A 53988-nucleotide genomic window follows, 5' to 3' on the forward strand; every position below is an offset into this window, starting at 1 on the left:
GGAGGGGCCGGACCGTTATGCGGTCCGGCCCCTCCCGCATGTCACGGGCCCGTGGTTCAGGCCGTCCCGGGCTGCTTGCCGTCGTGCAGGGCGATGGCCCGCTGCATCGCCTTGCGGGCGCGCGGGGTGTCGCGGGCGTCGTGGTAGGCGACGGCGAGGCGGAACCAGGTGCGCCAGTCGTCGGGGGCGGCCTCCGTCTCGGCCTTGCGCCGGGCGAAGACCGCGTCGGCCGAGTCCCGGTCGATGCGCCCGCTCGGGGTGCGCTTCAACTCGTCGGCGGGCAGGCCGCCCTCGGCGTCGAGTTCGGCGGCGAGGGCGTTGGCGCGGCGGACGAACTGGGTGTTCTTCCACAGGAACCACAGGCCGATGACCGGTAGGACCAGCACCGCCACGCCGAAGGTGACGGTGAGGGGCGTGCCGGTCTCGATGAGCAGCACGCCGCGGCTGCCGACCAGGACGAAGTAGACGACCAGGACGGCGGCCGTGACGACGTAGGTGAGCTTGGCGCGCATGACGGTTCGCGGCTCAGCTCAGGTCCAGGAAGTGTTCCAGGCCGAAGGTCAGGCCCGGGGTGCTCACCACGCGGCGGGCGCCGAGGAGGATGCCCGGCATGAAGCTGCTGTGGTGGAGCGAGTCGTGCCGGACGGTGAGGGTCTCGCCCTCCGCGCCGAGCAGGACCTCCTGGTGGGCGAGCAGGCCGCGCAGCCGGACGGCGTGGACCGGGACGCCGTCGACGTCGGCGCCGCGGGCGCCGTCGAGGGCGGTGGTCGTGGCGTCGGGGGCCGGGGCGGTGCCGGCGGCGCGGCGGGCCTCGGCGATGAGCTGCGCGGTGCGCGTGGCGGTGCCGGAGGGGGCGTCGACCTTGTTCGGGTGGTGCAGTTCGACGACCTCGACCGACTCGAAGTACGGGGCGGCGATCTGGGCGAACTTCATGGTCAGGACGGCCCCGATGGAGAAGTTCGGCGCGATGAGCACGCCGGTCTCCGGGGACTTCTCCAGCCGGGCCTTCAGCTGCGCGAGGCGCTCGTCGGTCCAGCCGGTGGTGCCGACGACCGCGTGGATGCCGTGACGCACGCAGAAGTCGAGGTTGGCCATGACGGAGTCGGGGGTGGTCAGCTCGACCGCGACCTGGGCGCCGGACTCGGTCAGCGTCTCCAGCCGGTCGCCCCGGCCGAGGGCGGCGACCAGTTCCATGTCCTCGGCGGCCTCGACGGCCCGTACGGCTTCGGAGCCGATCCGGCCCTTGGCGCCGAGGACCGCCACGCGCAGCTTGCTCATCTCGTGTGCTTCTTTCACCAGGGGTTGTCAGGCGACGGCGTCGTGCAGGCGGGCCGCCTGTTTGTCCTTCAGCGGGCCGATGACCGACAGGGAGGGCCGCCGTCCCAGGATCTCGCGGGCGACCGCGCGGACGTCGTCCGGGGTGACCGACGCTATGCGGGAGAGCATGTCGTCGACAGACATCTGCTCGCCCCAGCACAGCTCGCTCTTGCCGATGCGGTTCATCAGCGCGCCGGTGTCCTCCAGGCCGAGGACCGTGGAGCCCTGGAGTTGGCCGATCGCACGCCCGATCTCGTCGTCCGGGAGACCGTGCTCGGCGACCTGGTCGAGCTCGTCGCGGCAGATCTTCAGCACGTCGTGCACCTGTGACGGGCGGCAGCCCGCGTACACGCCGAACAGGCCGCAGTCGGCGAAGCCCGAGGTGTACGAGTACACGCTGTAGGCCAGGCCGCGCTTCTCGCGGACCTCCTGGAAGAGGCGGGAGGACATGCCGCCGCCGAGGGCGGTGTTCAGCACGCCGAGGGCCCAGCGCCGCTCGTCGGTGCGGGACAGGCCCGGCATGCCGAGCACGACGTGCGCCTGCTCGGTCTTGCGGCCGACCAGCTCGACCCGGCCCGCGGTGCGCAGGGCGCGGCTGCCGCTGCGGGGGGCGACGGGGTCGGCGGCGAGGTCCTTGAGGGCTCCGGCCTTCTCGAAGGCGGCGCGGACCTGCCGGACGACCTTGGCGTGGTCGATGTTGCCGGCGCAGGCGACGACCAGGTGGGTCGGGTCGTAGTGCTTCCTGTAGAAGCGGCGGATGCGGTCGGCGGTGAGGGCGTTGACCGTGTCGACCGTGCCGAGGACCGGGCGGCCGAGGGGGTTGTCTCCGAACATGGTGTGCGCGAACAGGTCGTGCACGCAGTCGCCCGGGTCGTCCTCGGTCATGGCGATCTCTTCGAGGATGGCGCCGCGCTCGACGTCGACGTCCTCCTCGCGGATGAGCGAGCCGGTCAGCATGTCGCAGACGACGTCGATGGCGAGCGGCAGGTCGGTGTCGAGCACGCGCGCGTAGTAGCACGTGTACTCCTTGGCCGTGAACGCGTTCATCTCGCCGCCGACCGCGTCGATCGCGGAGGAGATGTCCAGGGCGGACCTGCGGTCCGTGCCCTTGAAGAGCAGGTGCTCCAGGTAGTGTGTGGCGCCGTTCAGCGCCGGGGTCTCGTCGCGGGAGCCGACGTGCGCCCAGATGCCGAAGGTCGCGGAGCGGACCGAGGGCAGGGTCTCGGTGACGATGCGCAGGCCACCGGGGAGGGTGGTCTTGCGGACGGTGCCGATGCCGTTCTGGCCCTTGATGAGGGTTTGGGTACGGGCGACGGCCCGCGCCTCCGGAGAGGTGCGGGCCGTCGCCTCGGAGCCACGGGACGTCACTGGTCGGCGTCGTCCTTCTTCTCGTCCGAGCCGTCCTCGCCCTCGATCACGGGGATCAGGGACAGCTTGCCGCGGGAGTCGATCTCGGCGATCTCGACCTGGACCTTGGCACCCACGCCGAGCACGTCCTCGACGTTCTCCACGCGCTTGCCGCCGGCCAGCTTGCGGATCTGTGAGATGTGCAGCAGGCCGTCCTTGCCGGGCAGCAGGGAGACGAAGGCACCGAAGGTGGTGGTCTTCACGACCGTACCGAGGTAGCGCTCGCCGACCTCGGGCATCGTCGGGTTGGCGATGCCGTTGATCGTCGCGCGGGCGGCCTCGGCGGCCGGGCCGTCGGCGGCACCGATGTAGATCGTGCCGTCGTCCTCGATCGTGATCTCGGCGCCCGTGTCCTCCTGGATCTGGTTGATCATCTTGCCCTTGGGGCCGATGACCTCGCCGATCTTGTCCACGGGGATCTTGACGGTGATGATCCGCGGGGCGTTCGGGGACATCTCGTCCGGCGTGTCGATCGCTTCCATCATCACGTCGAGGATGTGGAGGCGGGCGTCACGGGCCTGCTTGAGGGCGGCGGCCAGGACGGAGGCGGGGATGCCGTCCAGCTTGGTGTCGAGCTGGAGGGCGGTCACGAACTCCTTGGTGCCGGCGACCTTGAAGTCCATGTCACCGAAGGCGTCCTCCGCACCGAGGATGTCGGTGAGGGTGACGTAGTGCGTCTCGCCCTCGATCTCCTGGGAGATCAGGCCCATGGCGATACCGGCGACGGGGGCCTTCAGCGGCACACCGGCGTTCAGCAGCGACATGGTGGAGGCGCAGACCGAGCCCATGGACGTCGAGCCGTTGGAGCTCAGCGCCTCGGAGACCTGGCGGATCGCGTACGGGAACTCCTCGCGCGTCGGCAGGACCGGGACCAGGGCGCGCTCGGCGAGGGCGCCGTGGCCGATCTCGCGGCGCTTCGGGGAGCCGACGCGGCCGGTCTCGCCGGTGGAGTACGGCGGGAAGTTGTAGTTGTGCATGTAGCGCTTGCGGGTCACCGGGGAGAGGGTGTCCAGCTGCTGCTCCATGCGGAGCATGTTCAGGGTCGTGACGCCCAGGATCTGGGTCTCGCCACGCTCGAACACGGCGGAGCCGTGGACCCGCGGGATGGCCTCGACCTCGGCGGCGAGGGTGCGGATGTCCGTCACCCCGCGGCCGTCGATGCGCTTCTTCTCCTTGATCACACGCTCGCGGACCAGCTGCTTGGTCAGCGAGCGGTACGCGGCGGAGATCTCCTTCTCGCGGCCCTCGAACTCCGGCAGGAGCTTCTCGGCGGCGAGCGCCTTGACGCGGTCGAGCTCCGTCTCGCGCTCCTGCTTGCCCGCGATCGTCAGCGCCTGCGCGAGCTCCGGGCGGACGGCGGCGGACAGCGCCTCCAGGACGTCGTCCTGGTAGTCGAGGAAGATCGGGAACTCGGCGGTCGGCTTGGCGGCCTTCGAGGCGAGGTCGGACTGCGCCTTGCACAGGACCTTGATGAAGGGCTTCGCTGCCTCGAGACCGGCGGCGACGACCTCCTCGGTGGGGGCCTCGGCGCCGCCCTTGACCAGCTGGATGGTCTTCTCGGTGGCCTCGGCCTCGACCATCATGATCGCGACGTCGCCGTCCTCCAGGGCGCGGCCCGCGACGACCATGTCGAAGACGGCGTCCTCGAGCTCGGTGTGCGTCGGGAAGGCCACCCACTGGCCGCGGATCAGCGCGACGCGGACGCCGCCGATCGGACCCGAGAAGGGCAGGCCGGCCAGCTGCGTGGACGCGGACGCGGCGTTGATCGCCACGACGTCGTACAGGTGGTCGGGGTTGAGCGCCATGATCGTGGCGACGACCTGGATCTCGTTGCGCAGGCCCTTCTTGAAGGAGGGGCGCAGCGGGCGGTCGATCAGGCGGCAGGTGAGGATGGCGTCCTCGGAGGGGCGGCCCTCACGGCGGAAGAAGCTGCCGGGGATCTTGCCAGCGGCGTACATCCGCTCCTCGACGTCCACCGTGAGGGGGAAGAAGTCGAGCTGGTCCTTGGGGTTCTTGGAGGCGGTGGTGGCCGACAGCACCATGGTGTCGTCGTCCAGGTACGCCACGGCGGAGCCGGCGGCCTGCTTGGCCAGGCGGCCCGTCTCGAAGCGGATGGTGCGGGTGCCGAAGGTGCCGTTGTCGATGACGGCCTCGGCGTAGTGGGTCTCGTTCTCCACTAGCGATTTCTCCGTTACTTGTCGTCTTTCGCCCGTCCTGCCCGTGTGGCAGGGGGGCGGTGGCGGAGAAGCGCACCGTCTGGTGCGGGCCGGTCTTCGATCGAAGCACCCGGGGCTCACTTCCCCCCGGGGGCCACTACCGAGGACCGGCGGCGGCGAGGTGCGCTTCTCCTCGTTCGTGGTGCGGGACGCGCCCCTTGTCCGTATGTCGGGGCACCGTCACGCTGTGTCGTCTCTCTTGCGTTGTGCTACCACACTACAAAGGGGTGGTGACACTCCGCACGTACAGTTCCGTGCGTACAGCAAAGGGAGCGGTCCCGTTGCTCCCGGGAACCGCTCCCTTCACGGCGTCTTACTTGGCGCCCGCCGCACCGCGGCGGATGCCGAGGCGGTCGACCAGCGCACGGAAGCGCTGGATGTCCTTCTTCGCCAGGTACTGGAGAAGGCGGCGGCGCTGACCGACCAGGATCAGCAGACCACGACGGGAGTGGTGGTCGTGCTTGTGGGTCTTGAGGTGCTCCGTCAGGTCCGAGATGCGGCGCGAGAGCATGGCGACCTGGACCTCGGGGGAGCCGGTGTCGCCCTCCTTCTGGCCGAACTCGGTGATGATCTGCTTCTTCGTAGCGGCGTCGAGCGGCACGCGTACTCCTCGTAGTCTTCGTGTGGCCACCGAGTGCCCCCGGTCTGTGTCTCGGGGGAGCTTCCGTTACTCGGGAGGCGGGGATCCGCTGGGCGCGGCCTCCAGAACGCGGGGCTCCGGGGGTGCGTACACAAACGGCCGTCGACCAGGGTACCAGGCGGTCGGGGTCCCCTTTGCCCTGGTCTTCCGAACGTCCCGGCCGGGGCGGAGGGGGCCACTAGGGTGAGTGGGCTCGGATCGTTCGTACGTCGGGAAGGGGTCGCTGCGGCATGGCGGAGACGGCTGAGGAGATCAAGGCACGCAAGGAGCGGGAGCGCGACGAGCTCTACGCCCTCGACATCTCCGGTGTCGAGTGGCACTGCGCGCCGGGCGCCGAGGAGCACGAGGAGCGGGTCGAGATCGCGTACCTGCCCGAGGGGGCCGTGGCGATGCGGTCCTCGCTCGACCCGGACACGGTGCTGCGCTACACGGAGGCGGAGTGGCGGGCCTTCGTACTGGGGGCGCGGGACGGGGAGTTCGATCTGGAGCCGGGTACCGGGGAGTAGCGGGTACGCGCGCGTGAGCCGGTGTCCGGCCGGCCCACGCGCGCGTTCGTCGCCGCCCTGGCGCATCTTCCTGCACACCTCGGCCACCACTGCTGCCACGGGCGTGCGGCGGCCGCCCACCGATCAGCCGTGCGGGCAGGGCGAAACGCGCCGCCTCGGGCCACTACGGCCACGCTGCCGCCGGCGGCGGTGAACAGGGCCGTACGACGCTTCCTGCGCTGCCGGTCGGCCGCCGCGGAAGAAGTCGGCGATCAGGCGGGCCGAAGATCACAAGGGCCGCTCCCGGTCGTCGTGGACGGCGGCTCAGTTTCCGGCCATGGACCGTGCGGACGCGTACACGTCGAACACGGCGAGCGCCAGCGGTACTAGCGTCAGCAGGACGAAGGCCTCGGCGATCTCCGTGAACCGCCCCCAGAAGGGGGTGACGCCGCTGCGCGGAGCAATCAGACCGATGGCGGTCAGCAGGGCGGCGGTCGCGGCGATCGCCACGGCGAGCCAGACCGAGCGGATGTCGAGGCCGGTGGTGTCGCCCTGGATCGCGTCGCGCAGGAATTCCACGGGCGGGTTCAGGGCGAGCCCGAGGCCGAGGAAGACGAGGGCGGCGAGACCGGCCGCGAGCGTGGCGCCGACCTGCGCGGTGTAACGGAACAGGTGGGCCCGCATCAGCATGGCGACGCCCGTGGCGAGGGCGAGGAGCTGCGCCCACACGTTCTGGGAGAAGCCGAGGACGATGGACGCGCCGACCGTGACGAGCGCGCAACCGCCGACGAGGCCGACGAGGAGTTCGTGGCCGCGGCGGACCTGGGCGGCGATGCGCCGGGCGTCGACGGGCTCGTGCCGGCCGGTGGTCTCCTCGGTGGTGTAGCCGCGGCCGGGGTTCGGCGGTTCGAAGCCGATGGGCAGCCGGGCGAAGCGCATGGACAGGCCGGGCAGGAACGCGAGGGCGCACACCGCGAGCGGCGCACAGACGGCGGCCGTCTCGATGGGCCTCAGATGCGTGAGCATCGCGATGAACGTGGTCAGCAGGCCGATGGCGGAGGCGAACACGAACGCCACGAAGGGGCCGTCGCCGCTGGGCGACACCAGCGCGAGGACCAGTGCGGCGACGAGGACGGCCGCGCAGGCGAGCAGGAACTGCAGGCGTCCGATGCCCTGCCCCTCGGACAGCGGGAGCAGTCCGGAGCCGGCCACGGCGATGTTCGGCAGGGCCCCCAGGCCCAAGGCGACAGCCGAGCCGCGGTCGTCGTAGACCCGAGCGCGGACGCACGCGATGGTGACCAGGAGGAGACCGGTGACGGCGGCCAGGACGCCCTGGAGGCTGTTCATGTCGTGGCGGATCTCCGAGCTCCAGACCACGAACGCGAGCAGCGCGGGCAAGACCCCGCCCGCAACCAGGCCGGCGGCGCGAGTGAGGGTGCCGCTCCACAGCGTGCGGTCCTCGGTCACGGCGGAGGCGACCGCCTCGGAGACGTCGTCGTGGACGGCCGGCGGCAGTGACTCGGCGAACGGACGCAGCGTCAGCAGCTCACCGTCGAGGATGCGCTGGGCGGCGAAGGATCGCGACCCATCGAGCACGGTGCCGTCCCGGCGCACGAGGTGGTAACCGACCGGGGCGCCTTCGGCAGGGCTTTGCCGGGAGAGCCGCAGGATCTCCGGGTAGAGGTCGGCGACTGACACGTCGTCAGGCAGCGCGACGTCGATACGGCTGTCGGGCGCCACGATGGTGACTCTGCAGAAGCCGAATCCGGTGCCCGTTCCGGAAGGAGTTCCGGTGCCCGCTCCCCCGGTCGCGCCGGTCGGCGCGGAGGCCGTCATGCTCACCTGCTGGTCCCCCTCGTCGGTGGTGCGGCGTTCGCGGCTCCGAGCGCGCGACCGCCTGTAACGATCCTGTGTGGGTTGCGCCTTGCCATCCGCGCCGCCGGTCGCGTGCGTCCTGTCGCCCTGGAGATGGCGGCGAACACCCCACGGACAGTGCGGGATGTCCGGCTTTCCGGCACCCGATTCGCATCTGCTCACACGTCCCACGGGCACCCTACCGCCCGCTGATGTCAGTGGTTGTCAGTAGGATCGCGCTTCGCGATCGACATTCGCCGGACACGGGGCGGCGGACGGAACGGTCGCTCCGGCAAGGGGAATTGGTGCGAAGTGAGCCACATCGTCGTCAAGCGCCCACCGCGGGCTCTGCCGCGGGAAGTGCCCACGAACGAGGTCGTCCTGCAACCGCCGCCGGAACTGCCGCGCGGGGAGCGGGAGGGCGCCCTGATGCAGCTCCTGCCGATGCTCGGCATGGGTGGGTCGGTGGTGTTCTTCTTCAATCCCCAGGCCCAGCCCTTCATGAAGATCATGGGCATGGTCATGGTGGCCTCCACGATCGCGATGGGCATCGCGATGCTGATCCGCTACCGGCGGGGCAGCCAGGGGCAGATCGCCGACATCCGCCGCGACTACCTGCGGTACCTGTCGCAGACCCGGCGTGCGGCACAGCGAACCGCCAAGGCGCAGCGCGACGCCCAGTACTACCTGCACCCTTCGCCGGAGCAACTGTGGGCGCTGGTCGCCGAGGGCAGCCGGGTGTGGGAGCGCCGCGCCGGCGACGAGGACTTCGGGCAGGTGCGCGTGGGTCTCGGCGCGCAGTCCCTGGCCACCCCGCTGCTTGCGCCGGAGACCGCGCCGGTGGACCAGCTGGAGCCGCTGACCGCGGGCGCCATGCAGAGGTTCCTGGCCACGCACAGCACGCTCGATGACCTGCCGATGGCGGTCTCGCTGCGGGCCTTCTACCACGTGTCGATCAGCGGTGAGCCGGCCACCGTGCGCGGCGCCGCGCGCGCGGTGACGAGCGCCCTGGCCTCGCTCCACTCCCCCGAGGACCTCGTCATCGCCGTCGCCACCGGGCGGGAGTCCGCGCCCGAGTGGGAGTGGGCGAAGTGGCTGCCGCACGTACAGGCCAAGGGCGATGCGGACGGCGCCGGCAGCCTGCGTCTGATCACCACGAGCCCGGTTGAGCTGGAGGACCTGCTGGGTGCCAGGCTCCAGAGCCGCCCGCGCTTCCACCCGAGTGCCCCGCCGGTGCCCGAGCAGCCGCACGTGGTGGTCGTCCTGGACGGCGTCTCCCTGCCCCCGGCCTCCCTGCTCGCCAGCCCCGAAGGGCTGCAGGGCGTGACGGTCCTGGAGGTCGTACCCGGCGAGCTCACCACCGGGCGCGGCGACCTGTCCGTCGTCGTGCACCCGCGCGAGCTGCGCCTGGAGTCGGCGCACGGCATGGTCTACGAGGGCACGCCCGACGTGCTGTCCTACGAGGCGGCGGAGGCGCTGGCCCGTCAGCTCGCGCCGCTGCGGATGGCCTCCGGCGGTGACGACGACGAACCACTGCTGGCCAACCTGGAGTTCACCGATCTGCTGAACCTCGGGGACGCCGCCGCCGTCGACCCGCGGCGTACCTGGCGGCCGCGTTCGCAGTCCGAGCGGCTGCGCGTGCCGATCGGTGTCGGCGAGGACGGCCGGCCCGTGATGCTCGACCTCAAAGAGGCCGCCCAGGAGGGGATGGGGCCACACGGCCTGTGTGTCGGCGCGACCGGTTCCGGCAAGTCGGAGCTGCTGCGCACCCTGGTCCTCGGCCTCGCGGTCACCCACTCCTCCGAGACTCTGAACTTCGTCCTCGCCGACTTCAAGGGCGGTGCGACGTTCGCGGGGATGTCCCAGATGCCGCACGTGGCCGCGGTCATCACCAACCTCGCCGACGACCTGACCCTCGTCGACCGCATGGGCGACTCGATCCGCGGCGAACTCAACCGCCGCCAGGAGATGCTGCGCGACGCGGGCAACTACGCCAACATCCACGCCTACGAGAAAGCCCGCGCGGCCGGTGCCGCGCTCCAGCCGATCCCCTCGCTCGTCCTCGTCATCGACGAGTTCAGCGAACTGCTCACCGCCAAGCCGGACTTCATCGAGATGTTCGTGCAGATCGGCCGCATCGGCCGGTCGCTCGGCGTGCACCTGCTGCTGGCCTCGCAGCGCCTGGAGGAGGGCCGCCTGCGCGGCCTGGAGACCTACCTCTCCTACCGGATCGGTCTGCGCACCTTCTCGGCGGCCGAGTCACGCGCCGCGATCGGCGTCCCGGACGCCTACGAGCTGCCGAACGTGCCCGGTTCCGGCTTCCTGAAGTACGGCACGGACGAAATGGACCGCTTCAAAGCGGCGTATGTCTCCGGCGTGTACCGCTCCAGCGCCCGGCAGGCGGCGTCCTACGGCGGTCCGCTCCCGGTGGACCGCCGGCCCGTGCTGTTCACCGCGGCGCAGGTACCGGTGCAGTACGTGGCGGTGCCTCAGCAGCGACAGCAGGAGGAGCCCGAGCGGACCGACGACGCGCTCGCCGACACCGTGCTCGACGTCATCGTGCGGCGGCTGGAGGCGCAGGGTCCGGCGGCCCACCAGGTCTGGCTGCCGCCGCTGGACAGCCCGCCGTCGCTGGACTCCCTGCTGCCCGGCCTCGCCGCCGTGCCCGGACGCGGGCTGACGCAGCCCGGTTACGAAGGCGCGGGCCGGCTGGTGATCCCCGTCGGCATCGTCGACAAGCCGTTCGAGCAGCGTCGTGACCCGCTCTGGACGGACTTCGGCGGTGCGGCCGGCCACATGCAGATCCTTGGCGGTCCGCAGTCCGGCAAGTCGACCCTGCTGCGCTCGATCGTCGCCTCCTTCGCGCTGACGCACACCCCGCAGGAGGTCCAGTTCTACGGCCTGGACTTCGGCGGCGGCGGTCTGGCTTCCGTGGCGGGCCTGCCGCACGTGGGCGGTGTCGCCTCACGCCTCGACCCGGAGAAGGTCCGGCGCACGGTCGCCGAGGTGTACGGCATCATGACCCGCCGCGAGGAGTACTTCCGCACCTCGGGCATCTCCTCGATCGCCGAGTTCCGCACCCGGCGCGCACGCGGTGAGATCTCCACGACCGACCAGCCGTGGGGCGACGTCTTCCTGGTCGTCGACGGCTGGGGCAACTTCCGTCAGGACTACGACGGTCTGGAGCCGGCTGTCGTCGACATCGCGGCGCGCGGCCTCGGATTCGGCATGCACCTGATCCTCACCGCCTCGCGGTCGATGGAGGTCCGCTCCAACCTCAAGGATCACCTGATGAACCGCCTGGAACTACGGCTCGGCGACCCCATGGACTCCGAGTTCGACCGCAAGGTCGCGGCCAACGTGCCGACCGGTGTCCCGGGCCGCGGCCAGACCCCGCAGCGGCAGCACTTCATGGCGGCGGTCCCCCGCATAGACGGTCTGTTCTCCGACACCGACCTGGCCGAGGCGACGCAGGCGCTCGCCGCCGAGGTCTCCCGGCACTGGCAGCAGCCCGGTGCCCCCGAGGTGCGGCTGCTGCCCCGGGAGTTCCCGGCGCAGCAGCTCCCGCCCGGCAACCGCTTCCCGAACCGCGGCGTCGCCTTCGCTCTCGACGAGGACAACCTCGAGCCGGTGTTCGTCGACTTCGAGCAGGACCCGTTCTTCCTGGTCTTCGGCGAGAGCGAGTCCGGCAAGTCGAACCTGCTCAAGCTGCTCGTCCAGCAGATCACCGCGCGTCACGACGGCAACGAGGCGAAGCTCTTCGTGGTCGACAACCGGCGCTCGCTGCTCGGCGTGACCCCGGACTCGCATCTGGCGGAGTACATCCCCATGTCCAACCAGATGCAGCACCATATGGACGCGCTGGCCAACCTGATGCAGCGCCGCACGCCGACCGCCGACGTCACTCCCGAGCAACTGCGCGACCGCAGCTGGTGGCAGGGCCCCACCGTGTACATCGTCATCGACGACTACGACCTGGTGTCCACGTCCAGCGGCAACCCGCTGTCCGGCCTCACGGAGATGCTCCCGTTCGCCCGGGACGTCGGCGTCCGCTTCATCATCGCCCGCTCCACCGCGGGCGCGGGCCGTGCGGGCTATGAGCCGTTCATGCAGCGCTTGAAGGAACTCGGTGCCCAGGGCGTGGTCCTCGCCGGCGACTCCGCCGAGGGCGACCTGCTGGGCGGTGTGCGACCGCGTCGGATGCCCGCGGGGCGGGGCGTGTTCGTGTCGCGGAAGCGGGGGAAGCCGTTGGTCCAGGTGGGGTTGGTGGCGGACGGGCTTCGGTGACGGGCACCGCCGGTGCGGGACGGGCGGCTTCGGGGTCGTTTCGCTTCGGCGGGGCGGCCCCGTTGCCGTTTGACGTGTGAGGGGCGGGGGGTGGGCGTTGGGGCAACACGCACGCGCCGGCTCCCCCGTGCCTTCCTTGCGTTCCTCGTCCCGCCCATCGAACGCAGCAGGGTGGGCGCCTCCCGTGCGCGCCCACCCTGTGCTCATCCTGCGGCTGCGGCTGCGGCTGCGAACCAGCCGTCGTGCCGTCCTGCGGTCCTGCGGTCCTCTTACAGGAAGTAGCTGGCGGCCTTCTTGTCGCCTTCCATGTACGTACCACCGGACTGGCCGACGACGTGGCCGATGCCCGTCAGCGCCTGGTGGATGTCGTTGGCTTCCTTGTCCCAGCGGGCCAGCTTGTCACCGAAGGTGCCCTGGGCCTCACCCGCCCAGTACTGCTTGCTGCTCTCGACGAGCTTGCGGAGCTCCGCCAAATCCTGCTCGAGCTGCTTCGCCTCGTTGCCGATGTTGGTGGCCGCGAAGTCCAGCGCGTCGTACGTTACGGAAAGTCCGTCATCGTTGCGGCTCATGCCTGCCTACCTCGTATCGCTCGTGTGCGGTGGGTGATGTGGGGGTGAACTGGCTGCTCGATGCCCTGAACCGGGAATCGAGTCGTCGGTTGCGGGCCGCTCACATCGAGTTGAAAGCAGACGGCTGAACCGTGGGGGCACCGTCCTGGAGGTTGATCCGGTTGACCGCCGCGCGGACCTCGTCTTCCTTGCTGTCCTTGATGTTGCGTGTGGTGGTCATGGCTTCCATGACCTCACCGAGGATGTTGCCGATCTTGGCCAGAGACTCGTTGATCTCGTACTGCTTCCGGTCGAACTCGGCGCGACCGATACCCTGCCACTGGCCTTCGAGGCCGTCGATGACGCCCTGAAGCCTGTGCACCCGCTTCCGGATGTTCTCGTACTTCTCGAACATCTGCTTCTGCAGCTTGACTACCGCTGCATCTTCGAGCTTCTGGTCCATCGCCATGGCCAGCCGTCCCTTCCGCTGTGTGTTGTCTGGTCGATCGGTCCCACGTCATGACCTCGACGGGCCGACGCGGTGTTGAGGCCGAACCGAAGGCCCCACGGCCCATGGCCGGGTGTTCACTCGGCTCGGGCGGCTGGTCACGTCACCTCGCGCGCCGTGCCCGTAGTACGGCCGCTCCTGCTCCGCTGATCACGATCACCGCGGCTGCGGCGCCCAGAGGGATCCACAGGGAGCTGCTGCTGTTGTCGGCGGCGGCTTCCTCCGCGTTCGATCCTTCCGCCGACGTGCCGTCGGCGGAACCCTTCTCGGTTCCCCGTGACGCGGCTGATGCAGAAGCGGAGGGGTGGGAGGCGGAGTTGTCAGCGTCATGGGCGTTGTCGGCTTCGCTTGCCTGCCGTGCCCCTGCCTTGGTGAGTACGTCGCCGCCGTTGATCTTCGCCAGCGGGTCGACGTCCGGCGCGCCGGCGTCGTAGTCGGGGTCGGCCAGGACGACTCGTGGACGGATCATTCCGTAGCCCGCGTACTTGCTCGGTTCGTCTTTGGGCCAGCCGCGACTCGCGGTGTCGAGCAAGGCTCGGGTGACCTGGTTGACGGTCCAGTCGGGGTGGGCGGACCAGATGAGCGCGGCGGAGGCGGAGACGAGGGCGGCAGCCTGGCTGGTTCCTGCGGACTTACAGTAGGAACGGAACTTCTCGTCGCACCAGGTAGGCACGTCCTTACCCGGCGCTACGAGGTCGGCGAAGCCGTGTGCCGACTTCTTCGAGAACTCCGTCACCTCGTAGGAGGAGTCGACCGCCCCGACACCGACCACGTAGGGAAGGATCGCGGGCGCGTTGGGCACGCCGTCGTTGCCCACCGAGGCGATGAGCAGCTTTCCCTTTGAAGCGGCGTACTTGACCGCGGCCTTGTCCTCGTCGGAATTCATACCACCGATGGACATGTTGATGATCTTGGCGTCGCTGTCGGCCGCTGCCCTGAGTGCTTGGTATGTCTGCGGCGTCTTCTCCCTGTCCGCGTTCGACTGGGCAAAAGTCTCAACTCGGTAGGGGACGATCTTGGCCCCAGGAGCCAGCCCTCGGATGCCGCCTCCCTCACCCGTACCGGCGATCAGTTCCGCCATGCTCGTCCCGTGACCGCTGTAGTCGGCGGTCGCACGATACGCAACCGACTTGGGAACCTCGTCGACCAGTACCTGCCCCTTCAGTGAAGGAGTGTCAGCGTTCACCCCGCTGTCGATGACGGCGACTTTGACACCCTTGCCTGTACTGACCTTCCACATCCGCTCGGTCTGCATCGGCTCCAGGTACCACTGATGCAGATCACCCTCGGCGGCTGTGGCGTTCGGCACCAGCCCCATCCCCACGGCAGCCAGCGTGCCGACGATCGTGCCTGCAGTGCGCACCCACCTGCCGCACCACCTACCGAGGAAGGTCGTCCCTGACTTCATGGCGTGTCGATCCTCGCTAGCACTCAATTGACGACCGGCGGCACATCGCGCCGGGGCTTGTCGGGCAGATGCGTCTGCTCGTCCTCGACCACATGGTCGGGACGCTGTGAACCCTGTGCGTCTCTCTCGTCACCGGACTTGCTCTTGTCAGGCCGCCGTGCCAGTCCGGCGCCACCACGCGTCATGCCATTGCGCTCCGCTTGGACAGTGGAGTTACGCCCTGCCGGGTTGCCTGTCACAGGCCTGTTCCCTCCCGTGACGCCCCCGCGCGAAGCACCGCCGGCGCCGGGCCTCACACCGGTCTGGGGCGCGCCGAAGACACCTCGCTGTCCGGGACCACCAGGCGACGGCCGGACGCCGGCTTGGGGACCGGCACCGATCACGTTGCCGCGAGGGATCTGCTGCGCACCCTTCGCCACCGCACCACTGGTGGTCGCGGGTCGCCCGCCGACCACTCCGTTCGCCCGCCCGGCACCAGTGGTCGGACCGGTGCTCGCCCGCAGTGCGGCCGTGCCACCGGGGCGGGGAGTGCCTCCGTGCACGCCCGGCTGTCCCATTGGGAACGGCCTGGAACCGGAACCCGTCCCCTTGGCGATCGGCTGGCCCGTCGCCGTGGGACGACCCATCTGGTTCGTGGCACCGGGACCGGTGGTGCGCCCGTTGGCCGAGGGGGTCGATCCGGGCTGAGTACGTCCTCGGGCAGTGACAGGGGGGCGGGGCCCACCCGTTCCGCCCGTGGCCCTGCCGTTGGCCCTGCCCGGCACAATGGGCGCGTAGTTGTCGAAGGTGCCGGGCGGTCCACCCGCCGTAGAGGGCGTTCCGGTGACCGGAGGCATGTTCCCGGTGGCCGGGGTCGTCGTGGACGGCGGCAGCGTACCGACGCTGTCGATGGTGGTACCCACAGCGTCGTCGGGGTACGCGACCCTGCCCCTGCCGGGTCCCTCGGACGCCCGCGCGTCCGTGACGCCATCCACACTGGAGCGGCCCTGCGGCTCCGTCGGTGCGTGGTACGTGGTTACAGCAGTTCTTGCCGCAGTCCTCGCCCCTTCCCCGACTGCGCCCGAACCACCGTCCACGCTCTCGGGCGGCATGCCCATGGTCGGCAACGACCGGAACGTCGGAGGCTGCTCCTGCAGCACCGAAAGCTGCTGGCTGGAAACCGCGTAGTACGACGCCAACCGATTCATCTGGTTGATCGCCTCTTGCCGGTCTTTCTCCACCTTGACGGCAGCTTCGTATTCGTCCTTCTTTTCAGTCTTCTCTGCGTCGCTGTAGTTTTCAGGTCGCTTGAGGTTCCGCGGGTCACGCTTTGGCATGGCCGCACGCACTGAGGCCAGACCCACCGCGGCCGCGGAAATCTGGTCACCCGCCTTTCCAGCGAACTCGCTCAGCCCGTCCGTACTCTGGACGAGTGAACGACCGTACTTCTGGTAGTCAGTTCCTGCTTGGCCCTTCCATTTGACGCGCTCGATGCGCCCCCTGAGCTCATCCGCCGCCGACTTGATGGCGTCACGCGCGTCCCACAGAGCCTTTCCGGACGACTCCAGGTCCTCGGGAGCCGTCTCCTCGACCAGATCGATCATCGCGTTGAGGTCGAGGTCCTTCGCGCCGAAGTCCGTACTGCCGAAGACCGCCTTGCCCTGCGCGGTGGACCCGACCACCGCCCGCAAAGAGTCGTTCACGAACCCGGGGAGGAATCCACCGCCCTCGGAATGCTCGACCTTTCGGGCGACGTCGGCGAAGTTGTTCTGATCGGAAGCGCGCTCCAAGTCCTGCTTGCGCTGCTCGTCACTCAAGGTCAGGCCCCCATCCCGGACTCGTCTTCGCGGGTGTACTGGCCGCTCTTGTCGTCCTGCATGGATTCGAGCTGCCAGTGAATCGCCCAGAAGCGCCGGCGCTGTTCATCTTCGAGGTTGTCGTAGCCGATGGCCGCGCCCTTGACCCCGATGGCGATCGCCTCGATGTGAAGGTGCAGCGTCTTGGACAAGGCGGTGAGCTGCTCGTGGACGCCGTGGTACTGGGCGTACAGGCTCTGGGCCTCGGGAAAGACACCGGCCCGCCCGTTACTCAGGGACGACGCCTTGATCGTCTGCGCGCCCACCTTCGTCGGATTGCCGGCTGACTCCTCAAGATCCCGAAGCACCGCGTCCACACGGTCGACGAAGTCCTTCAGCAGTTCACCACTGACCTCAAGGTCCGCCGCCCTGGCCGCCGACACACCCCCCATGCCCGCTGGAAGCACGACGTTCCTCCCCGTTTCCCCATGAACGTTCATCGACCCGGACCAGATCCGGACCCACCACTCGTGCGCCGTACGATCGCAAGGCCAAGTGCTCGGACAACGCTTTTGCCACTCTAGTCAACCTGCACAACGGGTCCAACCGCCGCCAGCCCTAACTCAGTTGCGAAACTCGAGTTCGCGCCACCGACTGCCCCCTGCGCCGCTTGCGGGTCGACTTCGACTCACCCCGAGGCCGCCCCCGCGATCCATCGTTTCCGGCCCATGAGCCTGACCCGACCCGTACCACCTTGGACCACTACCCGGACGTGTGCCTCCCCCGAATCTTCACCGCGGACAATCCACACACAAGAGACCTGCTCCTCTCCCCCACCGAACCCGGTTGCTAGGTTGACTCTCAACCACAGCCCCGGAACCAAGTCATCCAGACCGGTACGAGCTGAGCTCCGGGAGCCGAGCAGCACGGGGGAAGAGGTCGACTCATGGCATGGGACGAGTGGGAGCAGCTCAAGACTCAGGCGGCCGAGCGGCAGTCCACGCAGATGCAGTTGAACCAGCTCGACCCTGGCGACGGATCGCCGGGTACGGCGGGAAGGCCGTCGTCGTACGGCGATCTGAAGGTCGCCAACGCTTCGCTGACGAAGATCGGCAAATCCGCGCACAGCTTGTACAACGCGCTGTGGGACAAGGCTCGCGTCTCCGTCCCCAGCAGTGACTCCGCGGCCAGTGATCTGTCGAAGCAGGGCTTCGCGCTCGGAGCGGGGCTGCAGCACGTGTCGAACCGGTGGGAGGCACAGCTCAAGTCCCTCATGGACGCCTGCGCGCAGATCACGAACCACCTGCAGGTCACGAGGAAGATCCACGTCGGCGACGACAACTTCATCGTGCGCCAGATGAGCAGCATCGACACCTTGGACGCCGGCTTCGACGAGCGCGTCGGGCAGCCCGGCGAGAAGAACCCCGTCTACGGGGAGAAGAAGGACGAGAAGAAGAAGGACGAGTAGGGCCGCGCAGGTTTACGCCGACTTGCCACTCAGCCACTGCTCGACACTTCCGGGGATAGAGACCGATGGACCTCGAAACTCTGCGCGACGCCAACTTCAAACTGCTCGACGACGCCGTCACGGACTGGTCGACCCTGGTCAAGCACCTGGAGACGCTGAAGAAGGACGCCGAGGAGGAACTGCACCAGGCCGCGAACAAGGCGGACTGGGCCGGTGTGAACGCTCAGGTGTCGAAGGAGTTCATCGGTAAGACGGCCGGTGAGTTCAGCGACGCGCACACGCAGGCGACGACCATCCACAAGATTCTCGAGGACACACGGACGGAGCTGAAGGGCTATCACCAGGAGCTCGTCGAGGCGATTGAGGGTGGCCGGAAGAACAACCTGACGGTCATCGCCTACGAGGGCGGGTTCACCGTCACCACGAACGTGCCGCCGGAGGGCCGGGCGGCACAGGACAAGGACAACCAGTCCGAGATCACCGCGCTCCGCGACCAGCTCCAGAGGATCCTCGACAAGGCGTCCGAGAGCGACAACTCGGCCAAGACCGTCCTTACTGCCATCGCAGACCAGAGCAGGCTCGGTTTCTCGGACGCCTCGTACAAGGACCGAGACAGCGCCGCTGAGGCCGTCAAGCAGGCCGACGAGCTGGCGAAGCTGACGCGGCAGAACCCCAAGGACCTCAGCCCCGAGGAGTTCGACCGGCTCCTCAACGGGCTCGACAAGTACGGCGACGACGATCTGTTCGCCGAACGGTTCGCCACGACGCTCGGCCCGCAGAAGACGCTGGAGTTCTGGACCGGCGTCAACGACCCGCACCGGGGCAACTATGAACTCGGGCGTGAGCGCCTGGACAAGTTCGACAATCTGCAGCGCAGCCTGAGCACCACGCTCGCCAATGCAACGCAGAGCGATTCCGTCGCGATGACCGACTGGAAGCGCACCATGGTCGACGCCGGCGACAAGCCGATCTACGGCAACAACGGCGGCCCCATGGGCTTCCAGGTCATGAGCAACCTGATGCGGACCGGGGACTACGACGACCAGTTCCTGAAGGACTACGGCAACAAGCTCATGGCCACCGAGCGCAAGCTCACCGGCAACGGGGAGCATGCCAACCCGGCGTGGATGCGAGGGATGTCCGCTGGCCCTCAGCTGAACCGGATCGGCGATGACAGCGGCAACGATCCGCTTACTGGCTACCTGAAGGGGCTCTCCAACAGCCCGGACGCAGCCACGAATTTCTTCAACCAGGAGTTCATCAACAAGAACGACAAGGACAACCCCTTCGAACGGGACACGGACGGCGACGGAAAGAACGGCAAGGTCACACTCTCCAACTTCCAGTACCTTTTCGAGGAGCGGGAGTGGCCGCAGGAGAGCAATCTCAAGGGCGATGATCTCCACACAGGGAAGAACAATCTGGCGCTGGCTCTGGAGGCAGCTACCACTGGGCATCCGGCTGGGGAAATCCCAACCGATGACACTCCGGCGCACAACGAGGGCCAAACCAAGCTTTTCGAGGCCATCGTGGCATCAATCGCGGATAACGATACACGCCTCACCGAGAGCGGTTACATGTCAGACAGCATCGGACAGATCGCATCGGAGTACCTGCCCGACATCAACCGCGCAACGACAGAAGTGGATCCGCACCCAGGTGAGGACGAGAGAGACAAACAAGACGCTTGGGAGCGCACCCAGAAACTCTATCCCGTCTTCGGATCCTCCGCCGAATTGGAACACAATAAGGTAGCGCGTTTCCTCTTCGCCGTAGGTCAGAATCCTGAAGGATACGCGGCCGTCGAAGTCGGCCAGACGAAGTATTTGGGTGATTTGATGGAGTATCACCTCAACCCGAATCTGCCAGAAAGCCAGCGCCCTCATCACGACCTGGAACTCACCGTTCGATCCATTGCCCGCCATTCGGGCGACGTTTCAGGCGTCCTCGCCATGGGGCGAAACGAGGCTGTCGCCTCCGAAGCAGTCAAGTCGGACGAAGAGTACGACCACTCGATGGCCCAGTGGAAGAACGTAGTCTCGGGAACCGTCGGTACAGGAGTGGGCGTCGGCACGTCTTTCATTGCGACTCCCGCTGTCGGAGCCGGTGTCGGCGGTGCGGCAGGCACCGTGACAAGCGTAATCCTGGAAGAGCTTTTTCAGGACGCGGAAGGGAACGCAAAGGACACCGCAGGCCCCAAGATCGGCGACGACTGGCAGAACGGCCGTAAGGCCAATATGGAATACACTCGACTAGCCGCTTCGGAAGCCGCCAGAATGTACAACCTCCAGCACTCCGGGGATATCGCGTCTTGGGCGGAAGATGAGTCTTCCAAAGCGTTCCTGGACGCTGGTAGCTACATGCGAACAATTGCGCCGGAGCTGGTCACCGACATCTAAAAGTAAAATTCAGGAACAGGCCTGAACGACCCCGAGGGGTCTGCGTCCGGGTGAACGAGAGGCCGTTATTATGATCAATCTGCGAGGCGCTAAAGTATGGGTGCTGCTAACCGCGTTCAGCACCCTCGTCGGCTGCTCGGATTCTGGAGAGGAACGGGACTATCAGGTTCCCAGTGCTCTGTGCGGCGTTACGGTGGACCCCAACGCAGTCTCCGATCTCCTACCCTCCGGGAGTGAAATCGAGATTATTGAGAAGAACCCTGTGCACCGAAGGAACGAGTGCCAGGTGAACGTCGACGGCAAGGCCGCTCTCATCGCCAGCCAGGAATGGTGGGAAGACAGTGACACCATCGTTGATGTCGCCGCCTCCGTCCCGCAGCTTGAGTCGGCCAGACTAACTGATGACAGCGGCACTTATATCAGCTCTGGCACCGGTGCGGTGATGAGGGTGACGGGCTGCATCAACCCAGGTCATCCTGATCACGCTCTCTTCACCGCGCTGGAGATCCACGCTGACGGTGTCGACAATGACGGCGCCGTGAAGAAGCTAATCTCCTCTTACACTCAGTCTGTCGCAGGTTCGAACGCGTGCCGGTGATGCACGGCCGGAGGTAATTCCGCCTCCGAGATGAAGGACTCCCGGCTACATCCGAATGACATTGAACCTGAGCGAGCAAGCATGAAGCGCCATCAGGCCCCAACGCTGCAGCGGCGCGCAGTCGTCATTCTTGGGGCGACTGCCGCCCTAGCCAATGTGTCGGGGTGCACAGACGAGAACCAGGAGCGAGAGTACACGGTTCCGCAGTCCGCCTGCGGAACTCCCATCAATGCGACGGAGCTTGCCCAGGCGGCGTGTAGTCGTCCCGCTTCGAGCGGACGCGCTCGATGTGGACGCAGAACTCGGCGTCCGCGCCGTTCGCGGAGACGGTGAAGTACGCGTCAGCGTCCGTGTTGCCGTCGGCCGCAGCTGCGGCGACACCGTCCTGCGGGGCGTCGCCCCCGCCGTTCTCGGTGACCTCGCTCTCGATGAGCGTGTCGTACTCGTAGATGTAGACGACGGGTTCGCCCGATTGGTCGATCCGGTACAGGAACCCGTCGAGCTCGTACGTGGCCTGTTCCACCGCGCTCTTCAACTCGTCGTCGCTCCACTTCGAGTCGTCTTCCGCGCCGAGGCCTTGAAAGCCCTTCACCGTGCCGATCAACGCCATGCCTACGAGGAGGATGCGGGCGGCGACGAACGCCGCGTCCGGGAGCTCCGGCGCGGCCGGGTTCAGGGACTCGCGCCACGAACGCACCCGATCCGCCTTGATGCAGGCCATTGCGATCAGCACGGCCGCCAGGGCGAAGATGATGACCGACATTTTCGTCAGCATGCCGGGCCTCCCAGACCTCTCCGCCGGCGTCGCGCGTCCCGCACCGCCACCGCCGTCCCGCTCAGCCCCACCGCCAGGACGAGGCCGCCGACCACGACGTAGGTGCCGAGGCGGGTGTTGCGTTCCTCCGGTGTCTCGCCGAAACGGACGGGGGCCACCGAGGGTGCCTCTGCGCCGACCGGGTTCTGTTCGGGGCGGGGGGACTCGACGGGGTTGGCCGGGTCGACGTCGGTGAGGGCCTTGACCGGGTCGACCACGCCCCAGCCGACGAGGATGTCGTGGCCGGGGATGGTGCGTTCCGCGGTCTGTTCGATCTGGGCGACGATCTGCCGCGCCGTCCACTTGGGGTACTTGGCCCTCAGCAGGGCGGCCACGCCGGCGACGTAGGGGGCGGAGAAGCTGGTGCCGTTGTCGGAGCAGTGGCCGTCCCCGGGGACGGTGGAGACCATGTCGACGCCGGGAGCGGCCACGCCCACGAAGCCACCGGACTGGGAGAAGGGCGCGCGCTCATTGTTGCGGTCGGAGGAGGCCACGGCGAGGACGCCCTGGTACGACGCGGGGTAGGTGACCTTGACGTTGCCGCCGAGGCCGTCGTTGCCGGCCGAGGCGACGACGACCACCTGCTTGCCGAGAGCGTAGTTCACCGCCTGTTCCAGCTCATCGGCCGGTTTCACGGCGTTGGCCGTGTCCTGGGAGATGTTGATGACGTCCGCGCCCACGTCCACGGCATGACGGATCGACTCTGCCAGGGTGAGCGCCGTGCCATTGCCTTCGGCGTCGTTCTGCTTGATCGGGATGATCGTGGCCTCGGGTGCCAGGCCTACGAAGCCGGTCCCCCTCATGGGGCGTGCGGCGATGATGCCGGCCACACGGGTGCCGTGGCCGACGGTGTCCGTGGTGCCGCTCGCGTTGCCGCGTTCGATCTTCTCGCCGTTCTTGTTCTTCTCGGGGAGGAAGTTCCTGCCCTTCGACACGTCGACAGCCTTGGCGAGTTGGGGGTTCTTGACGTCGACGCCCGTGTCGACGACGGCGACCCGGACCCCCTCGCCCTTCGTCCGCGCCCACAGCTCGTCGAGGTTGACGCGCTGCAGTGACCAGGGGCGGCCCTCGTACTTCTCGGAGGGGAAGGTGCACTGGCCGTTGTCGTCCGCCCGGGCGGCGGGGGCCGGGAGGGTGAGTTGGGCCGTCGCCGTGAGGGTCGCCGTGGCGAGCAGCGTCACCACCAGCGAGCGGCTCCTGGACCTCATGTCTCCTGCTTTCAGTATCAGTTCGCTCTGTCGGGCGCCCGCGGCTACGAGCCCTGCGGCTGCCGCGCCGCCGCCTCGGACAGACGGGGGCCCGTGGGAAGGAACCTCGACCAGGACAGGGGTACGGGGGCCGGGTCCACCTTCTCGTAACCGAGTCTCGTCTGGGCGATCTTGGCCTCGGTCAGTGCCTGCTCGCGCTGCTCCTCGGAGCTGCCGATGCCCTGGTCCTCGGTGGCGCTGTCGCTGTTGGACTGCAGGGCGTAGCGCAGGCCGGTGTCAGTGACCAGGAAGACACTGCCCGCCGTGGTCTCGGTGCCCTGGAACTGGCGGTAGAGCTGTCCGGAGCCGGCGGTCACGTACCCGCTGGAGGAGCCGGTGGGCAGCGTCGCGGGGAAGTCGGTGCCGACCCAGGTGGAAAGGGCGGTCGTGCCGTTCTCCGCGTCGACCGAGCGCAGGACGTTGCAGACCGTGTTGCGGCCGGTGGTGGCGCTGCTGCCGTTGTTGACGGTCTTCGGCTTGTACGTCGGCCACTTCTTCTCGCCTCGGAAGGTGGTGCTGTCAACCACCGCGCCGGGGCTGACCTGCTGTGCCTCGCCGGTCTGCCCGGCGGCGACGAGCTTGCCGCTGTTCAGCAGGAGGGTGGCGGTGAACTCGCTGATCCGGGCGACCTCGCCGGGGAGGACGACGTAGTACTGCATGCGCGTACCGTCGTAGGCCTTGATGACCATGCCGACTTTGTCGTGCTCGCCGAGGCTGTCGGACGCGCCGGCCACTGCGCCGGGAATGCCGTCGATCGGGGGGATGGTCACCGGGTCGCCCTTGTGCAGGGTGTCCAGCCAGTCCTGGGAGACGCGTTGCGGGGCGCGGCCCTGGGTGTCGAGGGCCTTGAGGAGTTCCTTGTCGGTGGGGTCGGCCAACGGGTAGGCCCAGCCGCGGGAGTCGACGACGTACTGCGTCGTGCCGTCCGGACCGACGACGTACAGCAGGTCGCCCCCGGAGAGCTTGTTGCGGCCCTCCGTCCTGGCCCACTCCTTCTCGGCGAGGACGAACGCCGCCTTCTGGATGGCCCGGCCGCCGTCACTGGGGCGCTCGCAGACCGCCCAACGCTTGGCGGCCTCCGCCTCACCGGTGGAGGGCAGCCGGTCGGGGGCGTACGGGATACCGAGGGTGGCGCCGTGCGGGGGCTTGCCGCTGTCGAGGACCTTCTCGTCGACCGTGATGATGCTGTTCTTGTCGGGTGCCAGCAGCAGTTTCGCGGAGGCCATGTTGAGCACCGGATGCAGCTGCTTCTTGCCCTTCGTCTTCAGAACGACGTAACGCGTCGTCGAGTCGCTTGCGACGATGACGTGTTCGTTCGGGGTATCCCAGCCCTTGGGGGCGGTGGGGCTGAAGAGACCGATGGCGCCGAACACCGCGAGGATCACCACGCCGACGACCACACCGGGCCATACCGCGCTCAGCGGCTTCGGTGCGCCCTCCTCTGAACCCGACGGCGAAGGCCGCAGGAACGAAGCGAGTGTGCGGCGCTTCGCGAAGGTGTAGGCGTTCAGTTCATCGCGACGTGATGCCATCTGCGTCCGCTCTCCCCCCGTTGCGGACCCGGGGACGGTGGTGGTCACCGTCGCCCGCCCGCGGTTGCCTCTGTGCCCTCGGCTGTCAGACCCGGCCCCTACTATGCCTGTTGCGTGGCCGTGCGTGTTTCGTCGGTAGGGCGCTCAGGACACGCGGGAGCGTGTGGACAAGGGCATTCGATAGGATTCGGGGGATTTCGAGTGATGGCTTCCGCGCGGCGGACCCGGTCGCGATCGCAACCGAGGACACGATCGGGCAGCACCGGTCCGACGGCGGCCCGTGGCGGCGCCGCGGCATCAGGTGCCGCCACGCCGCAACTGAGGGCACGTTCCGGGCGCGGAGGCTCATTCGCCGTGCAACGGCTGGTGCTGATCGAACTGGCGGCCGCTCTCGTCGTGTGCGGTTGGGGGATCGGGACGTACGTGCTGATCCCGGCCGCCGTCGTGGCGGTGATCCTCGTGGTGCTCGCGCTGGTACGGCGCCGGGGACGCTCCCTGCCCGAGTGGCTGGCCGGTGTGCAGGTCCTGCGCTCGCGCCGCCGCAGGGCGGCGGACACCCCGGTGCCTTCGGGCACGGACCCGGGGCTGGCTCCCGCAGTCGAGTGTGACCCGAGCCTGCGCACCTACAGCTACAGCCGCGGCGACGACCGTGACCGGCGGCCCGTCGGCATGGTCGGTGACGGCGGCTTCCTCACCGCGGTCCTTCAGGTGGAGGCGGACTTCGGGGCGCTGCGCGCGGAGCGCGGCCGCCGCCCGCTGCCCCTCGCCCTGGTACGGGACGCACTGGATGTCGACGGAATCCACCTGGAATCCGCGCAGATCGTGGTGCACACCCAGCCCGCGCCCGCGCCGCACCTGCCCCAGCAGTCCGTCGTGGTGACCAACTACACACAGCTCCAGGCGCAGACGGCCTCTCCTGCCGTCCGCATCCTGTGGATCGCGCTGAAGCTGGACCCGGAGTTGTGCCCGGGGGCGGTGGCAGCCCGCGGCGGCGGGCTCATCGGGGCGCAGAAGAGCCTGGTGCGGTCGGCGGAGCATCTGGCGAGCCGTCTGACGGGCGCCGGGTTCCGGGTGAGCGTACTCACCGAGGAGGAGGTGACCGCCGCCATCGCCACCTCCGCCTGCGCCAACCCGATGGTGACCGCCCAGGCGGGGCAGAGCGAGGCGCCCCGGCGGCGCACCGAGGAGAGCAGTCGCAGCTGGCGGTGCGACAACCGCAGGCACACCACGTACTGGGTGCGCCGCTGGCCTTCGCTCGGCGGCTCCGGCGCCGGTCTGCCGCAACTGGTCGCGCAGTTGACCGCGGTGCCGGCCTTGGCGACGACGCTCAGCCTGACGCTGGCCCGGGGCGGGCGGCAAGAGGTGTCCCTCACCGGGCATGTGCGGGTCACCGGACGCAGCAGCACTGAGCTGGCCGCGTCACGACAAGAGTTGGAACGCGTGGCACGGCAGTCGCGGACCGGGCTCGCCCGACTCGACCGAGAGCAGTTGCCCGGAGTCCTCGCCACTCTGCCGCTCGGAGGTGCCCGCTGATGGCCGCCAATACGACACCGGCCTCGTCCGCCGGCTTCCTCACGACCGCGGCTCCGGATCCGGCCGCGCAGCCCTGGTCCCGCTCCGCGGGCGGCGGCCTCACCGAGCGGCTGCGCACCGGTTTCGGGCTGCTCGGTCCCCGCCACCCACGGCACACACTGCCGGTCGACCAGTTCGACGCGCTGTCGCTGCCTGTCGGTGACGACGGCGTCGTCGTCGGCACCACCGCCGAGGGTCAGCTCGCCGTGCTCGGGGTGAACCGTCCGACCCCGTACGACGTGCTGCTGATCGGCGGTCTGTGGACAGCCCAGGTGCTCGCGCTGCGCACCGCCGCGACCGGCGCGCGGGTCGCCGTCGAGACCGGCCGTGCCCAGCAGTGGTCGCAGATCGTGCAGGCGGTGGGCGGCGGCCAGTCCGGGATGACGGTGCACGACGTGGGCCGGGTTCCTCCGCTCGGCGCGTCGGCGGGCAGCCCGGTCCTGGTGATCCGGGACTGCGGTATGCGGCCGCCGCGCGGACGCGTGGTGTCGGCGCCCTGGCAGTCGGTGCTCACCCTGCTGCCGTATCTCAGCCCGGTGGCGCCTCGGTTGATGCGGCAGGCCCGGCTCATCGGAGTGCAGCGGGTGTCGCCCGACGAGGCGGCCGAGATCGGCCGGGTGATCGGCATGCCGCGCGCCGAGTACGAACCACTGCCGACCCTCGCCGACGGGGTGACCCTGTGGTGCACCGACGGTGACCGCCAGTACGTGATGACGCAGCCCACGGACGCCGAGATCGGTCTGCTGGGTGTGGCCCGGCGTATGGACTGACCGCGAACGGGAAGAGGTTGCGCCGAAGCAGATCGGGGGGCGGATGCGCCTGCCGTGTCCGCCTCGTTCTTGATTAGGCTGGGGCGGGGCGCGAAGCGAGAACCCGACAGGGTGAAGCGGTGTCCGGGGGTGACCCGGGGGGACAGTCAACTGATTCGTACGACAGCAATGGTCGCCCCAGCACGCTTTGAGGGTGTTCGACCACACCAGGAGGAACTGTGAGCAGCGATCGGGACGGGATCCGCGGGGGCTGGGCGACACCCGGCGATGACCAGCCCGACGCGGAGTCCGCAGCAGAGGTGACGGGCGAGTTCACCATCGACTACGCCCCGCCGGCCTGGTACACGCAGAACGCGTCGGCGAGTTCGGGCTCCGGGACGGGGGCGGGGGCGTCCGGGAAGTCGAGCCCTTCGGGGACTTCGGCTTCTTCCGGGGCGGCCGGTTCTCCCGGGGCGGCCGGGGGTTCCGGAGGCGGCGGTGCGCCCAGGGGGCCGATTCCGCCGCTGCCGGGGCTGACGCCGCCGCCGCACGCGAATCCTTCGGGGGCGCAGTTCTCTTCTCCAAGTGGGCACGCACCTTCTTCTTCTGCAGGTGGGCACGCACCTTCTTCAGATGGGCACGCGCCTGCGCCCGTTCCTGGGCCAGGGGTGCCGTTCACGCCGTCCGCGCCGCCTCCCGCCCCGGGCGCTCCGTTCACCCCGCCTGCTCCGCCTGCGCCGGGCGCCCCGTTCACGCCTCCCGCGCCCGCGCCCTCGTCTTCGCCGGATGCGCCGTTCACGCCTCCAGCGCCGGGTACCGGGGCCGGGGGGCCGGGTGCTGTGCCGAGGCTGCCGGTGGGGTTCGAGCCTCAGGGCGAGCAGCAGCAAGGGCCCGGGGCGGACGCGTCCTCTCCTACGGCTGTGCCGAGCATCCCCGTCGGCGGGTATCAGCCGCAGTGGACGCCGCCGCCTCCGCCGGAGGCCCCGGCCGCTTCCGACGAGAGAGCTGCTCCGGCTGGCCCGGGCACTCCGGCTGCCGGTGGTGACGCGGAGTCCGAGAACGGTGATCTGGAGAGCGGTGCCACCATGCGCTTCTCCGCCGTCGCCCTGAAGCGGGAGATCGCGGAGCGGGCCGCGGCGGAAGACGAGGCACGGCCCGAATCCTCCGGCCAGGACGAGGACGTCGTGGCCGCTGCCGAGTCGGGTGAGGAGTCCACCGGTGGCGGTGAGGAGCCCGCTGAGGACGTCGAGGGCACCCCTGGTGTCGCCGACGGCGAACAGGAGGGGGCGAGTGACGTCGTCGCGGAGTCCGAGGACGTGGAAGCTGCGGTGACCGCGTCGGAGGAAGCGACTCCGAAGGCGGAGGACGCCACTCCCGGGGCGCAGGACGCGGTCCGGTCAGATGACGCCGTCCCTCAGGACCCCGAGCCGGAAGACGACACGGTCGAGGAAGCGACGCCCGAGGACGAGGTGCCGTCGGCGGAGGCCGATGCCGACCCGGCCGCTTCCGACGCGGCCGACGACCAGCCGACCGAGGACCAGCCGGCCAGGAACCAGTCGGTTGACGCCCCGCCCGCCGACGCCCAGCAGGCGGACGCTCTCTCCGCAGACGCCGAGCCGGCAGACGCGGTGCCGTCCGGTGCCGTCCCGGTCCACGACGGCACCGAGGACGCCGCTCCCGAGGACAGTGCGCCGCAGGACGACGCCGCCGCGCAGAAACCGGCCGACGATCAGGAGCCCTGGTCCCTTCCGGCATCGCAAGCCGTGCCACCGCTGCCGCCGTCGTACCAGCCGGCCGCGCCCGCGCACCAGTGGCCCTCCCAGGCGCAGCATCAGGCGCAGGCCCCGGACACCGACGCGCCCGGGCCGGGACAGCCTGCGGTGCCGGCTCAGCAGCCGCCCGCACCCGCGGCCGACCCGCAGGGCGGCTACGGGTTCCCGCAGCCGCACGCTCCCGCCTCGCAGGCGCAGCAGCCGGAAGCCCCGCCTGCCCCTGCCCCGCATCCCCAGCCCGGCGGATACGGCTTCCCCCACCCCGGCACGCCCGCCCCGGCTCCGGCTCCGGCCGCGCAACAGCCCCCGGCTCAGCAGCCCGTCACCCCGCCCGCACCCGCACCCGCCGTACAAGGCGGATACGGCTTCCCGAACCCCGACGCACCCGCACCCACACCGGTCAGCCCCCACCCCCAGGCCGCATACGGCTTCCCCCACCCCGGCGCACCCACCCCGGCGGCCCCCAACCCCCACGCCGGATACGGCTTCCCCCAGCCGGCCCAGCAGCAGCCCCACCAGCAGTCGCAGCCGCAGCAGCAGCCGCAGCCCAGCATCCCGCCGCAAGCCCGGCCTCAGCCCCAGCAGCCGCCGCAACCGCAGCCGGAAGGCCAGGCCCCGCATCCCGGTCAGCCCGGTCTGCCGCCGCAGCAGCCCGTCGACCCCCGGACCGGGGCGGCCTGGCCACAGCCCGTGCAGCACGACCAGCGGCAGCCGACCAACCCCGGCGCCGCGCCGCTCGGTTACACCGCGGCCGTGGAGTTGTCGTCCGACCGGCTGCTCAACAGCAAGAGGCAGAAGGCCAAGAGCAGTCGTCCGGCGGCCGGTGGCGGGCGGTTCAAGATCGGCGGCAAGAAGGAGGAGGCCGAGCGGCAGCGGAAGCTCGACCTGATCCGCACGCCGGTGCTGTCCTGCTACCGGATCGCCGTGATCAGCCTCAAGGGCGGGGTCGGCAAGACGACCACGACCACCGCCCTCGGCTCCACGCTCGCCACCGAGCGGCAGGACAAGATCCTCGCGATCGACGCCAACCCGGACGCCGGCACCCTCGGGCGCCGGGTGCGGCGGGAGACCGGGGCGACCATCCGCGACCTCGTCCAGGCGATCCCGTACCTGAACTCGTACATGGACATCCGGCGGTTCACGTCCCAGGCACCGTCGGGGCTGGAGATCATCGCCAACGACGTCGACCCGGCCGTGTCCACGACGTTCAACGACGAGGACTACCGGCGCGCGATCGACGTGCTCGGCAGGCAGTACCCGATCATCCTCACCGACTCGGGTACCGGTCTGCTCTACAGCGCCATGCGCGGTGTGCTGGACCTCGCCGACCAGCTCATCATCATCTCGACGCCGTCCGTGGACGGGGCGAGCAGTGCGAGCACGACGCTGGACTGGCTGTCGGCGCACGGGTACGCCGATCTCGTCTCGCGGTCCATCACCGTCATCTCCGGTGTGCGCGAGACCGGCAAGATGATCAAGGTCGAGGACATCGTGTCGCACTTCGAGACGCGCTGCCGGGGCGTCGTCGTCGTGCCGTTCGACGAGCATCTCGCCGCCGGTGCCGAGGTCGACCTCGACATGATGCGGCCCAAGGTGCGGGAGGCGTACTTCCACCTCGCGGCGATGGTCGCCGAGGACTTCACCCGCCACCAGCAGGCGCACGGTCTGTGGACCTCCGACGGCAACCCGCCGCCGGTGGCCGCTCCGCCGCTGCCCGGCCAGGTCATGCCGGGCCAGGCCCCGTACCCCGCCGGGCAGCAGCAGCCCGCCCCGGGGCAGTACCCGGCGCCCGGGCAACAGGTCCCGGGCGGGCCCGGCCCGTACCCCCAGCAGCCGCAGCCGGGACAGCCGTACGCGCAGGCGCAGCCGGGACAGCCGTACGCGCAGGCGCAGCCGGGACAGCCGTACGCGCAGGCGCAGCCGGGACAGCCCTACGCCCAGCCCGGCCAGCCCCCGGCCCAGCCGGGACAGCCGTACCCGCAGGCCGCCGTCCAGCCGCCCCACCCGCAGCCCGGCCGGCCGGGACAGCCGTACGCCCAGCCCCACCCCGGCCAGCCGTACGCCCAGCCCGGCCAGCCCCCGGCCCAGCCGCCGCAGCCGGGATACGGCTACCCGTACCCCGGTCAGCCCGGTCAGCCCGGTCACCCGAGTCACCCGGGGCAGCCCGACCACCCCGGCCGGCCCGACGGACAGACGCCGCCGTCCTCGCCCCCGGCTGATCCCCCCGCACCTCCGACGCAGTAACCGCCTGCACCCGATCGGCCCCTTTCGAGGGGCCGGTCCCCGTTCCCGGCCCGCGCCGTCCCACTCGGCGCGGGCCGCGGCGCGTTCCGCGGGAAATTCGTTGCCAGGCCCTGGCCAGGGGCGCGTCAGTGGTCTCGACCAATGGGTGCGAAAAGCTCGCCAATTCGTTATTTCCGCAGGCCACAAGGGGTGAACGTGCCGTTGACGCATGGAGACGGCCGCTGATACACACTCATCAACCCCTGACAGCTGATCAACCCGTCCTTCCCGTCCGAGCGATGACGCGAGGTCCGACCATGGGCATGATCGATCAGACACGCAGCCTCCCACGCGGCCTCCGGCTCCTCGCCGTGGCCGGGGCGGCCGCGCTCACCCTCACCGCCGGTCTCGCGACCCCGCTCGACCCGGCTCCCCAGCAGGCCCGTGCCGCCGACGACGGCAAGAAGGTGCTGACCGTCGCGGTGGCGCAGAGCGTGGACTCGCTCAGCCCCTTCCTTGCGGTCCGGCTGCTCAGCACGAGCATCCACCGGCTCACGTACGAGTACCTGACGAACTACGACCCCAAGGACAACCACGTCATCCCGGGTCTGGCCACCAAGTGGGAGGCGTCGCCGGATAAGCTGACCTGGACGTACACGATCCGCTCGAACTCGAAGTGGTCGGACGGTGAGCGGGCCACGGCCGAGGACGCGGCGTGGACGTTCAACACGATGATGACCGACGACGGCGCCGCGACCGCGAACGGCAGCTACGTCGGCAACTTCAGGAAGGTGACGGCCCCGAGCCCCACCAAGCTGGTCATCGAGCTGAAGAAGCCGCAGGCCACGATGACCGCGCTCGACGTGCCGATCGTGCCGAAGCACGTGTGGGAGAAGGTCGCGGACCTCTCGGAGTTCAACAACGACAAGACCTTCCCCGTCGTGGGGAACGGGCCGTTCGTGCTGACCGGCTACAAGGCCGACAGCTACGTCCGTCTGAAGGCCAACAAGAGCTTCTGGCGCGGGTCGCCGAAGTTCGACGAGCTGGTCTTCCGCTACTACAAGGACCAGGACGCGGCGGTGTCGGCGCTGCGCAAGGGCGAGGTGTCCTTCGTCGCCGGGTCGCCGTCCCTGACGCCTGCTCAGGCGGACTCCCTCAAGGGAGCGGAGAACATCAAGGTCAACGACGCCCCCGGCCGTCGCTTCTACGCCCTGGCCACCAACCCGGGCGCCAGGGCGAAGAACGGCGAGGAGTTCGGCGACGGCCACCCCTCGCTGCTGGACCAGCGGGTGCGCAACGCGCTGTTCATGGCCGTCGACCGCGAGACCGTCATCGACAAGGTGTTCCGGGGCCACGCCGTCGAGGGCGAGGGCTACATCCCGCCGCGCTTCGAGAACTACTTCTGGAAGCCGTCCGCGAGCCAGAAGCTGGCGTACGACCCGGCGAAGGCGGCGCGGCTGCTCGACGAGGCGGGCTACAAGAAGAACGGCGACGGCAAGCGCGTCGGCAAGGACGGCGAGCCCCTCAGCTACCGCCTCCTTTGCCATGCCACCGACCCGAACGACAAGGCGGTCGGCAAGTACCTCCAGGAGTGGTGGGGCGAGCTGGGCATCGGCGTTCGGCTCGACTGCCTCGACAACGTCACCGACCCCTGGCTGGCCGGCGAGTACGACCTGGCGTTCGACGGCTGGTCGGTCAACCCCGACCCTGACTTCGTCCTGTCGATCCATACCTGCGGGGCGCTCCCGGCGACCCCGAAGGACACGGGCGCGACCGACAACTTCATCTGCGACAAGGAGTACGACCGGCTCTACGCCCGGCAGCTCGCCGAGTACGACCCCGCCAAACGGGCGGACATCGTCAAGCAGATGGAGTCGCGGCTGTACGACCTCGGGTACATGAACGTCATGGCGTATCCGAACGCGGTCGAGGCCTTCCGGACGGACCAGGTCGAGTCGATCACCACCATGCCGGCGAAGGCGGGGAACATCTACGGCCAGGACGGCTACTGGAGCTGGTGGTCGGCGGTTCCGGCGCAGGCGAGCGGCTCCTCGGACAGCGCGTCGTCGACGGGGGTCGTGGTCGGGATCGTCGCGGCCGTCGTGATCCTGGGCGGGGTCGGCGCCTTCGCGGCGATGCGGCGGCGGGCGACCGCCGAGGACCGCGAGTAGACGGGCGACCGGGCACTCATGACAGCTGAGGCGACCCCCGCGCTGGTCGAGGACAAGCAGCAGCCGGCGGACGGCCCGCGGGTACGCGGGAACTCCGCGTACCCGCGGTACCTGGCCGGGAAGGTGGCCGGTGCGACCGTGTCGCTGTTCGCCGTGCTCGTCACCAGCTTCTTCCTCTTCCGGCTGATCCCCGGCGACCCGGTGAAGACCATGACCGGCGGCCGCCAGGTGTCGGCCGAGCAGCTGGCCGCCTACCGCGAGGAGTTCGGACTGGACCTGCCGCTGTGGCGGCAGTTCACCGACTACTGCGGCAAGGCGCTCACCGGCGACTTCGGAACGTCGTACCAGTTCCGCTCCCCCGTCGTCGACAAGATCACCGAGGCGCTGCCGAACACCCTGCTGCTGACCGGGACCGCGTTCGTCCTGTACACCGCGCTGGGCGTCTTCCTCGGCACCCGCTCGGCGTGGCGGCGCGGCGGGATCGGCGACCGCGTCCACACCGGCCTGGCGCTCACGCTGTACTCCGTCCCGTCCTTCTGGCTCGGGCTGCTGCTGATCATCGTGCTGGCGGTGGGCATCGGCCCGCTGCCCGGGCTGTTCCCGACCGGCGGCATGGAGTCGGGCGGCGAAGAGGGCTTCGCGTACGTCCTCGACGTGGCGCACCATCTGGTGCTGCCGGTGGTGACGCTGGTGGCGGTGGAGTACGGGCAGACGCTGCTGGTCACCCGGTCGGCGCTGCTGGACGAGATGGGCAGCGACTATCTGACGACCGCGCGGGCCAAAGGGCTGCGCGACGACCTCGTGCGTCGCCGGCACGCCGTCCCGAACGCGCTGCTGCCGACCGTGACGCTGATCTTCATCAACCTCGGCAGGACGGTGGCGGGTGTGATCCTCGTCGAGACGGTGTTCTCCTGGCCGGGCCTGGGCGGGCTGTTCTACCAGGCACTGAGCGTGCCCGATCTGCCGCTGGTGCAGGGCCTGTTCTTCGTGTTCGCCGCCGCGGTGATTTTGATGAACACCCTCGCCGACCTGGTGTATCCGCTGCTCGACCCCCGGGTGGCCCGATGACGGCGCCGACGGGAACGGCTCCGAGCCCGCGCGTCCTCTCCCGGCAGCGCCGCCGGGCGTCCGTGGCGCGCTTCTGGCGGCAGTACCGCGCGGAGCGGGCGGGTCTGTACGGCCTGACCGTGCTGGCGCTGTGCGCGCTGCTGGCGCTGTGCGCACCGCTGTTCGTGGGTTCCGACGTCAGCAGCGTGACCGAGGCGCCGGGGCGTCCGATGCAGAGCCCGAGCGCCCGGTTCCCGCTCGGCACCGACCAGTTCGGCCGGGACCTGCTGGGCCTGGTGATCTGGGGCTCGCGGGTGTCGCTGCTGGTCGGGCTGCTCGCGGCCGTGCTCTCGGTGTCGATCGGGACGCTGATCGGCGTGACGGCCGGGCACTTCAAGGGCTGGTACGCGACGGTGATGATGCGGATCACCGACTGGTTCCTGGTCATGCCGACGCTGGTGCTGGCCATCGCCCTGGCGACGGTGATGTCCCGCTCGCTGAGCACGATCGTCGTCGCGATCGGCGTCACCACCTGGCCGACCACGGCCCGGCTGGTGCGCGCGCAGACCCTCGCGGTGGAGACCCGGCCGTACATCGAGCGGGCGAAGGCGCTCGGCGGCGGCCACTGGCACATCATGTCCCGGCACGTACTGCCCAACGTGATGCCGCTGGTGCTGGCCCAGACGACCCTGATCATCTCCGCGGCCATCCTCGCCGAGGCGACGCTGGCCTTCCTCGGTCTCGGGGACCCGGCGGTCGTGTCGTGGGGCGGCCTGCTCCAGGACGCGCGGGAGGCGGGCGCGGTCAGCGCCGGTGACTGGTGGTACCTGGTGCCGCCGGGCATCGCCATCGCGGTGGTGGCGCTGGCGTTCACGCTGTGCGGCCGGGCCGTGGAATCCGTTCTCAACCCCAGGCTGGGGGTGTCGCGTTGAGTCTGCTCGACGTCAGGAACCTGACGGTGACGTACCCGGGCGGTGCGGCCGCCGTGCGCGGGGTGGACCTGCGTCTGGACGCGGGCCGGAAACTGGGGCTGGCCGGGGAGTCCGGCTGCGGCAAGTCCACGCTGGCGCTGGCCCTGCTGCGGCTGCTGCCGTCCGGCACCCGGGTCACCGGCGAGGTCCTGCTCGACGGCGAGGACGTGCTGCGGATGAAGTGGGGCCGGGTGCGGGCGGTGCGCTGGGCCGGGGCCTCCGTCGTCTTCCAGGGCGCGATGCACTCCCTGAACCCGGTGCACCGCATCGGCGACCAGATCGCCGAGCCCATCCTGCTGCACCGCAAGGCCACCCCCGCCGGGGCGAGGAAGAAGACCGGCGAGCTGCTGGAGCAGGTCGGCCTCCCGGCGGCGCGCGCGGACGCCTATCCGCACGAGCTGTCCGGCGGCCAGCGCCAGCGCGTCATGATTGCCATGGCCCTGGCCTGCGACCCGCGGCTGGTCATCGCCGACGAGCCGACCACCGCGCTCGACGTGATGATCCAGGCCCAGATCCTCCGGCTGATCGAGCAGCTCGTGACCGGCCAGGACCTCGGCCTCATCATGATCAGCCACGACCTGGCGGTCCTCGCCGACACCTGTGACCGGCTGGCGGTGATGTACGCGGGCCGCGTCGTCGAGGAGGGTCCGGCGGCCGAGGTGTACGAGGACGCCCGGCACCCGTACGCCAAGGCGCTGTCGGCCGCGTTCCCGCGCATCGGCGACCCGGGGTCCCGGTTCGCGCCGCGGGGGCTCGCGGGCGACCCGCCCGACCCGGCGGCGCTGCCGTCCGGCTGCACGTTCCATCCCCGGTGCCCGGTGGCCCTCGAGTCGTGCTCCGCGGAGGACCCCGCGCCGCGGGACGCGGGGCCTCGGCGTCGGGCCGCGTGCGTGCTGGCCGGCCCGCCGGGCGACGAGCCCGGTGCGGAGCGGACCACGCGCGGCCCGGCCGCCCGCGAGCAGCGACCGGCGCGTGGGACGACGGCCCGTGAACCGCGCGCGGCGAGCGGGAGCGAAACCCGTGAGGAACGGCCGGCCCAGGACCCGGACACCCTGGAGGAAGCGAGGCCCGGCACACCATGACCACCTCCCCCACGGCCCCCGCGGTCACCACGGCCCCGCTGCTGAGCGCCCAGGACCTCTACGTCACCTTCCCCGGCCGGCACGGCGGCCCCCCGGCCCGCGCGGTGGACGGAGTCGACCTGGACGTCCGGCCCGGTGAGATCGTCGCGCTGGTCGGCGAGTCCGGCTGCGGCAAGACGACCCTGGCCCGCAGCCTGCTGGGCCTGGTCGAACCGACATCGGGCCGGGTCCGCTTCGACGGGCGTCAGCTGGACCACTCGGGCCGCTCCCTCAAGGCGTACCGCAAGCGCGTGCAGCTGGTCCTGCAGGATCCGAGCGGCTCGCTCAACCCCCGGCACACGGTGTACGACGCGGTCGCCGAGGGCCTGCGCATCCACGGCCACGGCGGTGACGAACGCGCCGCGGTCACCGAGGCCCTGGCGCGGGCCGGCCTCCGCCCCCCGGAGCGCTTCTTCCTGCGCTACCCGCACGAGCTGTCCGGCGGGCAGCGCCAGCGGGTCGTCATCGCGGGCGCGCTGGTCCTCGAGCCCGAACTCCTGGTGGCCGACGAGCCGGTGGCGTCCCTCGACGCCTCGGTGCGCGGCGAGATCCTCGCGCTGCTGCTGCGCCTGCGGGACGAACTCGGCCTCTCCGCTCTGGTCGTCACCCACGACCTGGGCCTGGCGTGGAACATCGCCGACCGGGTCGCCGTGATGTACCTGGGGCGGATCGTGGAGACGGGCGCGGTGGAACAGGTCCTGACGGCCCCTCGGCACCCCTACACCCAGGCCCTGCTGTCGGTGCTCCCGGAGGCCCCGGGCGCCCCGGTGATCCTCACCGGCGAGCCACCGGACCCGTCGCGCGTCCCGCCCGGCTGCCGCTTCCACGCCCGCTGCCAGATCCTGGCGAGCGGGGAGGCTGAACGGGCGGGCGTGGCGGACGCGTGCGGGCACCAGGACCCGGAGGTGCTGAGCGGCAGCGGGGAGTCCCAGGTCGCCTGCCACTGGGCGACGTCCCTCAGGGGCGCGGGGAACAGCGCGACCGGCCCCCACAGCCCCGCGGACGGTCCACGGGCGACCTAGGTACTGCGGGTCATGACGTTGTCGACGTGGCGTCGGTCAGCGGCTTGTGGGGGTAGGCCCGGAGCACGAGGGATGTGGTGACAGGGCCGTAACGGGCAAGTGCGTCGACAACTTCTTCGAGTCGTCCTGCCTGTGGGCAGTAGACGTCGAAGATGAGGCAGTCTTCCCCGGTGACTCGGAGGGTGGAGGCGATCTCGGAGGTCCGGGAGGCGAAGTCCAGGGCGCGGGCGAGTTGGGCGTGCGTGGTGCGCAGCCGGATGACCGCGTGAATGTTCAGCCCGAGGGCTGTCGGGTCGACCACGGCTCGGTAGCCGGTGATGACGCCGTTCTTCTCCAGCCGTTGGATACGCGCGCTGGCCGCGGGCTGCGAGAGTCCGACTCGGCGCCCGACCTCCGCGCCGGTCAGCCGGCCGTCGGTCTGGAGTAGGGCGAGAATGTCTCGGTCTATCCGGTCGAGTGATTCCATTGTCGTACGCACCATCTTCTTTGAGATCACTTGTGTCATCGCCGCTGCCCTGATGCATCCAACAGAATCTGTGTCAGGCACTCCCGTGATCGTAGGGAGCGACGAGTGAAACGGTGGTGGGCAGTGGCCGCGTACGTCATCATCCCGGGTATCGACGGCTCGGACGGGCAGCACTGGCAGACCTTGTGGGAGCAGCAGTGGGGCACCTCAGCGGTGAGGATCGCCCCTGCCTCGTGGTCCGCGCCCGATCTGGATGACTGGGTCGACGCTGTCCAGGAGGCGTATGACGACGCTTCCCAGCAGGACAGCCACGTTGTGCTGGTGGCCCACAGCCTGGGCTGCTGGGCTGCGTCGGCCTGGCTCGACAAGAACCCCTCGAGCCTGACAGGCGGCGCATTCCTGGTCGCACCGCCCGACCCGCAAGGGCCGGCGTTCCCCCGCCAGGCGGCCGCGACATTCATCGAGACGTCGGCACAACCGTTGCCGTGCCCGAGCCTGGTGGTGGGCAGCACCAATGACCCGTACTGCACCCCCGAAGCAGCCGCCGGGTTCGCGGCGCGGTGGGAGGCGCGATGGCACCTGGCGGGCGCGTGCGGACACATCAACTCCGTCAGCGGCCTGGACTCGTGGCAGTACGGCCGTGAACTCCTGGACTCGCTGACCCAGCGGTGACCAACCACCGCGGGGGCGTGTGGCCGCCACCAGGTACCGCCCTGAGGTTCCCCTTCGAACAAGGAACTCTGCCCGTCCATGCACGAGAACGGGCCGCTGTCCGTCGAAGGTCGCCGCCGGCTCGTCGAACGGTGCCGGACGCGGCCCCTCGCACATGGGGCAGCCGAGACGGGCCTCCCCCGAGCGTGCGCGTCCAAGTGGGTCAACCGCTACAAGCGGATCGTGACGGACAACGGAGCCTGTGGTCGCGGATGCCTTCGCCCGAGCGTTGATCGGAGCACGGCACCAGCGCATCACGCCGTACACGCCCCGGCACACGGCAAGGACGGGAGGTACCACAGGATCCCGGTCGAGGGGTTCCTCTACTCCCGCACACGGGCATCCGAATCCGACCGCGCGAAACCGACCGCGTTGACGCCCTACGCCGGTGGAATATCCGGTGCGACCACCACCGGCCCCACTCCGCCGCCGGTGATCAGCCGCCCGTGTCCCCGCTGCGGAACGGTGTCACCAACGTCGTGGCCTCCTCCACCGAGGCGACCTCGTCGGCCGCGACCAGCTCCCGGCACTTCTGCACGTCCTGCCCCATCTGCTCCAGCAGCGCGTCCAGCGTCTCGAACTTCGCCTGTCCGCGCACGAACGCCAGGAAGTCGACCGCCACGTGCAGGCCGTACAGGTCGAGCCCGACCCGGTCGATGGCGTACGCCTCCACCGTCCGCTCGGTCCCCTCGAACTGCGGGTTGGTGCCGATGGAGATCGCGGCCGGCATCATCTCGCCCTGGGCGTGCAGCCAGCCGGCGTAGACGCCGTCCGCGGGGATCGCCGTGTGCGGCAGCGTCTCGACGTTGGCGGTCGGGAAGCCCATCTCGCGCCCGCGCTGGGCGCCCCGGACGACGACGCCCTCCACGCGGTGCGGACGCCCCAGGATCTCGGCCGCGCCCCGGACGTCGCCCTCGGCGACCAGCCGGCGGGTCAGCGTCGAGGAGAACGGCTCGCCGCCCCCGGCCTCACCCGTCACGTACAGGTCGACGACCTCGACCTCGAAGTCGTAGGTCTCGCCCTGCGCGACCAGGAACTCCACGGTGCCCGCGGCCTTGTGGCCGAAGCGGAAGTTGGGGCCCTCGACGACCGCCTTGGCGTGCAGCTTGTCCACGAGGACCTTGACGACGAAGTCGGCCGGGGACAGCCTCGAGAACTCGGTGGTGAAGGGCAGGATCAGCACCGCGTCGACGCCCAGGTCCGCCATGAGTTCGGCGCGGCGGTGGTGCGGGGCGAGCAGCGGCGGATGGCTGCCGGGGCGGACGACCTCGCTGGGGTGCGGGTCGAAGGTGACGACCACCGCGGGCACGCCCAGCTCCCGGGCGCGGTCCACGGCGTGCCGGATGATCAGCTGGTGTCCGCGGTGGACTCCGTCGTAGGAGCCGATGGTGACGACGCTGCGCCCCCAGTCCTCGGGGATGTCCTCCAAGCCACGCCAGCGCTGCACTGTGCCTGCTCCTTGTCGAAAGCTCGTCGAACCCGTGTCCGGTCGATTGTCCGTGGTTTACCTCGTGCGCAGGTCTAAGGGTGCCATGCCGGTTGTCTCCCGCCCGCATCGGCATGGGGGCTGTGACAGGGCGCACGGCACCGTATGCCGGCCCGGGGCCCGGGGGCGGCTCTCACGCGGGACGCGGGGCCCCGCGTCGCTCTCGCTCGTGCGGCGTGAGGCGGGCCCGACCAGGGCCGCCCACTCCCCCGGGGCGTCGGCCAGCCAGCCGGCCACGCGTGCGGCGAAGCCGGGCACCTGCCGGCCGAGGTCGACCAGGGCGCGGTCGAAGCGGACGGCGCCCTCGGGGGTGCGACCGAGGAGCAGGCCGACGCGGTGGACGAGGTCGCTCAGGTCGTCGCCGCTGTCGTGGGCCGCGGCGTGCAGCAGCGCGTCCAGCACGTCGGTGTCCCGCTCGCGGGCGAGGAGCGTCTCCGGCAACTCCCGGCGCAAGGGACGGGAGGCGGCCGGCACGAGCAGGCCCTCGGCGAGCACGGCGGACGCCCAGCCGGTGTGGCCGCCGAGCCGCTCCGGGGCGGCTCCCCAGGGGAACACCTCGGCGAACGTCTCCCGGTGCAGGGCGCCGGACCCCGGGCCGAGACCGTGTCGGGCCGCCTCGTGCACCTGCCCGGCGACCTTCGCCGCCAGCCGGCGTACGGCGGTGCCGCGCACACCGCCGGTGGTCAGGCGCCGGGCGACGCGCAGGCAGATCAGGTCGAGGTGGGCGGTGAAGACGTCGTCCCGGTCGGCCGGGGCGGCCTCGGGAGGGTCGGTGAGGGCCGCCCTGACCTCGGCGAGGAGGCCGAGGGTGAGGGGGTGCCGCGCGTCGGCGGGCCGCAGGGCGCGCTCCGGGATGCCGAGCCTGCGCCGCGCCTCACGCCCCTCGTCGTCGCTGGGGTCGCCGAGGCGCACGCGGGGCTCCGCCGCGAACGGTGTTGTGTCCCAGTACTCCGCGCGGCACGCCACCACCAGCCGCGCTCCGGTCCCCCGGAGCCAGCGTGCCGTCCGTCCAGTCGGCCGGATCACGGGTCAGGGCGGGCGGCATGTCCTCGGGGCCGTCGAGGACGAGCAGCACGGGGCGGGCCATGAAGCGGGCGAGGTGGTCGAGGCGCTCGGGCCCGGTGTCACCGGGATCGGCCGGGCCGGAGCAGGCCGCCACCACGGGGCCGGCCCGGTCCAGGGTCCGGCGGGCCGCCGCCGCTCCACGGGCGGACGGTCCCGGCCGGGCGGTCAGCCTCAGCCGAAGACGGCCAGGCTCTTGGCCTTGCCCCGCTGCTCCTCGACGAGTGCGAGGAAACGGCCCTCCGGATCGAAGACGGCGACGGGGCCGGATCCGGCGTACTCCCCGGGCATCTCCAGCCGCACGCCGTTGGTGAGCAGCCGGGAGCGCCGGCCGTCCACGTCCCAGCGGGGGAACGCCGCGGCGGCGGCCTCGGCGACCGGCATCACGGTCAGTTCCTTCTGCAGCTGGTCCAGGGTGCGGGCCGACTCCAGCTTGTAGGGGCCGACCCGGGTCCGGCGCAGCGCCGTGAGGTGGCCGCCGACGCCGAGACCGGCGCCCAGGTCACGGGCCAGGGCCCGGATGTAGGTGCCGGAGGAGCAGACGACCGAGACGACCAGGTCGAGCACGGGCGTGCCGTCCTCGGCGACCGCGTCCCGGACGTCGTACACGCCGAACGAGGAGACCGTGACCGGCCGGGCCGGGATGTCGAACTCCTCGCCGTCGCGGGCCCGTTTGTAGGACCGCACGCCGTTGATCTTGATGGCGCTGACCTTGGACGGCACCTGCATGATGTCGCCGGTCAGCTGGGCGATGCCGGCGTCGACGGCCTCGCGGGTGATCCGGGAGGCGTCGGTGGAGGAGGTGATCTCCCCCTCGGCGTCGTCGGTGACGGTGTTCTGCCCGAGCCGGACGGTGCCCAGGTACTCCTTCTCGGTCAGCGCGAGGTGGCCGAGGAGCTTGGTGGCCTTCTCGATGCCGAGGACGAGGACGCCCGTCGCCATCGGGTCGAGCGTGCCGGCGTGCCCGACGCGTCGCGTCCTGGCGATGCCCCGCATCTTGGCGACGACGTCGTGCGAAGTGAAGCCCGACGGCTTGTCGACGATGACGAGGCCGTCGGGCGTGGTGTGTTCCTGGGTCATTCGGCGCTGTCGTCCGTCTCGTCGTCCTCGTCGGGCTTCCGGTACGGGTCGGCCTCGCCGGCGTACCTGGCGCCCGCGGAGGCCTCGCGCACCTTGGCGTCGGACTGGCGCGCCTTGTCGAGGAGGTCCTCGATGGTGCGGGCGTTGTCCGGGAGGGCGTCCATGACGAAGGTCAGGGTCGGCGTGAACTTCACACCGGCGGCACGGCCCACCTCGGAGCGCAGGACGCCCTTGGCGCTCTCCAGGCCCGCGGCGGCGGCCGCGCGCTCCTCGTCGTCCCCGTACACGGTGTAGAAGACGGTCGCCTCCCGGAGGTCACCCGTGACCCGGGTGTCCGTGATGGTGACGTGCGAACCGAGCCGCGGGTCCTTGATCCCGCGCTGCAGCTTCTGGGCCACCACTTCCCGGATGAGGTCCGCCAGCCTCTTGGCCCGCGCGTTGTCGGCCACTGGTCCGTCTCCCGTTCTTTCCTGTCTGGGTCGTATCTGGGTCGTCAGTCGTCTTCGCCGTGGAAGCGCCGCCTGACGGACAGCAACTCCACGTCGGGGCGGCCGGCGACGAGCCGTTCGCACCGGTCGAGTACGTCGCTCAGGTGCCCCGCGTCTCCGGACACCAGCGCGAGGCCGACGACGGCTCTGCGGTGGAGGTCCATGTGGTCCACCTCGGCCGCGCTCACCGCGTACCTGCGCTGGAGCTCGGCGACGATGGGACGGACGACGGAACGCTTCTCCTTCAGCGACCGCACGTCGCCGAGGAGCAGGTCGAAGGACAGAGTCCCCACGTACATGTGTGTGTCCGGATGACCCGCCGGTACGGGATCGATGGCCCTGCGACTGGGTGGCAGGGACATCAGGAACGTTACCGCGTCCCGGCCGGGGGCTCGATCGGGTTTTCCCCTGCCCGGCGCGGGCCGCGGCGTGCGGCGAACGGCCGACCGGCCGACGCGGCGGGTGCCGCGTCGGCCGGTCGGTGCGAACCGTGGGTCACACCCGCGGCTTCTCCCGCATCTCGTACGTCGCGATGACGTCGTCGACCTTGATGTCGTTGAAGTTGCCGAGGTTGATACCGCCCTCGAACCCTTCGCGGATCTCGGTGACGTCGTCCTTGAAGCGACGCAGGCCCTCGATGTTGAGGTTCTCCGCGACCACCTTGCCGTCGCGGATGAGGCGCGCCTTGGTGTTGCGCCGGACCTCGCCGGAGCGGATGAGCACACCCGCGATGTTGCCCAGCTTGGACGACTTGAAGACCTCGCGGATCTCCGCCGTGCCGAGCTCGACCTCTTCGTACTCCGGCTTGAGCATGCCCTTGAGGGCCGCCTCGATCTCCTCGATCGCCTGGTAGATGACCGAGTAGTAGCGCACGTCCACGCCCTCGCGCTCCGCCATCTGCTGGGCCCGTCCGGCGGCGCGGACGTTGAAGCCGATGACGATCGCGTCCGAGCCCATCGCGAGGTCGATGTCGGACTCCGTGACCGCACCGACGCCGCGGTGCAGGACGCGGATGTCGACCTCTTCGCCGACGTCCAGCTGGAGCAGCGAGGACTCCAGGGCCTCGACGGAACCAGAAGCGTCACCCTTGATGATGAGGTTGAGCTGCTGGACCTCGCCGGCCTTGAGCACCTTGTCCAGGTCCTCGAGCGAGACGCGGCGCGTGCGCTTGGCGAAGGCCGCGTTGCGCTCGCGGGCGGCGCGCTTCTCGGCGATCTGACGGGCCGTACGGTCCTCGTCCACCACCAGGAAGTTGTCGCCCGCGCCCGGGACGTTGGTCAGGCCCAGGACCTGGACCGGCGTCGACGGACCGGCCTCGGCCACGCTGTTGCCGTTGTCGTCGTGCATCGCCCGGACCCGGCCGTACGCGTCGCCGACCACCATGGTGTCGCCGACCCGCAGCGTGCCGCGCTGGACGAGGACCGTCGACACGGCACCGCGGCCGCGGTCGAGACGGGACTCGATCGCGATGCCCTGCGCGTCCTGGTGCGGGTTGGCCCGCAGGTCGAGCGAGGCGTCGGCCGTCAGGATCACGGCCTCCAGCAGGGAGTCGATGTGCAGACCCTGCTTGGCGGAGATGTCGACGAACATCGTGTCGCCGCCGTACTCCTCGGCCACCAGCCCGTACTCGGTGAGCTGACCGCGCACCTTGGTCGGGTCGGCGCCCTCGACGTCGATCTTGTTGACCGCGACGACGATCGGGACCTCGGCCGCCTTGGCGTGGTTGAGCGCCTCGACCGTCTGCGGCATGACGCCGTCGTTGGCCGCGACGACCAGGATCGCGATGTCCGTCGAGCGCGCACCTCGGGCACGCATGGCGGTGAACGCCTCGTGACCCGGGGTGTCGATGAAGGTGATCTTGCGCTCTTCGTCGTTGACCTCGGTCGCGACCTGGTAGGCACCGATGTGCTGGGTGATGCCGCCGGCCTCGCCCGCGATGACGTTCGTCTTGCGGATGGCGTCGAGGAGCCGGGTCTTACCGTGGTCGACGTGACCCATGACGGTGACGACCGGCGGGCGGACCACCAGGTCCTCCTCGTCGCCCTCGTCCTCGCCGAACTCGATGTCGAAGGACTCGAGGAGCTCGCGGTCCTCCTCCTCGGGGCTGACGATCTGAACCGTGTAGTTCATCTCGTCGGCGAGGAGCTGCAGCGTCTCGTCGGAGACGGACTGCGTGGCCGTGACCATCTCGCCGAGGTTCATCATGACCGCGACGAGCGACGCCGGGTTGGCGTTGATCTTCTCCGCGAAGTCGGTGAGGGAGGCACCGCGCGACAGGCGAACGGTCTCGCCGTTGCCGCGAGGCAGCATCACGCCGCCGACCGACGGGGCCTGCATGGCCTCGTACTCCTGGCGCCTCTGCCGCTTCGACTTGCGGCCGCGACGCGCGGGACCGCCGGGACGGCCGAAGGCTCCCTGCGTGCCACCACGGCCACCGGGACCACCCGGACGGCCACCGAAGCCGGGACGGCCACCGCCACCGGGACCACCGGGACGACCGGCGAAACCGCCGCCACCGCCACCGGGACCACCGGGACGACCGGCGAAACCGCCGCCACCGCCACCGGGACGACCGGCGAAACCGCCGCCACCCGGGCGACCGCCGCCGCCACCACCGGGACGACCGCCGCCACCGGGACCGCGGCCGCCGGGGCCACCGCCGCCGGGACGCGGGCCGGCAGCCGGACGCTGCGGCATCATGCCGGGGTTCGGACGCGGGCCGCCGGGACCGCCGCCGGGACGGGGACCGCCGCCCTGCGGACGGGGCATGCCGCCCGGCGTGGGACGCGGGCCGCCCGGAGCCTGCGGACGAGGACCGCCGCCCGCGCCCTGGGGACGCGGACCGCCCTGGCCCTGCGGACGCGGGGCGCCACCGGACGCACCGGGGCCGCCCGGACGGGGGGCACCGCCCGGACGGGGCGCCTGCGGGCGCGCCATGCCGGTGGAGCCACCAGAGGTGAAGGGGTTGTTGCCCGGACGGGGACCCGCCGGACGGGCACCGGGACGGGTGGCGCCGCCACCCGAACGCGGAGCACCGGGACGGTCGCCCCGGTCACCACGGCCCTGGCCACCCTGGCCGGGACCACCCGGACGCGGGGCACCCGGACGCGGCGCCTGGCCGGCCGGACGCGGGGCGCCCGGACGCGGGCCGGAACCCTGGGAGGGCGCCGGCGCGGCGGGAGCCGACGGGGGCGCCGTGAACTCGGGCGTGGTCGGAGCCGGGGACGCCGGGGCGGGCCGCGGCGCGGGCTTCGGGCCGGGGGTGGGACGGGGGCCGGAAGTCGCCGGCACGGCCGGGGCCGCGGGCTTCTCGGCGGCAGCCGGCTTGGGGGCCGGCGGGCGCGGGGCGGCCGGACGGGCAGCCTGCGCCGGAGAGGGGGCGCCCGGCTTCGCCGGGGCAGCCTTGCGTGCGGGGGCGGACTTGCCGCCTCCGTTGCCCTGCTGGAGGGCATCCGTCAGTTTGCGTACGACGGGCGCTTCGATCGTCGAAGACGCCGAACGGACGAATTCACCGAGTTCCTGGAGCTTGGCCATGACGACCTTGCTCTCGACACCGAACTCCTTGGCGAGTTCGTAGACCCGGACCTTAGCCACTTCGCTCCTTTGAGGTCCGGGTTGCGTCCGGACCGTCGCTAGTTCATGGGCGTACTCATCGCGTACTCATCGAGTGCTCATCGCAATCTCGACCTGCTTTCGACTCGCGAGGTACCTAGCCGCACGGGGTTCCGTACGGCACGTCTTACCGTGTTGCCTGCTCGGCAACTGTCGTCTGCTCGACGTATCGGCGCAACGCCTTTGTGTCGAGCGCTCCTGGGGCGCGCAGTGCCCTGGTGAACGCCCGGCGGCGTACCGCCTGGTCGAGACAGACCTGGGCGGGGTGTACGTACGCACCCCGGCCGGGCAGCGTACCGCGTGGATCAGGGACGCACTCGTCCTTGATCGCCACGATGCGCAGCAGTTCGGCCTTGGCCGCTCGCTCCCGACACCCCACACAGGTGCGTTCAGGGCATGAACGGGCGCGCGTCCGGCCAGACACTGTTCAGTCTACCTCCCCGTACGCTCCTCACCCCTTCGGGGGAGGATTCGAACAGATGTCGCGCGCCAACCTGTCGTGATCTGAACGGCGCGCGGCTTGGATCTATTCCCCGGAGCCGCCGTCGCCGACCGGTTCCGTGTCCGGGCGGATGTCGATCCGCCAGCCGGTCAGCCGGGCCGCGAGGCGGGCGTTCTGCCCTTCCTTGCCGATGGCCAGGGACAGCTGGTAGTCCGGCACGGTCACCCGGGCCGACCGGGTCGCCATGTCCACGATATCGACCTTGGAGACGCGGGCCGGGGAGAGCGCGTTCGCCACCATCTCGGCCGGGTCCTCCGACCAGTCGACGATGTCGATCTTCTCACCGTTCAGCTCGCCCATCACGTTGCGCACCCGGCCGCCCATGGGGCCGATGCAGGCGCCCTTGGCGTTCAGTCCCGACCGGGTGGACCGGACGGCGATCTTGGTGCGGTGACCGGCCTCACGGGCGATCGCGGCGATCTCCACGGAGCCGTCTGCGATCTCCGGCACCTCCAGGGCGAAGAGCTTCTTGACCAGGTTGGGGTGCGTGCGCGAGAGCGTCACGGACGGGCCGCGGACGCCCTTGGCCACCCGGACGACGTACGAGCGCAGCCGCATGCCGTGCCCGTACGTCTCCCCGGGCACCTGCTCCTGCACCGGCAGGATCGCCTCGAGCTTGCCGATGTCGACCAGCACGTTCTTCGGGTCGCGGCCCTGCTGGACCACGCCGGTGACGATGTCGCCCTCGCGGCCGGCGTACTCGCCGAGCGTCGCGTCGTCCTCGGCGTCGCGCAGGCGCTGCAGGATGACCTGCTTGGCCGTGGTGGCCGCGATACGGCCGAAGCCGGACGGGGTGTCGTCGAACTCCCGGGGCTCCTGGCCCTCCTCGAGGTCGTCGGGGTCCTCCTTCGCCCACACGGTCACATGACCGGTCTCCCGGTCGAGCTCCACACGCGCGTGGCGGCGGCTTCCCTCGGTGCGGTGGTAGGCGATGAGGAGGGCCGACTCGATCGCCCCGACCAACAGGTCGAAGGAGATCTCCTTCTCCCGCACCAAGCCCCGCAGGGCGCTCATGTCGATGTCCACGGCTACGCCTCCTCTTCCTTCTTGTTGTCCTTGCGGCTGAACTCGACCTGGACGCGCGCCCGGACGATGTCGTCGAAGGCGAGTCGGCGCGCGGTGGCCTTGCGGCCCTTGACCCCGGGCACCTCGGTGTCGACGCCCTCGTCGTCGACCTTCAGGATCCTGGCGACCAGCTCGTCGCCCCCGTCCAGCTGGAACCTCACCAGCCGGTCCGTGGCGCGCACGAAGTGCCGGTGTTCCGTGAGGAGGCGCTCGGCACCCGGGGTGCCGACCTCGAGGGTGTACTCCGCCTCGCCCATCGCGTCCGTCTCGTCGAGCTTCGCCGAGAGCGCGCGGCTCACATCGGCGATCCGGTCCAGGTCGGCGCCCGTGTCCGAGTCGACGACGACGCGCAGCACACGCCTGCGTCCGACGGAGTCCACGGCGATCTCCTCGAGATCCAGGCCCTGGGATGCGACGAGCGGTTCCAGCAGCTCTCGCAGCCTCTCGCTCTGGGTGGTGCTCATCCGGGTGACTCCTCGGCCGCGTGTGCTGTTGTGGGATGGGTCGCGTGTCTGGTCAAAGGGTATCGGGTCGCAGGGTGTGTTGCCGTCCACCCGGTGACGAACGGTGCCGCTGAGTGGTCCCGGGCGGGGGCCCGGGTACCGTGATCACGGGCGGGCAGCCCTTCCGCCGCTTCTTTCTCGAACACGAGCCCCCGAGGACGTCTGACGTGCCGTTCCCCCCATCGCCGCGCGCCCGCTCGGGACCGCGCAGAAGGAGTCTGCTCACCGCCGTCCCGGCGGCCCTCGCCCTCGGGGGCTGCACCGCCGGCTCAGGGGATTCCCCGGACCGGGGCGACGGCACGTCGCCCGCCGAACGACGGGCACGCGCGCGTGCGGCGCGGGACAGCGAGGGCCTGGTGGAGCGGTACGACGCCGTGATCGCCGCACGGCCCGCGCTGGCGCGGCGGCTGGGTCCCCTGCGGGCGGAGACAGCCCGGCACGCGGAGGCCTTCGGGGGCGGCCGGAAGGCGTCGGGCATCCCCTCGGCCAGCGGACCGGGAACCGGCGCCGGGCCGGGGCGCGGTTTCGTGCCGGGCAACGACCGGGACGCCCTGGCCGCTCTGGCCGCCGCGGAGCGGGAGCTCGCCGACCGGCGGGCCGAAGAGCTGCTGGGTGTGCCGGGCGAACTGGCGCGGCTGCTGGCCTCGGTGGCGGCGGCCGGGGCGGCGCACGTCTTCCTGCTGACGGAGGGTGACGCGTGAGCGGGGCGGAGGACCGGGAGCTGCGGGCCCTGCAGGCCGCGCTGTCGGCCGAGCACGCGGCGGTGTACGGGTACGGCGTCGTGGGCGGGCGGATCGGCGAGAAGCAGCGCGGCCAGGCGCGCACGGCCTACGACGCGCACCGTGCGCGCCGGGACGCGTTGGTGCGCGAGGTGAGGGACGTGGGCGGCCGGCCGGTCGCGGCGGCCGCCGGGTACGCGCTGCCCTTCCAGGTGCCGGACGCCGCTGCGGCCGTGCGGCTGGCGGCCGAGCTGGAGGACCGGGTGGCGGCGGTGTACTCGGACCTGGTGCGCGCGGCAGCCGGTGAGCGGCGGGCCCTGGCGGCCGAGGCGCTGCGGGAGGCAGCGGTGCGGGCGGTGCGCTGGCGCGGGGAGAGCGTAGCCTTCCCTGGGCTCGCCGAGCGGGCGGGCACGGCCCCGCCCTCGGCGGCGCCGACGGCGTGACCCCCCGGGGCACGCACCGCGGACCGTATGAAGGGAACGACTCGCGCATGGTTTTCGAACCGCCGAAGCGCCTGGTCAGGGCGCTCGGTGAGACGGCGCCGGACGGTGACGACTGGCTGGAGAGGCTGCCCGGGTCGGCACGCCGGGCCGTCGCGCTACGCGAGTTGACCGTGGAGCGGGTCCAGGTGCCCGGCGGGCGCAGCAGCCTGGTCGTGCTGGTGCGGACGGCCGACGGGACACCCGCCGTGCTCAAGCTGGCGCCGCCCCGGGCCCGCCCGGAGGCGGAGCGGGCCGCGCTGGCGCACTGGGCGGGCCGGGGTGCCGTACAGCTGCTGGAGGCTCCCGGGGGCGCCGAGCGGGAAGCCGAGGGCGTGCTGCTGCTGGAGCGGCTGCACCCCGACGTGTCGGTGCGCTCACTGCCCGAGGCGAAGGCGCTGCTGGAGGCGGCCGGGACGCTGCGGCGGCTGTGGGTCGAGCCGCCCGCCGGTTTCCCCTTCGAGACCGTGGCCGAGCGCACCGGGCGGCAGGCCGGGGCGATGCGGGCGCGGGCCCAGGCCGACCCCGAGGTGGCCCCGCTGGTCGACCTGGCGCTGGCGGCGCGCGAGGAGCTGCTGGCCGCACCCCCGGAACACCGGCTGCTGCACGGCACGTTCCGGCAGAGCAAGGTGCTCGCCGGGGAGCGGATGCCGTGGCTGGCCGCGGGGCCCGACCCGGTGGTCGGCGAGTGCGCGTTCGATCTGGCCCGGCTGGTGCGCGACCGGCTGGAGGACCTGATCGCCCAGCCGTCGGGGGCGGCGGCGACCCGCCGCCGGGTGAAGCGGCTCGCCGAGTCCCTGGACGTGGACCAAGAGCGACTGCGGGGCTGGACCTTGTTCCGGGCCGTGGAGTCGGGGGTGCGCGCGGGGCGGGTGGGCCGGCCCCGGGACGCGGAGCTGCTGCTGGAGTTCGCGGGCTGGCTGTGAGTGCTCCGGTCGCCCGGAGCACTCACAGGGGGCGCCTACGCGGTGAGGCGGGCGACGGCCTCCTCGACCGTCAGTTCCTCGCGCTCGCCGGTACGGCGGTCCTTCAGCTCCACCACGCCCTCGGCGGCGCGGCGGCCCACGACCAGGATCTGCGGCACGCCGATCAGCTCGGAGTCCGTGAACTTGACGCCCGGGGAGACGCCGGGGCGGTCGTCGACCAGGACGCGGACGCCGGCCGCGGCGAGCTTGCCGGAGATGTCGAGGGCCAGCTCGGTCTGCAGGGCCTTGCCCGCGGCGACCACGTGGACGTCGGCCGGGGCGATCTCCCGGGGCCAGCACAGGCCCTTGTCGTCGGCGGTCTGCTCGGCCAGGGCGGCGACCGCGCGGGAGACGCCGACGCCGTAGGAGCCCATGGTGACGCGGACCGGCTTGCCGTTCTGGCCGAGGACGTCGAGCTTGAGGGCGTCGGTGTACTTGCGGCCCAGCTGGAAGATGTGGCCGATCTCGATGGCGCGGTCGAGGACGAGGCCCGTGCCGCACTTCGGGCAGGGGTCGCCCTCCTGCACGACCACGACGTCGACGTAGCTCTCGACCTCGAAGTCACGGCCCGCGACGACGTTCCTGGTGTGGGTGCCGGCCTTGTTGGCGCCGGTGATCCAGGCGGTGCCCGGGGCGACGCGGGGGTCGGCGATGTAGGTGACCTTGTCCAGGCCCTGCGGTCCGACGTAGCCGCGGACCAGGTCGGGGCGGGCCGTGAAGTCGGCATCGGTGACCAGCTCGACGGCGGCCGGGGCGAAGTGCGCCTCGACCTTGTCCAGGTCCACCTCGCGGTCGCCGGGCACGCCGACGGCGACGATCTCGCCGTCGACCTTCACCAGGAGGTTCTTCAGCGTGGCGGAGGCCGGGACGCCGAGGTGGGCGGCGAGCGTCTCGATGGTCGGGGTGTCGGGCGTCGGGATGTCCTCGGCGGCGGGGACGCCCGAGGCGTCCCCGGGCTTCAGCTCGTAGGTGATCGCCTCGGTGTTGGCGGCGAAGTCGCAGTTCGGGCAGTCGGCGAAGGTGTCCTCGCCGGCCTCGGCGGGGGCGAGGAACTCCTCGGACTTGGAGCCGCCCATCGCGCCGGCGGTGGCGGCGCAGATGCGGTAGTCGAGGCCCAGGCGCGCGAAGATCCGCTGGTAGGCCTCGCGGTGCAGGGCGTAGGACCGCGCGAGGCCGTCGTCCTCGGTGTCGAAGGAGTAGGAGTCCTTCATGAGGAACTCGCGGCCGCGCAGGATGCCCGCGCGGGGCCGGGCCTCGTCGCGGTACTTGTTCTGGATCTGGTAGAGGATCACCGGCAGGTCCTTGTAGGAGGACGCCTGGTCCTTCACCAGCAGGGTGAAGATCTCCTCGTGGGTGGGGCCGAGGAGGTAGTCGCCGCCCTTGCGGTCCTGGAGGCGGAACAGTTCGGGGCCGTACTCCTCCCAGCGGCCGGTCGCCTCGTACGGCTCGCGGGGCAGGATGGCGGGCAGCAGCACCTCCTGGGCGCCGATGGCGTCCATCTCCTCGCGGACGACGCGCTCCACGTTGGCGAGGACCCGCTTGCCGAGCGGCAGCCAGCTCCAGATGCCGGCGGCGGTGCGGCGGACGTAGCCGGCGCGGACGAGGAGTTTGTGGCTGAGGACCTCGGCGTCGGCCGGGTCGTCGCGCAACGTCTTCACCATCACCTGGGACATGCGCTGGACCGGTACGTTCGCCATGGTTCTGCTCCTGCTGCTGGGGGTTCCTCCGCTCGAGCGGAGCCGCGAGCGGGGGAGGGTGATGGCAGGAGGTTATCCGGGCGGTACCGGACGGTGGAAATCGGTTATCGGCGGCGCAGGGGCAGCGGGGCGCCCATCACGGCGTACGGCCTGGGCGCGCTCGGGAAGAGGACCTGGCGGGCCAGGTCGCGGTAGCCGAGGGAGCGGTAGAGGGCGCGGGCGGGGCTCTCGGTGTCGATCGCGGAGAGGATCGAGCGGGGTTCGTCGGCGCCGTCGGTGATGGTGGTGATCAGGGAGCGCCCGATGCCGCGGTTCTGGTGGGCGGGGTGGACGTGCAGCTCGGTGATCACGAAGGAGTCGTCGAGCCAGTGGTCGTGGTGCTGGGCGCGCAGGTAGGGCTCGACGACGGTGGACCACCAGTGGGTGCGGTCGTTGGGCATGCCGTAGACGAAGCCGACCAGGCGTCCGCCGGTGGTGGCGCCGAGGGCGCGGGCGCCGGGGTAGGTCATGTGGCGCAGGACGATCTGGCGTCGGACGGCGACTTCGTCGGGGCCGAGACCGAAGGCCACGGCTTGGACGGCCAGGGCCTCGTCGACGTGTGCGGAGAGGTCGAGTGGGCCGATCACGAGGTCCATGCGGGGAGCCTACAGGGGGCTGTCGGCCGTCGGCCGGGTGCTGGTCGTCCTCGGCAGGCAGGCCGGCGGCGTGGCCGCACATCAGTTCAGCCCGGGGCAGTCGGGGGTTTCAGAACAGCACGCTCATGAAGGCGCCGACCTCGCGGAAGCCCACCCGCTGGTAGGCGCGGCGGGCGGGGGTGTTGAAGTCGTTGACGTAGAGGCTGACGACCGGCGCGACGTCGGCCAGGGCGTAGCGCAGCACGGCCGCCATGCCGGGGGCCGCGAGGCCGGTGCCACGGTACTCGGGGGCCACCCACACGCCCTGGATCTGGCAGGCGTGGTTCGTGGCGGCGCCGATCTCGGCCTTGAAGACGACCTTGCCGTCCGCGCCGAAGCGGGCGAAGGCGCGGCCGGAGCCGACGAGTTCGGCGACCCGGGCCTGGTAGAGGAGTCCGCCGTCGCCGGCCAGCGGGGAGACGCCGACCTCCTCGGTGAACATCGCCACGCACGCCGGCATGACCGTCTCCATCTCGTCCTTGCGGACGCGGCGGACGTACGGGTCGGGGGCGATGTCGTCTGGGAGGCGGTCGGCGACCATGAGGGGCTGGTGACGGCGGACCTCGCGGGCCGGACCCCAGTGGGGTTCCAGCAGTCGCCACAGGCCGGCGGTGGGTCCGGCGGGGCCGACGATGGAGGAGCAGCGGCGGCCGGAGCGGCGCGCGCGGTCGGCGAAGGCGCGGACGGCGCGCGGCCCGGCGCAGATCGGGACCAGATTGGCGCCCGCGTAGCAGAGGGACGTGAGTATGCCGTCCTCGTACCAGCCCCACATCTCGCCGCCGAGCCGCCACGGGTCGAGGCCGGCGATCCGCACGCGTGACGTCACGAAGGCGTTGGCGACCGGCTCGCGGTCGAGGACGGCGAGCGCGGCGTCCAGGTCTCTCGGTTCGAGGACCCGAGAGGTGGTCTGCGTCAACACGTGCGGGGCCTCACACAGGGGGGTCGGCTGGTCCCCGCACTATAACTGCGCTGCCGGGGCGGGGCCTGGGGAGCCGGGGGCTTGCGGTTGCCGGGCAGCTGCGGGGTCTCTCGTGGCGCGTGGCGCCCACGCGGCGGAGCCGCATGCCGATGACGGCCCCGCGCCCCTGAGAGGCCCCGGCCGCCCGGTTGTGTTTCAGCCCGCCACGGCCACCGACGGCTCGCCGGAGGTCACGCCGTCCTTCTCCATCTGCTCGGCGAGCTTCATGGCCTCCTCGATGAGCGTCTCGACGATCTTGGACTCGGGGACGGTCTTGATGACCTCGCCCTTGACGAAGATCTGGCCCTTGCCGTTGCCGGAGGCGACGCCGAGGTCGGCCTCGCGGGCCTCGCCGGGGCCGTTGACGACG

General features: G+C 70.7%; 45 protein-coding genes and 2 pseudogenes. 19 read left to right on the forward strand and 28 right to left on the reverse strand.

The annotated features are described in order from the left end of the window. Positions 1–56: 56 nt before the first annotated feature. The 5 genes from ACFW6P_RS27165 to rpsO form a co-directional block, all read right to left on the reverse strand. Positions 57–512, reverse strand: coding sequence for a hypothetical protein (locus ACFW6P_RS27165; protein WP_386358559.1), 456 nt, complete (start codon positions 510–512; stop codon positions 57–59). A gap of 13 nt (positions 513–525) precedes the next feature. Then, positions 526–1278 (reverse strand): 4-hydroxy-tetrahydrodipicolinate reductase, encoded by a 753-nt coding sequence (dapB, locus tag ACFW6P_RS27170; RefSeq protein WP_386358560.1) that lies wholly within the window; start codon positions 1276–1278, stop codon positions 526–528. Between the two features lie 27 nt (positions 1279–1305). Next, positions 1306–2685, reverse strand: coding sequence for a M16 family metallopeptidase (locus tag ACFW6P_RS27175; RefSeq protein ID WP_386358562.1), 1380 nt, complete (start codon positions 2683–2685; stop codon positions 1306–1308). Beyond that, a complete protein-coding gene (locus ACFW6P_RS27180) occupies positions 2682–4901 on the reverse strand; it encodes a polyribonucleotide nucleotidyltransferase (RefSeq protein ID WP_386358564.1) in 2220 nt (739 codons plus the stop codon). The genes ACFW6P_RS27175 and ACFW6P_RS27180 overlap by 4 nt, the downstream gene beginning before the upstream one ends. Before the next feature lie 352 nt (positions 4902–5253). After that, a complete protein-coding gene (gene rpsO / locus ACFW6P_RS27185) occupies positions 5254–5541 on the reverse strand; it encodes a 30S ribosomal protein S15 (RefSeq protein WP_003993372.1) in 288 nt (95 codons plus the stop codon). Positions 5542–5810: 269 nt separating this feature from the next. On the opposite strand from rpsO, the gene ACFW6P_RS27190 reads away from it, so the two are divergent. Further along, on the forward strand, positions 5811–6086 hold the full coding sequence (locus ACFW6P_RS27190) for a DUF397 domain-containing protein (protein ID WP_386358567.1): 276 nt from the start codon (positions 5811–5813) through the stop codon (positions 6084–6086). A gap of 303 nt (positions 6087–6389) precedes the next feature. Here the strand turns inward: ACFW6P_RS27190 and eccD are convergent, their stop codons facing one another. Next, positions 6390–7901, reverse strand: a complete 1512-nt coding sequence (eccD, locus tag ACFW6P_RS27195) for a type VII secretion integral membrane protein EccD (protein WP_386425106.1) — start codon at positions 7899–7901, stop codon at positions 6390–6392. A gap of 330 nt (positions 7902–8231) precedes the next feature. On the opposite strand from eccD, the gene eccCa reads away from it, so the two are divergent. Next, positions 8232–12206, forward strand: a complete 3975-nt coding sequence (gene eccCa, locus ACFW6P_RS27200) for a type VII secretion protein EccCa (protein ID WP_386425108.1) — start codon at positions 8232–8234, stop codon at positions 12204–12206. 269 nt (positions 12207–12475) lie between these two features. Here eccCa and ACFW6P_RS27205 read toward each other — a convergent pair whose 3' ends face one another. From ACFW6P_RS27205 to ACFW6P_RS27225, 5 genes are all read right to left on the reverse strand, one after another. Further along, the gene (locus ACFW6P_RS27205; protein WP_386358573.1) at positions 12476–12775 is read right to left on the reverse strand and encodes a WXG100 family type VII secretion target; all 300 of its coding nucleotides are present in this window, start codon (positions 12773–12775) and stop codon (positions 12476–12478) included. A gap of 100 nt (positions 12776–12875) precedes the next feature. Further along, positions 12876–13223 carry a WXG100 family type VII secretion target gene (locus ACFW6P_RS27210; RefSeq protein ID WP_386358575.1) on the reverse strand — a complete coding sequence of 116 codons (348 nt, stop codon included), beginning with the start codon at positions 13221–13223 and terminating at the stop codon, positions 12876–12878. Between the two features lie 142 nt (positions 13224–13365). Beyond that, positions 13366–14625 (reverse strand): S8 family serine peptidase, encoded by a 1260-nt coding sequence (locus ACFW6P_RS27215; RefSeq protein WP_386358636.1) that lies wholly within the window; start codon positions 14623–14625, stop codon positions 13366–13368. 68 nt (positions 14626–14693) lie between these two features. Further along, entirely contained in the window at positions 14694–16466 is a 1773-nt protein-coding gene (locus ACFW6P_RS27220) for a hypothetical protein (protein ID WP_386425111.1), read from the reverse strand. Positions 16467–16468: 2 nt separating this feature from the next. Further along, complete coding sequence (locus ACFW6P_RS27225; protein WP_386358579.1) at positions 16469–16912, reverse strand: DUF2563 family protein; 444 nt, start codon at positions 16910–16912, stop codon at positions 16469–16471. A 479-nt stretch (positions 16913–17391) separates the two neighbouring features. Between ACFW6P_RS27225 and ACFW6P_RS27230 the strand changes: the two genes are divergently transcribed. The 3 genes from ACFW6P_RS27230 to ACFW6P_RS27240 all read left to right on the forward strand — a co-directional run bounded on the left by ACFW6P_RS27230 (position 17392) and on the right by ACFW6P_RS27240 (position 20910). Beyond that, a complete protein-coding gene (locus ACFW6P_RS27230; protein ID WP_386358581.1) occupies positions 17392–17913 on the forward strand; it encodes a hypothetical protein in 522 nt (173 codons plus the stop codon). A gap of 65 nt (positions 17914–17978) precedes the next feature. Then, positions 17979–20312, forward strand: a complete 2334-nt coding sequence (locus tag ACFW6P_RS27235; protein ID WP_386425114.1) for a hypothetical protein — start codon at positions 17979–17981, stop codon at positions 20310–20312. Positions 20313–20382: 70 nt separating this feature from the next. After that, positions 20383–20910, forward strand: a complete 528-nt coding sequence (locus ACFW6P_RS27240; RefSeq protein WP_386425116.1) for a hypothetical protein — start codon at positions 20383–20385, stop codon at positions 20908–20910. A gap of 226 nt (positions 20911–21136) precedes the next feature. On the opposite strand, the gene ACFW6P_RS27245 is transcribed toward ACFW6P_RS27240, so the two are convergent. The 3 genes from ACFW6P_RS27245 to eccB are packed head-to-tail and all read right to left on the reverse strand — an operon-like array spanning position 21137 to position 24503. Further along, positions 21137–21673 carry a hypothetical protein gene (locus ACFW6P_RS27245; RefSeq protein WP_386425119.1) on the reverse strand — a complete coding sequence of 179 codons (537 nt, stop codon included), beginning with the start codon at positions 21671–21673 and terminating at the stop codon, positions 21137–21139. Positions 21674–21678: 5 nt separating this feature from the next. Continuing rightward, positions 21679–22932, reverse strand: coding sequence for a type VII secretion-associated serine protease mycosin (mycP, locus tag ACFW6P_RS27250; protein WP_386358588.1), 1254 nt, complete (start codon positions 22930–22932; stop codon positions 21679–21681). A 44-nt stretch (positions 22933–22976) separates the two neighbouring features. Then, complete coding sequence (gene eccB / locus ACFW6P_RS27255; protein ID WP_386358590.1) at positions 22977–24503, reverse strand: type VII secretion protein EccB; 1527 nt, start codon at positions 24501–24503, stop codon at positions 22977–22979. Between the two features lie 204 nt (positions 24504–24707). Between eccB and eccE the strand changes: the two genes are divergently transcribed. The 9 genes and pseudogenes from eccE (at position 24708) to ACFW6P_RS27300 (ending at position 37151) form a co-directional block, all read left to right on the forward strand. Next, positions 24708–26036 (forward strand): type VII secretion protein EccE, encoded by a 1329-nt coding sequence (eccE, locus tag ACFW6P_RS27260; protein ID WP_386425122.1) that lies wholly within the window; start codon positions 24708–24710, stop codon positions 26034–26036. After that, positions 26036–26845 (forward strand): hypothetical protein, encoded by an 810-nt coding sequence (locus ACFW6P_RS27265; RefSeq protein WP_386425124.1) that lies wholly within the window; start codon positions 26036–26038, stop codon positions 26843–26845. The genes eccE and ACFW6P_RS27265 overlap by 1 nt, the downstream gene beginning before the upstream one ends. A 218-nt stretch (positions 26846–27063) precedes the next feature. Then, a pseudogene (locus ACFW6P_RS27270) lies at positions 27064–27192 on the forward strand (SCO5717 family growth-regulating ATPase); the annotation flags it as partial. Positions 27193–27909: 717 nt separating this feature from the next. Continuing rightward, positions 27910–30840: an AAA family ATPase gene (locus tag ACFW6P_RS27275; RefSeq protein WP_386425139.1), complete on the forward strand. Its 2931-nt coding sequence runs from the start codon at positions 27910–27912 to the stop codon at positions 30838–30840. A 296-nt stretch (positions 30841–31136) separates the two neighbouring features. Beyond that, complete coding sequence (locus tag ACFW6P_RS27280) at positions 31137–32990, forward strand: ABC transporter substrate-binding protein (protein ID WP_386425126.1); 1854 nt, start codon at positions 31137–31139, stop codon at positions 32988–32990. An 18-nt stretch (positions 32991–33008) separates the two neighbouring features. After that, positions 33009–34058: an ABC transporter permease gene (locus tag ACFW6P_RS27285; RefSeq protein ID WP_386358598.1), complete on the forward strand. Its 1050-nt coding sequence runs from the start codon at positions 33009–33011 to the stop codon at positions 34056–34058. Then, positions 34055–34969: an ABC transporter permease gene (locus ACFW6P_RS27290; RefSeq protein ID WP_386358600.1), complete on the forward strand. Its 915-nt coding sequence runs from the start codon at positions 34055–34057 to the stop codon at positions 34967–34969. Before ACFW6P_RS27285 ends, ACFW6P_RS27290 begins: the two co-directional genes overlap by 4 nt. Beyond that, entirely contained in the window at positions 34966–36090 is a 1125-nt protein-coding gene (locus ACFW6P_RS27295; RefSeq protein ID WP_386358601.1) for an ABC transporter ATP-binding protein, read from the forward strand. Before ACFW6P_RS27290 ends, ACFW6P_RS27295 begins: the two co-directional genes overlap by 4 nt. Next, positions 36087–37151, forward strand: a complete 1065-nt coding sequence (locus tag ACFW6P_RS27300; RefSeq protein ID WP_386358603.1) for an ABC transporter ATP-binding protein — start codon at positions 36087–36089, stop codon at positions 37149–37151. Before ACFW6P_RS27295 ends, ACFW6P_RS27300 begins: the two co-directional genes overlap by 4 nt. A 10-nt stretch (positions 37152–37161) precedes the next feature. On the opposite strand, the gene ACFW6P_RS27305 is transcribed toward ACFW6P_RS27300, so the two are convergent. Beyond that, positions 37162–37617: an Lrp/AsnC family transcriptional regulator gene (locus ACFW6P_RS27305; protein WP_386358642.1), complete on the reverse strand. Its 456-nt coding sequence runs from the start codon at positions 37615–37617 to the stop codon at positions 37162–37164. A 123-nt stretch (positions 37618–37740) separates the two neighbouring features. On the opposite strand from ACFW6P_RS27305, the gene ACFW6P_RS27310 reads away from it, so the two are divergent. Both ACFW6P_RS27310 and ACFW6P_RS27315 read left to right on the forward strand, forming a co-directional pair. Beyond that, entirely contained in the window at positions 37741–38289 is a 549-nt protein-coding gene (locus ACFW6P_RS27310) for an RBBP9/YdeN family alpha/beta hydrolase (RefSeq protein ID WP_386358605.1), read from the forward strand. Between the two features lie 78 nt (positions 38290–38367). After that, positions 38368–38816: pseudogene (locus tag ACFW6P_RS27315) on the forward strand (hypothetical protein); the annotation flags it as partial. Here ACFW6P_RS27315 and ACFW6P_RS27320 read toward each other — a convergent pair. The 9 genes from ACFW6P_RS27320 to rimP form a co-directional block, all read right to left on the reverse strand. Continuing rightward, positions 38765–39775 carry a bifunctional riboflavin kinase/FAD synthetase gene (locus ACFW6P_RS27320; RefSeq protein ID WP_386358607.1) on the reverse strand — a complete coding sequence of 337 codons (1011 nt, stop codon included), beginning with the start codon at positions 39773–39775 and terminating at the stop codon, positions 38765–38767. The pseudogene ACFW6P_RS27315 and the gene ACFW6P_RS27320 overlap by 52 nt on opposite strands. Positions 39776–39832: 57 nt before the next feature. Next, a complete protein-coding gene (locus tag ACFW6P_RS27325; RefSeq protein WP_386425128.1) occupies positions 39833–40726 on the reverse strand; it encodes a hypothetical protein in 894 nt (297 codons plus the stop codon). 324 nt (positions 40727–41050) lie between these two features. Further along, complete coding sequence (gene truB, locus ACFW6P_RS27330; RefSeq protein ID WP_386358610.1) at positions 41051–41956, reverse strand: tRNA pseudouridine(55) synthase TruB; 906 nt, start codon at positions 41954–41956, stop codon at positions 41051–41053. After that, complete coding sequence (gene rbfA / locus ACFW6P_RS27335; RefSeq protein WP_386358612.1) at positions 41953–42405, reverse strand: 30S ribosome-binding factor RbfA; 453 nt, start codon at positions 42403–42405, stop codon at positions 41953–41955. Before rbfA ends, truB begins: the two co-directional genes overlap by 4 nt. Positions 42406–42449: 44 nt before the next feature. Then, positions 42450–42743 carry a DUF503 domain-containing protein gene (locus ACFW6P_RS27340; protein WP_386358613.1) on the reverse strand — a complete coding sequence of 98 codons (294 nt, stop codon included), beginning with the start codon at positions 42741–42743 and terminating at the stop codon, positions 42450–42452. 196 nt (positions 42744–42939) lie between these two features. Beyond that, on the reverse strand, positions 42940–46038 hold the full coding sequence (gene infB / locus ACFW6P_RS27345) for a translation initiation factor IF-2 (protein WP_386358615.1): 3099 nt from the start codon (positions 46036–46038) through the stop codon (positions 42940–42942). Between the two features lie 145 nt (positions 46039–46183). Further along, the gene (locus tag ACFW6P_RS27350) at positions 46184–46480 is read right to left on the reverse strand and encodes a YlxR family protein (RefSeq protein WP_386358617.1); all 297 of its coding nucleotides are present in this window, start codon (positions 46478–46480) and stop codon (positions 46184–46186) included. A gap of 102 nt (positions 46481–46582) precedes the next feature. Next, the gene (gene nusA, locus ACFW6P_RS27355; RefSeq protein WP_386358619.1) at positions 46583–47584 is read right to left on the reverse strand and encodes a transcription termination factor NusA; all 1002 of its coding nucleotides are present in this window, start codon (positions 47582–47584) and stop codon (positions 46583–46585) included. Between the two features lie 2 nt (positions 47585–47586). Beyond that, entirely contained in the window at positions 47587–48087 is a 501-nt protein-coding gene (gene rimP, locus ACFW6P_RS27360) for a ribosome maturation factor RimP (protein ID WP_386358621.1), read from the reverse strand. Between the two features lie 206 nt (positions 48088–48293). Here rimP and ACFW6P_RS27365 point away from each other — a divergent pair, with 206 nt between their 5' ends. From ACFW6P_RS27365 to ACFW6P_RS27375, 3 genes are read left to right on the forward strand one after another with little or no spacing between them, the layout of a single operon-like run. Next, a complete protein-coding gene (locus tag ACFW6P_RS27365) occupies positions 48294–48827 on the forward strand; it encodes a hypothetical protein (protein ID WP_386425130.1) in 534 nt (177 codons plus the stop codon). Then, positions 48824–49288: a ferritin-like domain-containing protein gene (locus ACFW6P_RS27370; RefSeq protein ID WP_386358625.1), complete on the forward strand. Its 465-nt coding sequence runs from the start codon at positions 48824–48826 to the stop codon at positions 49286–49288. Before ACFW6P_RS27365 ends, ACFW6P_RS27370 begins: the two co-directional genes overlap by 4 nt. Before the next feature lie 47 nt (positions 49289–49335). Next, a complete protein-coding gene (locus ACFW6P_RS27375; RefSeq protein WP_386425133.1) occupies positions 49336–50250 on the forward strand; it encodes an aminoglycoside phosphotransferase family protein in 915 nt (304 codons plus the stop codon). Positions 50251–50285: 35 nt separating this feature from the next. On the opposite strand, the gene ACFW6P_RS27380 is transcribed toward ACFW6P_RS27375, so the two are convergent. From ACFW6P_RS27380 to ACFW6P_RS27395, 4 genes are all read right to left on the reverse strand, one after another. Further along, entirely contained in the window at positions 50286–51986 is a 1701-nt protein-coding gene (locus ACFW6P_RS27380; RefSeq protein WP_386358629.1) for a proline--tRNA ligase, read from the reverse strand. A gap of 104 nt (positions 51987–52090) precedes the next feature. Continuing rightward, positions 52091–52621 (reverse strand): GNAT family N-acetyltransferase, encoded by a 531-nt coding sequence (locus ACFW6P_RS27385; RefSeq protein WP_386358630.1) that lies wholly within the window; start codon positions 52619–52621, stop codon positions 52091–52093. Between the two features lie 109 nt (positions 52622–52730). Next, complete coding sequence (locus ACFW6P_RS27390; RefSeq protein WP_386358632.1) at positions 52731–53579, reverse strand: GNAT family N-acetyltransferase; 849 nt, start codon at positions 53577–53579, stop codon at positions 52731–52733. Positions 53580–53774: 195 nt separating this feature from the next. Further along, a partial coding sequence (locus ACFW6P_RS27395) for a flavodoxin-dependent (E)-4-hydroxy-3-methylbut-2-enyl-diphosphate synthase (RefSeq protein ID WP_386425136.1) occupies positions 53775–53988 on the reverse strand: 214 nt, incomplete at its 5' end.

It is taken from the genome of Streptomyces sp. NPDC058741 (assembly GCF_042746715.1).
Classification (GTDB): Bacteria; Actinomycetota; Actinomycetes; order Streptomycetales; family Streptomycetaceae; genus Streptomyces.

Excerpts from the sequence above, each read along its gene's own strand:
- ACFW6P_RS27165 (WP_386358559.1), bottom strand. The coding sequence starts at position 512 with ATGCGCGCCAAGCTCACCTACGTCGTCACGGCCGCCGTCCTGGTCGTC.
- dapB (WP_386358560.1), bottom strand. The coding sequence starts at position 1,278 with ATGAGCAAGCTGCGCGTGGCGGTCCTCGGCGCCAAGGGCCGGATCGGC.
- ACFW6P_RS27190 (WP_386358567.1), top strand. The coding sequence starts at position 5,811 with ATGGCGGAGACGGCTGAGGAGATCAAGGCACGCAAGGAGCGGGAGCGC.
- eccD (WP_386425106.1), bottom strand. The coding sequence starts at position 7,901 with ATGACGGCCTCCGCGCCGACCGGCGCGACCGGGGGAGCGGGCACCGGA.
- ACFW6P_RS27205 (WP_386358573.1), bottom strand. The coding sequence starts at position 12,775 with ATGAGCCGCAACGATGACGGACTTTCCGTAACGTACGACGCGCTGGAC.
- ACFW6P_RS27210 (WP_386358575.1), bottom strand. The coding sequence starts at position 13,223 with ATGGCGATGGACCAGAAGCTCGAAGATGCAGCGGTAGTCAAGCTGCAG.
- ACFW6P_RS27230 (WP_386358581.1), top strand. The coding sequence starts at position 17,392 with ATGGCATGGGACGAGTGGGAGCAGCTCAAGACTCAGGCGGCCGAGCGG.
- ACFW6P_RS27235 (WP_386425114.1), top strand. The coding sequence starts at position 17,979 with ATGGACCTCGAAACTCTGCGCGACGCCAACTTCAAACTGCTCGACGAC.
- ACFW6P_RS27240 (WP_386425116.1), top strand. The coding sequence starts at position 20,383 with ATGATCAATCTGCGAGGCGCTAAAGTATGGGTGCTGCTAACCGCGTTC.
- ACFW6P_RS27245 (WP_386425119.1), bottom strand. The coding sequence starts at position 21,673 with ATGTCGGTCATCATCTTCGCCCTGGCGGCCGTGCTGATCGCAATGGCC.
- mycP (WP_386358588.1), bottom strand. The coding sequence starts at position 22,932 with ATGAGGTCCAGGAGCCGCTCGCTGGTGGTGACGCTGCTCGCCACGGCG.
- eccB (WP_386358590.1), bottom strand. The coding sequence starts at position 24,503 with ATGGCATCACGTCGCGATGAACTGAACGCCTACACCTTCGCGAAGCGC.
- eccE (WP_386425122.1), top strand. The coding sequence starts at position 24,708 with ATGGCTTCCGCGCGGCGGACCCGGTCGCGATCGCAACCGAGGACACGA.
- ACFW6P_RS27265 (WP_386425124.1), top strand. The coding sequence starts at position 26,036 with ATGGCCGCCAATACGACACCGGCCTCGTCCGCCGGCTTCCTCACGACC.
- ACFW6P_RS27275 (WP_386425139.1), top strand. The coding sequence starts at position 27,910 with ATGCGCTTCTCCGCCGTCGCCCTGAAGCGGGAGATCGCGGAGCGGGCC.
- ACFW6P_RS27280 (WP_386425126.1), top strand. The coding sequence starts at position 31,137 with ATGGGCATGATCGATCAGACACGCAGCCTCCCACGCGGCCTCCGGCTC.
- ACFW6P_RS27285 (WP_386358598.1), top strand. The coding sequence starts at position 33,009 with ATGACAGCTGAGGCGACCCCCGCGCTGGTCGAGGACAAGCAGCAGCCG.
- ACFW6P_RS27290 (WP_386358600.1), top strand. The coding sequence starts at position 34,055 with ATGACGGCGCCGACGGGAACGGCTCCGAGCCCGCGCGTCCTCTCCCGG.
- ACFW6P_RS27300 (WP_386358603.1), top strand. The coding sequence starts at position 36,087 with ATGACCACCTCCCCCACGGCCCCCGCGGTCACCACGGCCCCGCTGCTG.
- ACFW6P_RS27305 (WP_386358642.1), bottom strand. The coding sequence starts at position 37,617 with ATGGAATCACTCGACCGGATAGACCGAGACATTCTCGCCCTACTCCAG.
- truB (WP_386358610.1), bottom strand. The coding sequence starts at position 41,956 with ATGACCCAGGAACACACCACGCCCGACGGCCTCGTCATCGTCGACAAG.
- ACFW6P_RS27340 (WP_386358613.1), bottom strand. The coding sequence starts at position 42,743 with ATGTACGTGGGGACTCTGTCCTTCGACCTGCTCCTCGGCGACGTGCGG.
- rimP (WP_386358621.1), bottom strand. The coding sequence starts at position 48,087 with ATGAGCACCACCCAGAGCGAGAGGCTGCGAGAGCTGCTGGAACCGCTC.
- ACFW6P_RS27375 (WP_386425133.1), top strand. The coding sequence starts at position 49,336 with ATGGTTTTCGAACCGCCGAAGCGCCTGGTCAGGGCGCTCGGTGAGACG.
- ACFW6P_RS27380 (WP_386358629.1), bottom strand. The coding sequence starts at position 51,986 with ATGGCGAACGTACCGGTCCAGCGCATGTCCCAGGTGATGGTGAAGACG.
- ACFW6P_RS27385 (WP_386358630.1), bottom strand. The coding sequence starts at position 52,621 with ATGGACCTCGTGATCGGCCCACTCGACCTCTCCGCACACGTCGACGAG.